Below are 57,671 nucleotides of genomic sequence, written 5' to 3'. Positions count from 1 at the left end.
CGACGTCAACGGCTTCCGGCAGGAGGGCTTCGCCAAGTTCGACCGCAACGTCCACCGCGGCCGCCGGCTCTCCGCCTCCAAGGCCTACCTCAAGCCCGCCAGGAAGCGCCCCAACCTCACGGTCACCACCCGCGCCCTCGTCACCCGCGTCCTCTTCGAGGGCAAGAAGGCCGTCGGCGTCGAGTACCAGCGCGGCAAGGGCGCCCCGACGCAGGTCCGCGCCAGGGAAGTCATCCTGTGCGGCGGCGCCATCAACTCCCCGCAGCTGCTCCAGCTCTCCGGCGTCGGCAACGCCGAGGAACTGAGCGCCCTCGGCATCGACGTCGTCCACGACCTCCCCGGCGTCGGCGAGAACATGCAGGACCATCTGGAGGTCTACATCCAGTACGCCTGCAAACAGCCGGTCTCCATGCAGCCGTACCTGGCGAAGTGGCGCGCCCCCTTCATCGGGCTCCAGTGGCTGTTCCGCAAGGGGCCCGCCGCCACCAACCACTTCGAGGCCGGCGGCTTCTGCCGTAGCAACGACGACGTCGACTACCCCAACCTCATGTTCCACTTCCTGCCGATCGCGGTCCGCTACGACGGCTCCGTACCGGCCGGCGGCCACGGCTACCAGGTGCACGTCGGCCCCATGTACTCCGACGCCATCGGCTCCGTGAAGATCAAGAGCAAGGACCCGCGCGAACACCCCGCGCTGCGCTTCAACTACCTCTCCACCGAACAGGACCGCCGCGAATGGGTCGAGGCGGTCCGCGTGGCCCGCGACCTCCTCAACCAGCCCGCGCTCGCCCCCTACAACGGCGGGGAGATCTCGCCCGGGCCGTCCGTCGAGAGCGACGAGGAGATCCTCGCCTGGGTCGCCAAGGACGGCGAGACGGCCCTGCACCCGTCCTGCACCTGCAAGATGGGCACCGACGAGATGTCCGTCGTCGACCCCACCAGCATGCGGGTGCACGGCGTCGAGGGCCTGCGCGTCGTGGACGCCTCCGTCATGCCGTACGTCACCAACGGCAACATCTACGCGCCCGTGATGATGATCGCGGAGAAGGCCGCCGACCTGATCCTCGGCAAGGAGCCGCTGCCCGCGTCCACGGCGGCCTACTACCGCCACCGTGACGCCCAGAAGTCGGCGGGGTAGAGGTTGACCGCCCCGGGACTCAGTGCGCTGCTGCGCCGCGTCCGCTACGAGGTGCTGCCCGCCAGGGCGACGGAGGAGAAGGTCCTCGCCCATGTGCCGCGCGACGTCGTCGTCACCGTGACGGCGTCCCCCGTCAAGGGCCTGGAGCCGACCCTCGACCTCGCCGCGCGGCTCGCCGCCCACGGCTACCGCGTCGTCCCGCACGTGCCCGCGCGGCTGCTGCGGGACGACGCCCACCTGAAGGAGACCGTCGACCGGCTCCGCGAGTCCGGTGTCGACGACGTCTTCGTGCCGGCCGGCGACGCCGATCCGCCGGCCGGGACGTACGACGGGGCGCTGCCGGTGCTGCGCCGCCTCAGCGAGCTGGGGCGGCCCTTCGCCGAGGTCGGCGTCACCGGCTACCCCGAGAGCCATCCGCTGATCCACGACGACATCACCGTCCAGGCCATGTGGGACAAGCGCGAGCACGCCACGTACGTCGTGAGCAACCTCTGCTTCGACCCGCGGGTGCTCGGGCAGTGGATCGCCCGGGTGCGGGGCAGGGGCGTCGAGCTGCCCGTGTACGTGGGCGTCGCCGGCCCCGTGCAGCGGGCGAAGCTGCTGGCCATGGCGACGAAGATCGGGGTGGGGGAGTCGACGCGGTTCCTCGCCAGGCACCCCCTGTGGTTCCTGCGCTTCGCCGCGCCCGGCGGCTACTCGCCCGAGGCCCTGCTGACCCGGTCCGAGGGTGCTCTCACCGCGCCCTCGGCGGGGGTGGCGGGGCTGCACCTGTTCACGTTCAACCAGATCGCCGAGACGGAGGCCTGGCGCCGCACGCTGCTGGACCGCCTCGACGGCTGACACACCCCGGCGGGGCTTTGGACGCGGGCACCCCCGCCGGCCGTATACAAAGAGGGGCGGGGCTGGAGATCCAGCCCCGCCCGCCGTCGTGCCCGCTCTCAGCGGAAGACCACCGTGCGGTTGCCGTCCACCATGACCCGGCTCTCGCTGTGCCACTTCACCGCGTGCGCGAGGACCTGCGCCTCCACGTCACGGCCGACGGTGACGAGGTCCTTGGGGGCGAGGGAGTGGTCGACGCGGACCACGTCCTGCTCGATGATCTGGCCCTCGTCCAGGTCGGGGGTCACATAGTGGGCCGTCGCGCCGACCAGCTTGACCCCGCGGTCGTAGGCCTGGTCGTAGGGGCGGGCGCCCTTGAAGCTGGGCAGGAAGGAGTGGTGGATGTTGATCGCGCGGCCCTCCAGCTGCTTGCACAGGTCGTCGGAGAGGATCTGCATGTAGCGGGCCAGCACCACCAGGTCGACGTCGAGGTCGCGCACCAGCTCCAGCAGCCGCGCCTCCGCCTCGGCCTTGGTGTCCCGGGTGACCGGGACGTGGTGGAAGGGGATGCCGTAGGTCTCCGCGAGCCCCTCGAAGTCCCGGTGGTTGGAGACGATCGCCGGGATCTCGATGTTGAGGGCGCCGGAGCGGCTGCGGAAGAGCAGGTCGTTCAGGCAGTGGCCGAACCGGGACACCATGATGAGCGTCCGGGTCGGGGTGGATGCCTCGCTGAGGGCCCAGGAGATGCGGTACGCCTCGGCGACCGGACCGAACCGGTACCGCAGCGTCTTCAGCTCCGCGTCCGGGTCGGAGACATCGAAATGGACCCTCATGAAGAAGCGGCCCTGGAGCCGGTCGTCGAACTGCTGGCTCTCCAGGATGTTCCCGGAGTTCCTCACGAGGAAGCCGCTCACCGCGTGGACCAGCCCCGCGCTGTCGGGACACGAGAGGGTGAGGACGTACTCACGGCCAGGGTGCGGTCGAGGGGACATGACAGCCTCCGTCGGTGCGTATTGCACAACAAGGTGAGCGATACGCAACATGGTCGGCTTGACGCCGCTCCCGGTCAAGGGTGGACGCGCAAGTGTCCGCATGGCTGAATCGTCATCCACCAACCTCTTGACGTAGGTCTTGGCGCCCGACAGGGTGTTCCACCACAAGCAATTGGATGCATGATGCGCAACGCATTTCAGCTGAAGGGCTTGGCGAGTGGCAGACCTGTATGTGGCGGGGACGTGGCGGGATCCGGTGGCCGGAGGGCGACGGGAGATCCGCTGCCCCGCTGACGGCTCGCTCGCCGCGACCGTCTCGGAAGGCACCCGATCCGACACCGAGGCGGCGATCGCGGCGGCCCGTGCCGCCTTCGACGAGGGACCGTGGCCGCACACCCCCGAGCGGGAGCGCGGCGCACTGCTGCTGCGCACGGCCGACATCATCGAACGCGACGCGAAGGAATTCGCCCGCGCCGAGTCGCTGGACACCGGGAAGCGGCTGGTGGAGAGCGAGTACGACATCGCCGACGTCGTCTCCTGCTTCCGCTACTACGGCGGTCTCGGCGGCACCGACGCCGGCCGGGTGATCGACACCGGACGCGACGACGCCGTCAGCCGTGTGGTGTACGAGCCGATCGGCGTCTGCGGACTCATCACCCCCTGGAACTACCCGCTCCTGCAAGCCAGTTGGAAGGTCGCCCCGGCGCTCCTCGCCGGCAACACGGTCGTCCTGAAGCCCAGCGAGCTGACCCCCTCCACCTCGATCCTGCTGATGCGGGCGCTGGCGGAGGCCGGGCTCCCGGCCGGGGCCGCCAACCTCGTCCTCGGCACCGGCCCCGAGGTGGGCGCCCCGCTCTCCGAGGACCCGAGGGTCGACATGGTCTCCTTCACCGGGGGACTGGGCACCGGCAGACGGATCATGGCCACCGCCGCCGCGACCGTGAAGAAGGTGGCGCTCGAACTCGGCGGCAAGAACCCCAACGTGATCTTCGCCGACGCCGACTTCGAGACGGCTGTGGACTTCGCGCTCACGGCCGTCTTCCTGCACTCGGGGCAGGTCTGCTCGGCCGGCGCCCGGCTGATCGTCGAGGACTCCCTGCACGACCGCCTCGTCGACGAGATCGTCCGCCGGGCCCGGCTCATCCGGCTCGGCGGGCCCTTCGACGACGAGGCCGAGACCGGCGCGCTGATCTCCGCACAGCACCGGGAGAAGGTCGAGGCGTACGTCGCGGCGGGCCTCGCCGAGGGCTCCGTCCTGCGGTGCGGCGGCGAACGGCCCACCGACCCGGCCCTCGCGAACGGCTGGTTCTACCCGCCGACCGTGCTCGACGAGTGCCGGCAGGACATGCGCGTGGTGCACGAGGAGTCCTTCGGGCCCGTGCTCACGGTGGAGCGGTTCACCGACGAGGACGACGCCGTGCGCATCGCCAACGACACCGAGTACGGACTCGCCGGAGCCGTCTGGACGCAGGACGCGGGCAAGGCCCAGCGGGTCGCCCGCAGGCTGCGCCACGGCACGGTGTGGATCAACGACTACCACCCCTATGTGCCGCAAGCGGAATGGGGTGGCTTCGGGCACTCGGGCGTGGGCCGGGAGCTGGGACCGACCGGCCTGAACGAGTACCGAGAGCCCAAGCACATCTGGCAGAACATCCAACCCCGGCCGCAGCACTGGTTCCGCGGCTGAACGCCGAAAAGAGGTCGATCGTGACCCCAACGCAGACCGAGGTACCGCAGCGGCGCGGCACACCTCAGGACTCGGACGGTACCCCGGTCATATCCGTGCGCCGGCTGTGGAAGGTGTTCGGGCCGAAGGCAGACCGGGTGCCGGAGTCGGAGGAGCTGTGCGGCCTCACCCGCCGTGAGCTCATGGACCGCACCGGATGCACCGCGGCCGTGCGCGACGTGAACTTCGACGTCCGCAAGGGCGAGGTCTTCGTCGTCATGGGCCTGTCCGGCTCCGGCAAGTCCACCCTGGTGCGATGTCTCACCCGCCTGATCGAGCCCACTTCCGGGGAGCTCGTCTTCGAGGGAGAGGACATCCGTGAGGCGGACGCCAGGCGCCTGCGGGACCTCAGGCGGAGCAAGTTCTCCATGGTCTTCCAGCACTTCGGGCTGCTGCCGCACCGCCGGGTCGTCGACAACGTGGCGTTCGGCCTGGAGATCCGCGGCATGAGCAAGGCGGAGCGGACCAGACGGGCCCTGGAGGTCGTCGAACTCGTCGGCCTCTCCGGCTACGAGAACTCCTACCCCGACCAGCTCTCCGGCGGTATGCAACAGCGCGTCGGCCTCGCCCGGGCGCTCGCCGGCGACCCGGACGTCCTCTTCTTCGACGAGCCGTTCTCGGCGCTCGACCCGCTGATCCGCCGCGACATGCAGAACGAGGTCATCCGGCTGCACCACGAGGTCGGCAAGACGATGGTCTTCATCACCCACGACCTCTCCGAGGCGCTCAAACTCGGCGACCGCATCCTCATCATGCGGGACGGCAAGATGGTCCAGTGCGGCACCGGCGACGAGCTGGTGGGCGCCCCCGCCGACGACTACGTCCGCGAATTCGTCAAGGACGTCCCGCGCGGCGATGTGCTCACCCTGCGGTGGATCATGCGGCCGGTCGCCGACGGCGACGCCCTGGACGGCCCCGAGCTGGGCCCGGACGTCGTGGTCCGCGAGGCGACCCGCGCGGTGCTGGCGGCCGACAAGCCGGTCAAGGTCGTCGAGAACGGCGAACTGCTCGGCATCGTCGGCGACGAGGAGATCCTCGCGGTGGTCGCCGGGCAGGAAGGCGGCGTGTGATGACCGTCGCCGTGGAGAAGCCGGAACAACCGCAGAAGCCCGAACCCCCGCTGAAGACCGATGCCGTCCCCCCGGCCGCCGCGCCAGGCGCCCGCACACGGAAAGTCGGACGCGGCACCGCCGTCGCGGCGATCGTCGTCGTCTGGCTGGTGCTCTTCGCCCTGCTGCGCGGCAGGCAGACCCTGACCCTCGCCGCGGCGGACCTCACGGATCTGCACCGCTGGATCAACGACCTCAACGACTCCATCGGCGCCAACCGCAACTCCAACCCGCTCTTCCTCTACTTCTTCAATGAGATCCGGCTGGTCATCGACACCCTGGTGACCTTCGTCCAGGAGCTGATCTCCCAGCCGTCCGCCGGCCGTCCCCTCCCGCAGATCGGCTGGCTCGGCGTCGTCGGCGTCGTCGGCTATGTCTCCTGGGCCGTGGGCAACTGGCGGGTGGCGCTGCTGGCCGTGGCCGGCTTCACCTTCTTCGGGCTCCAGGGGCTGTGGCAGGAGAGCATGGACACCCTGGCCCTCACCGTCTCCGCGGTCCTCGTGGCGCTGCTGTTCGCGATCCCGCTCGGTGTGTGGGCAGGGCTCTCCGACCGGTTCAACCGGATCGTGACGCCCTTCCTGGACTTCATGCAGACGATGCCGACCTTCGTCTACCTGGCCCCGCTGACGCTGTTCTTCCTCATCGGCGGTGCCTCGGCCACCATCGCCACCGTCATCTACGCGGCGCCGCCCGCCATCCGGATCACCGCGCACGCCATCCGGTCCGTCCCCGAGACCACCGTCGAGGCGGCCGACTCGCTCGGCGCGACCCGGCGGCAGGCACTGCTGAAGGTGCTGCTGCCGATGTCCAAGCGGACCGTGGTGATGGGCGTCAACCAGTCGATCATGGCCGCCCTGGCCATGGTGACGATCGCCGCCCTGATCGACGCGCCCGGCCTCGGCAAGACCGTCATGCAGGCCCTGGAGTCACTCGACGTGGGCACCGCCTTCAACGCGGGCCTCGCCATCGTCGTCATGGCGATCGTCCTCGACCGGGTGACCACCGCGGCGAGCGCCCGTCAGGAGGCGGCCCGGCACGCCGGCGGCCGGTTCACGACCTGGCGGCGGCCGCTGCTGGCCGCGGGCGGTACGGTCGCGGCCGTCCTCGTCTACCTGTCGCACACCTATGTGTGGGCGGCGGAGTTCCCCGGCGAGGGCACGACCGGCAGCTCCATCGCGAAGGCGGCCGACACCACCACGACCTGGGTGCAGGACGGCCTCTCCGGCCTCACCAACGCCTTCCGCGACGCCATCAGCTACGGTCTGCTCAACCCGTTCCAGTCGCTGCTCACCGACTCGCCGTGGTGGCTCGTCGCCGCCGTGCTGATCGCGCTCGGCGTGGTGCTCGGCGGATGGCGGGCCGGTGCCGTCGCCGCCGTCTGCGTGGCTCTGCTGGTCGGGACGGGCCTGTGGTCGGACGCGATGACGACGCTGGCCTCCACCCTCGTGGCGACCGTGCTCGTGATGGTGCTCGGCATGGCCTTCGGGGTGTGGATGGGGCGCAGCCTCCTCGTGGACCGGGTGCTGCGGCCGACCCTCGACGCGGCGCAGGTCATGCCGCCGTTCGTCTACCTCGTGCCGTTCCTCGCGCTGTTCGGGGCGACCCGCTTCACGGCCATCGTCGCCGCGATCGTCTACGCGGCACCCGTCGCCATCAAGATCATCGCGGATGGGGTGCGGGCCGTGCCGGAGGCCACCGTCGAGGCGGCCACCTCCGCCGGGTGCAACACCTGGCAGATCATCACCAAGGTTCAACTGCCGATGTCACGCAGTGCCCTGACGCTCGCGACCAATCAGGGCCTGATCTACGTGCTGTCGATGGTTGTCGTGGGCGGCCTGGTAGGAGCGGGCGCCCTCGGCCACGACGTCGTGGCCGGATTCTCCCAGGGGCAGCTGTACGGGAAGGGCCTGGCGGCCGGGTTCGCCATCGTCCTGCTCGGAGTCATGTTCGACCGGATCACTCAGGCCGCGGCGCGACGCGTGAGCGCGTAAGGAGCACTGACCATGGCAACACAAGTACGACAGTGGAGAGCCGGCGTGGCCGGAGCGGCCGTCCTCGGGCTCGCCCTGACCGCCTGCGGCGGCGCGAAGGTCGGTGAGGAATCGGCGGGCTCGGGCGGTTCGGGCGGCTCCGGGAAGTGCGGCGCCTTCAACCTCGCCGTGAACCCGTGGGTGGGCTACGAGGCCAACGCGGCGGTCGTCGCGTACGTCGCGGAGCACGACCTCGGCTGCAAGGTCACCAAGAAGGACCTGAAGGAGGAGATCGCCTGGCAGGGCTTCGGGACGGGTGAGGTCGACGCCGTCATCGAGAACTGGGGCCACGACGATCTGAAGAAGAAGTACATCACCGACCAGAAGACGGCCGTCGAGGCCGGTGCCACCGGCAACAAGGGGCTGATCGGCTGGTACGTGCCGCCGTGGCTCGCCAAGGAGCACCCCGACATCACCGACTGGAAGAACCTGAACAAGTACGCCGACAAGTTCAGGACCTCCGAGTCCGGCGGCAAGGGCCAGCTCCTCGACGGCGACCCGTCGTTCGTCACCAACGACGAGGCCCTGGTGAAGAACCTGAAGCTGGACTTCAAGGTGGTGTACGCGGGCAGCGAGACCGCGCTCATCCAGACCTTCCGCAAGGCGGAGAAGAACAAGGAATGGGTGATCGGCTACTTCTACGAGCCGCAGTGGTTCATGTCCGAGGTGCCCCTGGTAAAGGTGAAGCTGCCGGAGTACAAGACCGGCTGTGACGCCGACGCGGAGAAGGTCGCCTGCGACTACCCCGTCTACGAACTGGACAAGATCGTCAGCACGAAGTTCGCCAAGTCGGACAGCCCGGCGTACAACCTGGTCAAGAACTTCACCTGGACGAACGACGACCAGAACACCGTGGCCAAGTACATCGCCGTGGACAAGATGGCGCCGGAGGCGGCGGCGAAGAAGTGGGTCGAGGCCAACCGCGCCAAGGTGGACGCCTGGATCAAGTGATCGAGTAGCGAGGTCGGAAGACCGGTCGGACGAGCCCGGCGGGCGGCGTGCACAGGGGTGCGCCGCCCGCCGGGCTTCGCCGTTCCCGGGCCCTTTCCGAAGGCCGTTTTCCGACGTCACGGACCCCTTGACACCCCCTCCTCGCGACAGGCACATTGAGTTGCGCAACCTGAACCACGTTGCGCAGACAGCAACTGAACCGGCTGGACTCGTTTTCAATCGGAGGTGCGGCGATGGCGGGACCCCGAGTGGTCATCATCGGAGCGGGCGTCGTTGGCGCGGCACTCGCGGACGAGATCTCCGCGCGCGGCTGGACCGAAGTGACCGTGGTCGACCAGGGGCCGCTCCCCGCCACCGGGGGCTCCACGTCGCACGCCCCGGGCCTGGTCTTCCAGACGAACTCCTCCAAGACCATGACGGAGCTGGCCCGCTACACCGTCGAGAAGTTCTGCTCCCTCGACGTCGACGGCAAGCCCTGCTTCCTCCAGGTCGGCGGCCTCGAAGTGGCCACCACCCCCGAACGCCTGACCGAACTGCACCGCCGTCACGGCTGGGTCACCGCCTGGGGCATCGAGGCCCGGCTGCTGACCGCCGAGGAGTGCGTCGAGCAGCACCCGCTCGTCGACCCCGACCGGGTCCTCGGCGGCCTCCTCGTCCCGACGGACGGCCTCGCCAAGGCCGTCCTCGCCGTCGAGGCGCAGATTCGCCGGGCCACCGAGCGCGGCGTACGCTTCCTCGCCCGCCACGAGGTCCTGGACATCCTCCGGACCGACGGCCGGGTGACGGGCGTCCGCACCGACCAGGGCGACCTGGAGGCCGACATCGTGGTGTGCTGCGCCGGCATCTGGGGCCCGCGCATCGCCCGCATGGCCGGCATGAACCTCCCGCTCACCCCGCTCGCCCATCAGCTCGCCTGGACCGGCCCCGTACCGGCCCTGGCCGGCCAGACCGAGGAGGCGGTCCGCCCGATCCTGCGGCACCAGGACGCCGACCTCTACTACCGCGACCGGTTCGACGGCATCGGCATCGGCTACTACGGCCACCGCCCGATGCCGATCTCCGCCGACGACATCCGCTCCTTCGACGACGCGCAGCCGATGCCCTCGGTCCTGAAGTTCACCGAGGACGACTTCGCGGACGCCTGGACCGAGACCCAGTCGCTGCTCCCGGCGACGAAGGAGGCGAAGGTCGAGGAGGGCATCAACGGCCTGTTCTCCTTCACCACCGACAATTTCCCGCTCCTCGGCGAGTCCCCCGACGTCAAGGGGTTCTGGGTCGCCGAGGCCGTGTGGGTCACCCACTCCGCGGGCGTCGGCCGGGCCATGGCCGAGTGGCTCGTCGACGGCCACTGCTCGTCGTTCGACCTGCACGAGTGCGACGTCAACCGCTTCGAGCCGCACCAGCTCAGCCCCGAGTACGTGCTGGCCCGCGACTGCCGGAACTTCGTCGAGGTCTACGACATCCTCCACCCCCTCCAGCCCTCCGGAGAGCCCCGCCCGATCCGCAGGAGCCCCTTCCACGCACGCCAGGAGGAGCACGGCGCGTTCTTCCTGGAGGCGAACGGCTGGGAGCGCCCGCAGTGGTACGAGGCGAACGCGTCCCTCGTCGAGGGCCGCAGCATCCCCACCCCGAACGACTGGGCGGCGCAGTTCTGGTCGCCGATCGTCGGCGCGGAGGCGCAGGTCACCCGTGAGACGGTCGCGATGTACGACATGACGGCCCTCAAGCGCCTGGAGGTCACCGGCCCCGGCGCCGCCGACTTCCTGGAGCGGCTGACCACCAGCAAGGTCGCCAAGTCCGTCGGCTCGGTGACCTACACCCTGCTCCTCGACCACGACGGCGGCATCCGCAGCGACATCACCGTCGCCCGCCTGGGCCGCGACCTCTTCCAGGTCGGCGCCAACGGCAACCTCGACCTCGACTGGTTCGGCCGGCACCTCCCCGCCGACGGCACGGTCCAGGTCCGTGACATCACCCCCGGCACCGCTTGCGTCGGCCTGTGGGGCCCGCTGGCCCGCAAGGTCCTCCAGGCGCTCACCGACGAGGACTTCACCAACGACGGCCTGAAGTACTTCCGCGCCAAGCGCGCCCACATCGGCTCCGTGCCCGTGACCGCCATGCGCCTGTCGTACGTCGGTGAACTCGGCTGGGAGCTCTACACCACCGCCGACCTCGGCCAGAAGCTGTGGGACACCCTCTGGGCGGCGGCCCGGCCGCTCGGCGGCATCATCGCCGGCCGCGGGGCCTTCAACAGCCTGCGCCTGGAGAAGGGCTACCGCTCCTTCGGCACCGACATGACGTACGAGCACGACCCCTACGAGGCCGGTGTCGGCTTCGCCGTCAAGCTCGACAAGGGCGACTTCATCGGGAAGGCCGCGCTGGAGCGCCGCAAGGAGGACGTGCGGCGCAGGCTGACCTGCCTCACCATCGACGACCCCCGCTCGGTCGTCATGGGCAAGGAGCCCGTGTACGACGGCGACCGCGCCGTCGGGTACGTCACCAGCGCCGCGTACGGCTACACCATCGGCAAGGGCATCGCCTACGCCTGGCTGCCGACGGAGGTGGCGGTGCCCGGGACGACCGTGCACATCGGCTACTTCGACCAGCGTGTGGAGGCAGTCGTGGCCGAGGAGCCGCTGTTCGACCCGTCGATGTCCCGGCTGCGTGGGTGAGGGGTCACCGTGACCGCACAGACGCTTGACGGGAAGGCGACCGCCGCCGCCGTCCGCCGTGAACTCGCCGAACGAGTCGCCAAGCTGACCGCCGACGGCGGTCGCCCGCCCGGGCTCGGCACGGTGCTGGTCGGGGACGACCCCGGCAGCCGCGCCTACGTCGCCGGCAAGCACCGGGACTGCGCCGAGGTGGGCATCGCCTCCCTCCGCCGGGAACTGCCCGCCGACGCCACCCAGCGGCAGGTCGAGGACGTCATCGACGAACTCAACGCGGACCCCGCCTGCACCGGCTACATCGTCCAGCTGCCGCTGCCCCGCCACCTGGACGCGGGCGCCGTCCTGGAGCGGATGGACCCGGCCAAGGACGCCGACGGACTCCACCCCGTGAACCTCGGCCGGCTCACCCTCGGCGAGACGGCACCCCTGCCCTGCACCCCGCGCGGCATCGTCGAACTGCTCCGCCGGTACGACGTCCCCGTAGCCGGCGCCCGGGTCTGCGTCGTCGGACGCGGCATCACGGTCGGCCGCCCCCTCGGCCTCCTCCTCACCCGCCGGTCGGAGAACGCCACCGTCACCCTCTGCCACACCGGGACCAAGGGCCTGGCCCGGCATGTCCGCGAGGCGGAGATCGTCGTCGCCGCGGCCGGCTCGCCCGGACTGATCACCAAGGACATGCTGCGCCCCGGCGCGGCCGTCCTGGACGTCGGTATCACCCGCACCGACGACGGGCTGGTCGGCGATGTGCACCCGGACGCCGCCGAGGTGGCCGGCCGGCTCGCGCCGATGCCCGGCGGCGTCGGCCCCATGACACGGGCGATGCTCCTCGCCAATGTGGTCGAGGCCGCCGAGAGGAACGCGAACCCCGTATGAACCTGTCCCTTCCCGTGGACGGAGCCGTCCGATGAGCCCCCGTACCCCCGGCGCCGAACTCCCCGAGCACCCCGACTGGCTGTGGCGCACACCGGAACCGAAGCGGTCCTACGACGTGATCGTCGTCGGCGGCGGCGGACACGGCCTCGCCACCGCCCACTACCTCGCGAAGAACCACGGCATCACCAAGGTCGCCGTGCTGGAGAAGGGCTGGCTCGCGGGCGGCAACATGGCCCGCAACACCACGATCATCCGCTCCAACTACCTGTGGGACGAGAGCGCCGGCATCTACGAGCACGCCCTCAAGCTCTGGGAAGGGCTGGCGGACGAACTCGACTACCCGATCCTCTTCTCCCAGCGCGGTGTGCTGAACCTCGCCCACAGCCTCCAGGACGTCCGCGACAGCGTGCGCCGCGTGGAGGCGAACCGCCTCAACGGCGTCGACGCCGAGTGGCTGGACGCGGACGGGGTGAAGGACGTCTGCCCGATCGTCAACACCTCGCCCGACGTGCGCTATCCGGTCCTCGGCGGCACCTACCAGCCCCGCGCCGGCATCGCCAAGCACGACCACGTCGCGTGGGGCCTGGCCCGCTCCGCCGACGCGGCCGGCATCGACATCATCCAGAACTGCGAGGTCACCGGCCTCGACGTGGTCGGCAACCGCGTGGTCGGCGTCCGGACCAACCTGGGCCCCATCGCGGCCGGCAAGGTCGCCCTCTGCTCGGCCGGCCACACCTCGGTGCTGGCGGCCATGGCGGGCATCGAACTGCCCCTCCAGAGCCACCCCTTGCAGGCACTCGTCTCCGAGCTGCTGGAACCGGTCCACCCGACGGTCGTGATGTCCAACGCGGTCCATGTGTACGTCAGCCAGGCCCACAAGGGCGAGCTGGTGATGGGCGCGGGCATCGACTCCTACAACGCGTACACACAGCGCGGCGCCTTCCACATCATCGAGGAACAGATGTCGGCGGCCCTGGAACTCTTCCCGGTCTTCGCCCGCGCCCACGTCCTGCGCACCTGGGGCGGCATCGTCGACGTCAGCCCCGACGCCTCGCCGATCATCGGCCTCACCCCGGTCGACAACCTCTACCTCAACTGCGGCTGGGGCACGGGCGGCTTCAAGGCCACCCCCGGTGTCGGCTGGGTCTACGCCCACACCATCGCCCACGACACCCCCCACCCCCTCAACGCCCCCTTCTCGCTCGACCGTTTCACCACCGGCGCGCTCGTCGACGAGCACGGCGCGGCCGCGGTGGCCCACTAGGACCGCTGGACCACTGGACCACTTGGGAGCCGAACCATGCTGCTCATCCCCTGCCCGTGGTGCGGGCCCCGCGACGAGGCCGAGTTCCACTACGGCGGTCAGGCCCACGTCCCCTACCCCGAGGACCCGTCGGCCCTCACCGACGAGGAGTGGGCGCGCTACCTCTTCTTCCGCGACAACCCCAAGGGCCCCTTCGCCGAACGCTGGAGCCACGCGGCGGGCTGCCGCCGCTGGTTCAACGCCGTCCGCGACACCTCGACCAACGAGATCCTGACGGTGTACCGGGCGGGCGAGGAACGCCCGGCACCTGTGGGGCCGAGGCCGGTGTTTTCAGCGGGGTCCGGGGCGGCGGCCCCAGAAGGGGCGCGGGGCTGTGCCGATATGCGGCTCCGCCGCGGGGCGCGACCAGCCCCCACCAGCCCGCAGTCGAATGACCACCGCCGCGGGGGTGCGGGGGGCGAAGCCCCCGCCGGGTTCGAAGGGGCGGAGCCCCTTCAGGAGGGGACGGGTAGGGGCGGCGGGGGCGAGACGACCCAGCCGTTCCGCCACGCGACCCGCGGCCGGATCGACCGCGACACCCCCCTCACCTTCACCTTCGACGGCACCGAGTACCGCGGCTTCCGAGGCGACACCCTCGCCTCCGCGCTCCTCGCCAACGGCGTCATCCAGGCGGGCACCAGCATCAAGCTCGGCCGCCCCCGCGGCATCTTCTCCGCCGGGGTCGAGGAACCCAACGCGGTCGTCCAGATCCAGGAGCCCTTCCCCGAGCCCATGCTGCCCGCCACCGCCGTCGAGCTGTACGACGGCCTTGTCGCGAGTAGCCTCCCCGGCCAGGGCCGCCTCGCCACCGTCCCCGACCCCGCCCGCTACGACGCCGTCCACGCCCACTGCGACCTGCTGATCGTCGGCGCGGGCCCGGCCGGCCTCGCGGCGGCAGAGGCGGCCGCCGGAAGCGGCGCCCGCGTCATCCTCGCCGACGACCGGCCCGAGCCCGGCGGCAGCCTCCTGGACACCGGCGAACACCTCGACTGGGCCGACACGGTCACCGCCCGCCTCGGCAACGCCCCCGAGGTCCGCGTCCTGAGCCGTACCACCGTCTTCGGCTACTACGACGACAACCACCTCCTCGCCGTGGAGCGCCGCACCAACCACCTCGGCGCGGCCGCCCCCGAGAACGTCTCCCGCGAGCGGGTCTGGCGGATCCGCGCCCGCCGGGTCGTCCTCGCCACCGGCGCCCACGAGCGCTCCCTGGCCTTCGCGGACAACGACCGCCCCGGTGTGATGCTGGCCGCCTCGGCCCGCGCCCACCTGCACCGCCACGGCGTCCTGCCCGGCCGGCGCGCGGTCGTCCTCACCACCAACGACAGCGCCTACGCCGCCGCCCTGGACCTCGCCGCGGCGGGCGTGGACGTCGCGGCGATCGCCGACACCCGCCCCGAGGCGGGGGAGTGGGCCGAGCGTGCCCGCGAGGCCGGCATCGAGGTGCTGACCGGCCACGCCGTCATCGGCACCGACGGCGACCCCCGGCTCACCGCCGTCACCGTCGCCCCGTACGGGGAGACCGGGGGCGGACGGGAGTTCGCCGCCGACCTGCTGCTGGTGTCCGGCGGCTGGAACCCGGTGGCGCACCTGTTCAGCCAGGCCGGCGGCAGGCTCCGCCACGACGAGGCCCTCGGCACCTTCGTCCCCGACACCTGCCGTCAGGCCGTCGAGGTCGCGGGCGGCGCGAGCGGCACACCGGACCTCGCCGGGGCCCTCGCGCAGGGTGCCGCCGCAGGTGCCCGCGCGATCGAGGCCGAGGGCTACACGGCACAAACGCCCCGCCTGCCGCAGGTGCCCGCACAGCCCCGTCCGACACCGCCCCAGCACCTGTTCACCGTCCCCGGCCGCGACGGCGCCCCCCGATTCGTCGACCTGCAACGCGACGTCACCGTCGACGACCTGGCCCGCGCGACCGGCGCCGGCATGCGCTCCGTCGAGCACACCAAGCGGTACACCACCGCCGGCACCGCCAACGACCAGGGCAAGACGTCCGGCGTCCTCGCCAGTGGTGTCGTCGCCGAACTGCTCGGCGTGGACGTCTCCGCGCTCGGCACGACCACCTTCCGGCCGCCGTACACCCCCGTCTCCTTCGCCGCCCTCGCGGGCCGCGACCGGGGCGCCCTCCACGACCCGGTCCGCACGACGGCCCTGCACGAGTGGCATGTCGCGCACGGCGCCCTCTTCGAGAACGTCGGCCAGTGGAAGCGCCCCTGGTACTACCCGCTGGGCGGCGAGGACATGGAGACCGCCGTGCTGCGCGAGTGCCGGGCCGCCCGCGAGGGCGTCGCCTTCATGGACGCCTCCACCCTCGGCAAGATCGACGTCCAGGGCCCGGACGCCGCCGTCTTCCTCGACCGGCTCTACACCAACATGATGAGCACCCTGAAGGTCGGCATGATCCGCTACGGCGTGATGTGCCGCCTGGACGGCATGGTCTTCGACGACGGCACGGTCATCCGTCTCGCCCAGGACCGCTTCCTGGTCACCACGACCACGGGCAACGCGGCCACCGTCCTCGACTGGATGGAGGAGTGGCTCCAGACCGAGTGGCCCGACCTGCGCGTCCACTGCACCTCGGTGACCGAGCAGTGGGCCACCGTCGCCCTGGTCGGCCCCCGCTCCCGCGACGTCCTCGGCTCCCTCGCACCGGACCTGGCCGTCGCCAACGACGACTTCCCGTTCATGGCGTGGCGGGAGACGACCGTCGCCGGAATCGAGGCCCGCGTCTGCCGGATCAGCTTCTCCGGCGAACTGGCCTACGAGATCAACGTGTCACCGTGGGAGGCCCTCGCCCTCTGGGAGGCGCTGTACGAGGCCGGTGCCCCGCACGGCATCACCCCCTACGGCACCGAGACCATGCACGTGCTGCGCGCCGAGAAGGGCTACCCCATCATCGGCCAGGACACCGACGGCACGGTCACCCCGCAGGACCTCGGCATGGGCTGGGCGGTCTCCAAGAAGAAGCCCGACTTCATCGGCAAGCGCTCCTACGCCCGCGCCGACACCGCCCGCCCCGACCGCAAGCAGCTCGTCGGCCTGCTCCCCGAGGACCCCGGCACCTTCCTCCCGGAGGGCACCCACCTGGTCGCCGACAGCGTGCCCCCCGCGCCGCCCGTCCCGATGCTCGGTCATGTCACCTCCAGCTACCGCAGTGCCGCCCTCGGCCGGACCTTCGCGCTCGCCCTGATCAAGGGCGGCCGGGACCGTATCGGCGAGCGGCTGTACGCCCCCGTCGGCGACCGGCTGGTCCCCGTGACCGTCGCGAGCCCCGTCCTCTTCGACCCCGAGGGAGCCCGCCGCGATGGCTGACACCGTCCTCACGTCCACGCCCCGCAGCCCCCTGGACCGGGCCGCCGCCCGGCTGGCCGCCGCCACCCGCTCCTCCGCCGGCGCGGTCCGGCTCGCCGAACTCCCCTTCCTCACCCAGGTGAACGTGCGCCTCGACGCCAAGGGCCCGGCGGCCGACGCCGTGGGGCTCGCCCTGGACCTGGCCCTGCCCCTCGAACCCAACACCGTCGTCCGCGCCGGTGAGTCGACGGTGCTGTGGCTCGGCCCCGACGAATGGCTCCTGGTGGCCCCGCCCGGCCGGGAGCGGGACCTGGAGACCCGGATCCGGGAGGCGGCAGGCGACGAACCGGTCTCCGTCACCGACGTCTCCGCCCAGCGCACCACGCTCCTCGTCGCCGGCCCCCGCGCCCGCGACGTCCTGGCCCACGGCTGCCCCCTGGACCTGCATCCGCGGGCCTTCCCTCCGGGCCGCTGCGCCCAGACGACCCTCGGCCGCACCCAGGTCGTCCTGGTCGCCCGTGACGAACCCCGGGCCGGTTTCTGGGTCCTGGTCCGCTCGTCCTTCGCCGGCCATCTCGCGGACTGGCTGCTGGACGCGGCGACCGAGTACGTGTGAGCTCGGCGGGCCGGGGCGGTGTGTGGAGCGGCGGACGGTCAGATCCAGGTGTCGAGCCACATCCTGCCCCGCCAGCCCTCGTACGGGATGGTCTGGCCCGAGTACAGCGGGTAGAAGTAGATGAAGTTCCACGCGATGAGCAGCACCAGGGCGCCGGCGACGATCGCGCCCGCCGAGCGGCGGTTGGCGTCCGCGCCCGGCGGCCCGAGCAGCGCGCCCACCGTCATCGCGACGGCCAGGCACAGGAACGGCACGAACACCACGGCGTAGAAGGAGAAGACGGTCCGGTCCTGGTACAGGAACCACGGCAGATAGCCCGCGCCGACACCGCACAGCACCGCGCCCGCCCGCCAGTCGCGGCGCAGCGCCCACCGGAACAGCAGATAGCCGAGCGCCAGGCACGCCGCCCACCACAGCAGCGGGGTGCCGAGGGCGAGGACCGTCTGTGAACAGTCGACGGCCGTGGCGCAGCCGTCCTGTCCGGGCCGCGGCGACTGGTAGTGGAACAGCACGGGACGGCCGAGGACCAGCCAACTCCACGGGTTCGACTCGTACTTGTGCGCCGTGTGCAGGCCCACGTTGAACTCGTAGACGCCGTACTCGTAGTGCCACAGGCTGCGCAGCGGCGCCGGGATCCACGACCAGAGTCCGCCCCGGTCGTCCGCCCAGTGCCGTCCGTATCCCTTGTCGGACAGGAACCAGCCGGTCCAGGTGAGCACGTACGTCACCACCGCCACGGGGACGACGGACAGCAGCGACCAGCCGAGGTCTTTGCGGAGCACCGCACGGTAGGGGTGGCGGGCCCCCGCGACACGGCGGGCGGCGACGTCCCACAGCACGGTCAGGGCCACGAAGAACACCAGGACGTACAGGCCGTTCCACTTGGTGGACGCGGCCAGGCCCAGACAGACGCCGGCCGCGAGGCGCCAGGGCCGCGGCCCGGTCCCGGCGCGTTCGGCGGTGTCCGCGTCCGGTGCCGCGCGGCCGTCGTCGTCGACCGGCAGGGCGGCCGCGAGGCGGGCCCGGGCACGGTCCCGGTCGACCAGGAGGCAGCCGAACGCCGCGAGCACGAAGAACATCACGATGATGTCGAGGAGCGCGGAGCGGCTCATCACATAGTGCAGGCCGTCCATCGCCATGAACGCGCCGGCCAGACATCCCAGCAGCGTCGACCGGAACAGCCGGCGTCCTATTCGGCACAGCATCAGCACCGACAGCGTGCCCAGGACGGCCGTCATGAAGCGCCAGCCGAACGGGTCGAGGCCGAACATCCACTCCCCGACGGCGATGACCCACTTACCCATGGGTGGATGCGCGACGAAGGTCCCCGGATCGGTCAACGAGATCACCTGAGGGTCCGCCAGGATCTGCGGGTCGGCGATCTTCCGGTCCGGCCAGGTGCCCTCGTACCCGAGCCGGAGCATGGACCAGGCGTCCTTGGCGTAGTACGTCTCGTCGAACATCACGGCGCGCGGCCGGCCGAGGTCCCAGAAGCGGACGGCGCCCGCCAGGACGGTGACGAGCAACGGGCCGAGCCAGCCCATCGCGTGCGCGACCCGGTGTGCCGTGACCGCCCCGAGCCCGAGGCGCTCCCACGGCCGGGTCCCCGGCTCGGGGAACGCCGGAACCAGCCGTTCCCGCACGTCGGCCCCCGGACGCCCGACGTACCCGAAGCGGCGCAACCGCCCCCGCCAGTCACCGACCTCCCCCGACGAACCGCTGCCCTGAACAACCTGGCCACACGCCGTGTCGCTACTCGTCACCGGGTGACCCTAGTACGTCGGCGCCGGCCCGCCGCCCTCCGCCCACCTGTTCGACGGCGAACGGTTCCCGTCGGCAGGCGTCAGGGCTCGACCGGGCCGGACGGCCGTACGCCGGTCAGGGTCTCGGTGATCTGCCGGAGGACCTCGGGTGCCTGCTCGACCAGGTAGAAGTGGCCGCCGGGGTAGGTCTTCATGGCGAAGGGACCCGTCGTGTGGTCCTGCCAGGCCCGTACGTCGTCCACGGGGGCCTTGGGGTCGGTGTCGCCCACCAGGGCCGTGATCGGGCAGGTCAGACGGTGTGTCCGCTCGGGGCGGTACAGCTCGGCCGCACGGTAGTCGCTGCGGATCGCGGGCAGGACCATGCGCAGTACCTCGTCGTCGCCGAGGATGCGGCTGTCGGTGCCGGCCAGCCGTTTGATCTCGGCGAGGAGCGCCTCGTCGCCGCGCCGGTGCACGTCGTCCTCCACCCGGAACCGGGAAGGGGCGCGTCGGCCGGAGGCGAACAGCGTCACCGGCACCACCCCGGCCCGCGATTCCAGCAGGCCCGCCAGCTCGAACGCGAGGGACGCGCCCATGCTGTGCCCGAACAGCGCCAGCGGGCGGTCCGCCTCCGCGAGGACCAACGGCAGCAGCCGGTCGGCGAGTTCGGGGATCGTCTCGACGCACGGCTCCAGGCGCCGGTCCTGCCGGCCCGGATACTGCACCGCGAGCACCTCGACCCGTGGGGACAGGGCCTGGGACACCGGGAAGTAGAAGCTCGCCGAGCCCCCGGCGTGCGGCAGGCACAGCAGCCTCACGTCACTGTCGGCGGCGGGGTGGTAGCGGCGGATCCACAGATCCCTGTCCTCGGTCTGCACGGTCACCTGTCGGCTCCGGAAGCTGGGGGCTGGCGGTCCTCGGACGCTAACAGCCGGCGGCCGTCGCCCGGCCGCCGTCGGCCCCCTGACCCCACCCCTAACCTCCCGGGGCGAGGTCAGGGGTGTCGGTACCCGCCCATGATCTCGTCTACTTGAAAGTCCAATCTTCCAGGACCGCTCGGCCCGCCGTCCTGCGGCGACCGCTGCCCGCTCCCTGGTGAACATCCGCACGGCTCCGACCCCAGGGGGTTCCAGTGACGGACGAAGCTCGACTCGTCGAATACATCCGTACGATGACGGGCGATCTCCGCAAGGCGCACAGACGGCTGAAGCAGCTGGAGGACGCCGACAGCGAACCCCTGGCGATCGTCGGCATCGGCTGCCGGTTCCCCAGCGGTGTCCACGGCCCCGACGAGCTGTGGCGGCTGGTGGACGAGGGCCGCGACGCGGTGGGCCCCATGCCCGACAACCGCGGCTGGGACTTCGACGCCCTGTTCGCCGACGACGACGGGCTCGGCACCAGCCGCGCCCGGGAGGGCGCCTTCCTGTACGACGCGGGCGAGTTCGACGCCGGTTTCTTCGGGATCTCGCCCCGTGAGGCCCTGGCGATGGATCCGCAGCAGCGGCTGCTGCTGGAGGTCGCCTGGGAGGCGCTGGAGCACGCCCGGATCGTGCCGTCCTCGCTGGCCGGCAGCCGCACCGGCGTCTACGCGGGCCTCATGTACCACGACTACGGCGGCGAACTGTCCACCCTCCCCGACGAGGTGCAGGGCCTGATGAGTACCGGCATGTCCGGCAGTGTGCTCTCCGGCCGGGTCGCCTACACCCTCGGTCTGGAGGGGCCGGCCCTCACCGTGGACACGGCCTGCTCCTCCTCCCTGGTCACCCTGCACCTCGCCGCCCAGGCACTGCGGGCGGGGGAGTGCGACCTGGCGCTGGCCGGCGGCGCCACCGTCATGTCCAGCCCGGCCACGTTCGTCGAGAGCAGCCGACAGGGCAATGTGGCGCCCTTCGGCCGCTGCCGGTCGTACGCGGACGCCGCCGACGGCACCGCGTGGGGCGAGGGCGCCGCCGTGCTGGTCGTGGAGCGGCTCACGGACGCCCGCCGCCACGGGCACCGGATCCTCGCCGTGGTCCGCGGCACCGCCGTCAATCAGGACGGCGCGTCCAACGGTCTGACCGCACCCAACGGCCCCTCCCAGCAGCGTGTCATCCGCCAGGCCCTGGCGAACGCCCGACTGACCGCCGCCGATGTCGACGTCGTGGAGGGGCACGGCACCGGCACCCGCCTCGGCGACCCCGTGGAGGCCCAGGCGCTCCTGGCGACCTACGGGGCGGAGCGACCCGATGGGCAACCGCTGTGGCTGGGGTCGGTGAAGTCGAACCTGGCGCACACCCAGGCCGCCGCCGGTGCCGCCGGCGTCATCAAGATGGTCATGGCCATGCGTCACGGCAGGCTGCCCCGCACCCTCCATGTCGACCGGCCGTCACCACAGGTCGACTGGACCGCCGGGGCCGTCGAACTGCTCATGGAACCGCGCGACTGGCCCGACCTCGACCGCCCCCGCCGGGCCGCAGTCTCCTCCTTCGGCGTGAGCGGCACCAACGCCCATGTGATCCTCGAACAGGCCCCGACGGACGCGGAACCCGCAGGTGAGGCGGAACCCGCAGGTGAGGCGGACACCGCAGGTGAGGCGGACACCGGCGGTGAGGCGGACACCGTCGTGCCGCTGCCCGTCGTACCGGTCCTCGTGTCCGCCCGCGACACCGACGCCCTGCGGTCCCAGGCCGCCAGGTTGCACGTGCACATGAGCGGCGCCACCGCCCCGCGGCTGCTCGACGCCGGTCACGCCACCGCCACCACCCGGACCGCCCTCGACCACCGTGCCGTGGCCGTCGTCTCGGACGGCGACGACCTCACCCGCGCCCTGAAGGCCCTCGCCGCCGGGGAACCGGCACCCGGACTGGTGACGGGCCTGGCCGACGAACAGGTCTGCGCCTTCCTGTTCACCGGGCAGGGCGCCCAGCGCCCCGGGATGGGCCGTGAACTGCACGCCGTCTTCCCGGTGTTCGCGCAGGCCCTCGACGCCGTCTGCGCCGAACTCGACCGACACCTCGAACGGCCCCTGCGGGACCTCATGTTCGCCGAGCCCGGCACCGACGCGTCCGCGCTCCTCGACGAGACCCAGTACACCCAGGCCGCGACCTTCGCGATGGAGGTGGCGCTGTTCCGGCTCGTGGAGAGCTGGGGAGTCACCCCCCGCCACCTGGCCGGACACTCCATCGGCGAACTCACCGCCGCCCACGTCTCCGGCATGCTCGCGCTGCCCGACGCCTGTGCCCTGGTGGCCGCCCGCGGCCGGCTCATGCAGGCCCTGCCGGCCGGTGGCGCCATGGTGGCCGTCGAGGCCACCGAGGAGGAGGTCGCGCCGCTGCTCGCGGGGCGGGAGGACACCGTCGCCCTCGCGGCCGTCAACGGCGAACGGTCCGTGGTGGCCTCGGGCACCGCGGAGGCGGTCGCCCCTGTCGCCGAGCACTTCAGCGGACTCGGCCGCCGCACCCGGACGCTGCGCGTGTCCCACGCCTTCCACTCGCCGTTGATGAACCCCATGCTCGACGCCTTCCGCGACGTCGTCCGGACCCTCACCTTCCGCCCCCCGACGATCCCCGTCGTCTCCAGCGTCACCGGTGCCCCGCAGACCGACGAGGAGTGGCGGTCGCCGGACTACTGGGCCCGACAGGTCCGCGACACCGTCCGCTTCCACGACGTGACCCGCACCCTGCGCGCGGCGGGCGTCACCACCTCCCTCGAACTCGGCCCGGACGCCGCGCTGACCGCGATGGCCGACGGAGACGAGGACACCGCCCGGCCCGTGGCGGCCCAACGCCGCGACCAGCCCGAGGCAACGGCGCTCGTCACCGCGCTGGCCCATCTGCACACCCGCGGCGTCCCGGTCGACTGGGCCGCCTTCTACGCGGGCCGGGGCGCCCGCCCCGTGTCCCTGCCGACCTACGCCTTCCAGCACCGGCACTACTGGCTGCGGCCCCGGCCCGGGGCGTCAGCCGCCACCGGCGCGGCCGGACTGCCCGCCGCCGGACACCCCCTGCTCGGCGCCGCCGTCACCGTCGCCGGTACCGGCACCCTGCTGCTGACCGGCCGCCTCGGCCTGGACACCCACCCCTGGCTGGCCGACCACGCGGTGGGCGGCACCGTCCTCGTCCCCGGAACCGCCCTCCTCGAACTCGCCCTGCACGCCGCCTCCCGGCACCACGGGGCCGCCCGTACGGCCCTGCGCGTCGGCGAACTCGTCCTCCAGGCCCCACTCGTACTGCCCGCCACCGGAGGCGTCCGCATCCAGGCCGTCGTCAGCGAGCCCGACGCCGACGGGCGGTCCGCGTTCCGCGTGGCCTCCCGACCCGAGACGGCCGACGGCGACGACTGGACCACCCACGCCGACGGCGTCCTCGACGCCGAACAACCCGCCACCGACCCGGCAAGCGGCGCCGCGTGGCCCCCCGCCGGAGCCACCCCCCTCGACACCGACACCCTCTACCCCGGTTTCGCCGCCGCCGGTTTCGGCTACGGGCCCACCTTCCGGGGCGTACGACGGGCCTGGCGCCACGGCGACGAGGTGTACGCGGAGGTCGCGCTGCCCGAAACCGTCACGGACGCCGACGACTTCGCCCTCCACCCGGCGCTCGCCGACGCCGCCCTGCACGCCGCCGTGTTCGCCGGCGGCCCCGCCGCGGAGACGGCCGACGAGGGCAGGCTGCCGTTCGTGTGGGACGGAGTGACCCTCCACGCCACCGGGGCCACCGCGCTGCGCGTCCGGATCACCCCCACCGGCCCCGACAGCTTCGCCCTCGCCCTCGCGGATCCCACGGGCAGCCCCGTGGCGGACATCCGCTCGCTCACCGTCCGCGCCGCCCCCGGTCCGACCGCTCCCGCGCAGGCCGCCGTCCCGGACCGCGATCTCCTCCTGCCCGGCTGGGGGGAGGTCCCCCTCCCGGCCGAGCCCGCCGCCCCGGCCGACCGCTGGGCACTCGTCGGCGACCCGGGCCGACTGCCCCTGTTCCCCGGCGCGGCCCACCACCCTGACCCGGCCACCGCCGCACGGGACGCCGACCAGATCGTCGTCGCCCTCGACGCCGCGCTGCCGCCCGGCACCGAACCGGGCGACCCGGACGCCGTGACGGCCGTGCACACCGCGACCCGCCGGGCGCTCGACACCGTACGACGCTGGTCGACCGACGACAGCGGCGCCCGGCTCACCGTGCTCCTTCGGGGCGCCGCACGGGTCGGCGACGACGACCCCGCCGCCGACCCCGTCGCGGCGGCCGTGTGGGGGCTGCTGAGTTCCGCCGCGCACGAGAACCCCGACCGGATCACCGTCGTCGACTGGGACGGCGACGACGCGTCGGCCGCCGTCCTCGGCCGAGCCCTCGCCCACCCCGAACCCCGCCTCGCCCTCCGCGCCGGCACCCTCCACACGCCCCGCCTGGTGCCGCTCACCCGCGACCCGGCGCTGCTGCCCCCGCCCGGACCCGGACCCTGGGTCCTCGACCGCGCGGGCGACGGCGCGACCATCGACGACCTCGCGCTCGTCCCGGCACCCGACAGCCTCGGTGCACCCCTCGGGTCCGGCCAGGTGCTGGTCGAGGTGCGCGCCTGCGGAGTCAACTTCCGGGACGTCGTCGTCGCCCTCGGCCTCGTCCCCGGCATGCGCGGCCTCGGCGGCGAACTCGCCGGTGTCGTCACCGCCGTCGGCCCCGACGTGCCCGACCTCCGGCCCGGTGACCGGGTCCTCGGCCTCGGCCCCGCCACCTTCGGCCCGGTCGCCGTCACCGACCACCGTTGGCTGGCACCGATGCCCGACGGCTGGACCTTCGCACAGGCCGCCGCCGTACCCATCGCCTACCTCACGGCCTACTACGGCCTCGTGGACCTCGCGGGCGTCCGCCCCGGCCAGAAGGTGCTCGTCCACGCGGGCGCCGGAGGCGTCGGCACGGCCGCCGTCCAGCTCGCCCGCCATCTGGGCGCCGAGGTGTACGCCACCTCCAGCGCCGGGAAACGGCACGTACTGAGCGCCGCCGGGCTCGACGACGACCACACCGCCGATTCGCGCAGCCTCGGCTTCGCCGACCACTTCCGGCGGACCACCGACGGGCAGGGCATGGACGTCGTCCTCGACTGCCTGGCGGGGGAGTTCGTCGACGCGGGCCTCGGACTGCTGCCGCGCGGCGGCCACTTCCTGGAGATGGGCAAGACCGACATCCGCGACCCGCAGGACGTGGCCGCCGCCCACCCCGGCGTCACCTACCAGGCGTACGACCTCCAGGAGGCGTCCCCCGACCGGATGCGCGAGATGCTCCGGGCGGTCCTCGACCTGTTCGCGGACGGGGCGCTCACCCCGCCCCCGCTGACGGTGTGGGACATCCGCCGGGCCCGGGACGCGTTCCGCGCGCTCAGCCAGGCCAAGCTGGTCGGCAAGGCCGTCCTCACCGTGCCCCGCCGCCCGGACCCGACAGGCACTTTCGTGGTCACCGGCGCGGGCGGCCACCTCGGCGGCCTCGTCGCCCGGCACCTCGTCACCCACCACGGCGCCCGTCACCTGCTGCTGCTCGGCCGTCGCGGCCCCGCCGCCCCCGGGGCCGCGGAACTGGAGGCGGACCTGCGCGCGGCGGGCGCCGCCGACGTCACCACCCTCGCCTGCGACGTCGCCGACCGCGACGCCCTGCGAACCGCCCTGGCCGGCCTGCCCGCCGACCGGCCCACCACGGCGATCGTCCACACCGCGGGCGTCCTCGACGACGGCATCGCCGCGGGACTCACCGACGAGCAGCTCCACCGCGTCCTGCTCCCCAAGGCCGACGCCGCCGCCCACCTCGACTCCGTCACCCGCGAACTCGGCCACGACCCGGCGGTGTTCGCCCTGTTCTCCTCCGCGTCCGGCTTCACCGGCAACCCCGGCCAGGCCAACTACGCCGCCGCGAACACCTGCCTGGACGCCCTCGCGGCACAGCGCAGGGCCCGCGGGCTCGCCGCCGTCTCCCTGCTCTGGGGAGCCTGGGAACAAGCGGGCGACGGCATGACCGCCGGACTCGGCGACACCGACCAGCGCCGCATGGCCCGGTCCGGCCTGCGCGCCCTCGGGGCCGACCAGGGCCTCGCCCTGTTCGACACCGCCCTCGGCGTGGACGCCCCCGCCGTGGCACCCCTGGCACTGGACACCGCCGCCCTGCGCGGACAGGCCGAGGCGGGCACCCTGCCCGCCGTGTTCCGCGCCCTCGTCCAGACCTCCGCCCTGCGGCGCGCGGCCGGCGCCGCGGCGGGCGAACCCGCCCTCGCCGAGCGGCTGGCCCCGCTGTCCGACAGCGAGCGCGACCAGCTGCTGCTCGACCTCGTCCACACGCACACCGCCACCGTCCTCGGACACGGCTCGCCGCAGACCCTCGGCTCGCAGCGCACCTTCCGCGAACTCGGCTTCGACTCCCTGACCGCCGTCGAGCTGCGCAACAGCCTCGGCGCCGCCACCGGACTGCGGCTGCCCGCGACCCTCGTCTTCGACCACCCCACCCCCCAGGCGCTGGTGGCCCTGCTGCGCGCCGAGCTCGCGCCGCCGCAGGCGTCACCGGCCCAGGAGGCACTGACCCTCCTCGACGGTCTCCTCCGGCACCTCGGGGAGGTCGCCCCCGACGACCCGGACCGCAGGCACCTCGACGAGCGGCTGCGGCACCTGTTGGAGACGTGGCGCCGACCGGACGCCACCACCGACGGCCACGACACCGAGCACGATCCGCACCACGACCTCGACACGGCCTCCGACGACGACCTCTTCGCCATGGTCGACGACGGCGTCCGACTGCCCTGAAACCGCCGGAATCCGCCCCGGCCGCACCGCCCGGCCGCCTGGCCCGGCGGTGCACCACCCGCTCCGGCACGCCGCCCCCCACGTGCCCCGCCGGCAGCTCACCCCCCACCTCGAGGAAAGTGACGCACGTATGTCCAGCACAGCCGACGAACCCGGCACCGCCACCGAGAGCAAGCTGCGCGAGTACCTGAAGCGGGCCATCGCCGACGCCCGCGACCTGCGCGAGCGGCTGAAGCGGACGGAGGACCGGGTGCGGGAGCCGATCGCCGTCATCGCCATGGCCTGCCGGTTCCCCGGCGGGGTCCTGTCCCCGGAGGACCTGTGGCGCATGGCGGCCGACGGCGTCGACGCGATCGGCCCCTTCCCGCGCGACCGGGGCTGGCCGCTCGACGACCTGTACGCGGCGGCCGACGGCGACTCCTCCTCGACCACGCTGGAAGGCGGCCTCCTCGGCGACCCGGCCGGCTTCGACGCGGAGTTCTTCGGGATATCGCCCCGCGAGGCCCAGGCGATGGACCCGCAGCAGCGGCTGCTCCTGGAGGTGTCCTGGGAGGCGGTCGAGCGCGCGGGCATCGACGCCACGGTCCTGCGGGGCAGCCGCACCGGAGTGTTCTTCGGCGGCGGATCCGAGGACTTCGCCGGTCTGCTGGCGATCTGCCGCGACTCCGCCGAGACACCGTCCCTCACCGGCGTGACCAGCAGCGTCATGTCCGGCCGCGTCGCGTACACCCTCGGTCTGGAGGGCCCCGCGCTGACCGTGGACACCGCCTGCTCCTCATCGCTCGTCACCCTGCACCTCGCCGTTCAGGCGCTGCGCACGGGGGAGTGCGACCTGGCGCTCGCCGGCGGTGCGACGGTGATGGCGACGCCCGGCATCTTCCCCGAGTTCGCCCGCCAGGGTGGACTCGCCTCCGACGGCCGCTGCAAGGCTTTCGCGGACACCGCCGACGGCACCGGCTGGGGCGAGGGCGTCGGCGTGCTGATGGTGGAACGGCTGTCGGACGCCCGCCGCAAGGGCCACCCCGTGCTCGCGGTGATCCGCGGCTCCGCGGTGAACCAGGACGGCGCCTCCAACGGCCTCACCGCTCCCAACGGCCCCTCCCAGCAGCGCGTCATCCGGGACGCCCTGGCCAACGCGGGCCTGTCGCCGGCGGACGTGGACGCGGTGGAGGCCCATGGCACCGGCACCCGCCTCGGCGACCCCATCGAGGCGCAGGCCCTGCTGGCCACGTACGGGCAGGGCAGGCCCGAGGACCGGCCGCTGTGGCTCGGCTCCGTGAAGTCCAACATCGGGCACACCGTGGCGGCGGCCGGGGTCGGCGGTGTGATCAAGACGGTGATGGCCCTGCGGCACGGGGTCCTGCCCAAGACCCTGCACGTCGACCGGCCGTCGCGACACGTGGACTGGTCCGCGGGCGCGGTGGAACTCCTGACGGAGACCCGGCCCTGGCCGGAGACGGGGCGACCCCGCCGGGCCGGGGTCTCGTCGTTCGGGATCAGCGGCACCAACGCCCATGTCATCCTCGAACAGGGCGACGAATCCCCGGTCTGCCCTCCGGAGGAGGACATCTCCCCACGGCCCCTGCCCTGGCTTCTCTCCGCCCGCGGCGAGACAGCCCTCCAGGCTCAGGCCGCGAGGCTCCACGCCCACCTCACCGACCATCCCCACACGCGCCTCCAGGACATCGGCCTCTCGTCGACGGTCGCCCGTGCCGCCCTGGAGCACCGCGCCGTGATCGTCGGGACCGGACGCGACGAACTGCGGCGAGGCGTCGCGGCCCTGGCGGAGGGGCGACCGGACGCGGGACTGACACGTGGGCGTGTGAGTGACGGTCCTGGTGCGGTGTTCGTGTTTCCGGGGCAGGGGTCGCAGTGGGTGGGGATGGCGGTGGAGCTGTGGGAGGCCTCGCCGGTGTTCGCGGAGCGGATGGGGGAGTGCGAGGAGGCGTTGTCGGCGTTCGTGGACTGGTCGCTGCGCGAAGTCCTGTCCGATGAGGCTGCGTTGGGTCGGGTGGATGTGGTGCAGCCGGTGTTGTGGGCGGTGATGGTGTCGCTGGCTGAGGTGTGGCGGTCGTTCGGGGTGGAGCCGGCGGCGGTCGTGGGGCATTCGCAGGGGGAGATCGCGGCTGCCGTCGTGGCCGGGGGGTTGTCCCTGGCAGACGGAGCGCGGGTGGTCGCCCTTCGGTCCCAGGCGATCCTGGCCCTGTCCGGCAAGGGCGGTATGGCCTCCGTGCAACTCCCGGTGGTGGAGGTGGAGCAGTTCGCCCCGGTGGCGGACGGGCGGGTGGAGGTGGCGGCGGTCAATGGTCCGTCCTCGGTGGTCGTGGCGGGTACGCCGGAGGGTCTGGACGAAGTGATCGTCGAGGCGGAGGCGCGGGGCGCGCGTGCCCGGCGGGTCGAGGTGGACTACGCCTCGCACTCCGCGCATGTCGAGCAGATCCACGACGAACTCCTGGATCTGCTGGGCGGCTTGGAGCCGACGGCGTCCCGGGTCCCCTTCTTCTCCACGGTGACCGCCGACCGGTTCGACACGTCTGGGCTGGACGCGGAGTACTGGTACCGGAATCTGCGGTCCACCGTGCGGCTGGAGTCGACGGTGGCGAGGCTCGTCGAAGCCGGGCACACCGTCTTCGTCGAGGCCAGCCCCCACCCCGTCCTGGCCGGTGCCGTGCAGGAGACGGCGGAGGCGGCCGGTCGGGACGTGGCCGTCACCGGGACCCTGCGCCGGGACGACGGCGGCATGGAGAGGCTGCTGCTGTCGTTGGCGGAGGCGTACGTGCACGGGGCGCCCGTCGACTGGCGGAAGTGCTACGCCGGGACCGGGGCCCGGACCGTCGACCTGCCCACCTATGCCTTCCAGCACCGGCGCTACTGGACGGAGTTGCCCGTCGCCCGGTTCGGGGACGCGGCGCTCGCCGGGCTCGGGGCGGCGGAACACCCCTTGCTGGGTGCCGTCCTTGAGCCGGCCGACGGCGACCGCACGGTGTTCACCGGGCGGTTGTCGCCGCAGGAGCAGCCCTGGACGGCGGATCACGCGGTGCACGGCACCATGCTGCTGCCCGGCACGGCCTTCCTGGAGCTGGCGCTGTGGGCGGGGGAGCGGACGCGGGCGCCTCGGGTCGACGAACTCGTCCTGGAAGCACCGCTGCTGCTGTCCGAGTCCGAGCCGGTGCGGTTGCAGATCGTCGTGGACGGGCCGGAGGAGGACGGGCGACGGGCCGTGCGGTTCTTCTCCCGCGCGGAGTCCACGGGACAGGAGTGGACCCGGCACGGCAGCGCCGTACTGAGCGGGGCCGAGCAGCCGGAGTTCGATCTGGGCGCCTGGCCGCCGACCGGTGCCGAACCGGTCGAACTGGCCGGCCTGTACGAGAAGATGGCGACCGCCGGGTTCGGGTACGGCCCCGCCTTCCGGGGACTGCGGGCCGCGTGGCTGCGCGGCGACGAGGTGTTCGCCGAGGTGGAGATCGACCCGGTGGGCACCGACGGCCAGGATTTCCTGGCGCATCCCGCGCTGCTCGACGCGGCCCTCCACGCCGCCGGTCTGCTGCCGGGCACGCTGGACAGCGGCGCGCGGCTGCCGTTCTCCTGGTCCGGTGTGGCGATGTACGCGACCGGGGCCACCTCGCTCCGGGTACGGCTGGCCCCGGCCGGGGCCGACGGGTTGTCCCTGCACGCCGTGGACGCCCTGGGCGCCCCCGTGCTCGCGGTGGACGAGCTCGCCTTCCGGCCGGTCTCGCCCGAGCGGCTGTCGGCGGCGGCGCCCGGCGGACCGGACGGCCTGCTCAGGGTCGAGTGGCCCGAGCTGGCCGTGCGCGCCGCCACCGCCGGGACGTACCTGTGGCTCGGCGGGGACGAGGCGGAGGGCACGCGGACGTACGGCACGGTCGCGGCCCTCGACGCCGCGCTCACGGCGGGTGAACCGGCGCCCTCGGCCGTGGTGGTCCGCTGTCCCGTCACCGCCGACGAGTGCGATCCCGCGGAGGCCGCCGAACGCGCCACGACGTGGGGCCTGGACCTGCTGCGGCAGTGGCTGGGCGGAACGCGGGCGGCCGACCTGCCCCTGGTCGTCGTCACCCGGGACGCGGCCCCCGTCCCCGGCCCGCCCACCACCGCCACGGGTACCGCACACGCGGCCCTCGTCGGCCTGCTCAGGTCCGCCCAGGCGGAGGAGCCGGGCCGCGTCGTCCTCGTCGACGTCACCGGGGACGAGCCGCCGGATCCGGCGTCCCTCGACGCCGCGCTCGCCGCCGCCGAACCCGAGGTCGCCCTGCGAGGCGGCACGGTGCACGGGAGGCGGCTGGTGCGGGCCGGCGGTGAACCCGGCCTGCTGCGTCCACCTGCCGGGCACACCCAGTGGCGGCTCGACGTCACCGAGCCCGGGTCGTTCGGGAACCTCGCCCTCGTGCCCACCGCGGAAGGCACCGGGGAACTCGCCGAGGGGCAGGTCCGGGTGGCCGTCCACGCGGCCGGACTGAACTTCCGTGACACCCTCATCGCCCTCGGCATGTACCCGGACCCCGCCCCCCTCGGCAGCGAGGGGTGCGGGGTGGTGACCGAGGTGGGGCCCGGCGTCACCGGCCACACCCCCGGCGACCGTGTGATGGGCACGCTCGACACCCCGTTCGCCCCTGTCTCCGTCGCCGACGCCCGGCTGCTCGCACCGGTCCCCGACGGCTGGTCGAACGCCGAGGGCGCCGCGGCCACCGTCGCGTTCCTGACCGCGTACTACGGACTGGTCGACCTCGGCGGGCTGCGCGCGGGCCAGCGGATCCTGATCCACGCGGGCGCCGGCGGTGTGGGCTCCGCCGCCGTGCGGCTCGCCCGCCACCTGGGCGCCGAGGTGTACGCGACGGCGTCCCGCCCCAAGTGGCACGCGCTGCGCGCCGCCGGCCTGGACGACACGCACATCGCGGACTCCCGCACCCTCGACTTCCGTGACGCTTTCCTCACCGCCACCGACGGCCGGGGCATGGACGTGGTCCTCAACTGCCTGGCCGGAGAGTTCACCGACGCCTCCCTCGAACTGCTGCCGCGCGGCGGGCGGTTCGTCGAGATGGGCAAGACCGACCCGCGCGACCCCCGGCGGATCGCCGCCGAGCGTCCCGGAGCCGCCTACCTGCCCTTCGACCTCGCCGAGGCCGGACCGGAACGGATCCAGGAGATCCTGCGGGAACTGGGCGTCCTCTTCACGGACGGCACGCTCACCCCGCCGCCGGTGACCTGCTGGGACATCCACCGGGCCCCCGACGCGTTCCGGGCACTGGCGCGGGCGGACCTCGTCGGCAAGGCCGTACTGACCCTGCCGGGCGCCGGGTTCACGGCCGACGAGACCGTGCTCGTCACCGGCGGTACCGGCACGCTGGGCGCCCTGGTCGCCCGGCGCCTCGTCACCCACCACGGAGCCCGGCGGCTGCTCCTGCTGTCCCGCTCGGGACCCGAGCCGGACGCGGCGCGGACGCTGTGCGCCGAACTCGCCGCGGCGGGCGCCGACGCCGAGGTGGTGGCCGGTGACATCGGTGACGCCGACGCCGTCACGCTCCTCCACGACCACCTCCTGAGGCGGGGGGAGCGGCTGGCCGCCATCGTGCACTGCGCGGGCACCACCGACGACGGCGCCCTCGCCTCCCTCACCGAGGAGCGGGTGGCGCGCGTCCTGCGACCCAAGACACACGGCGCCCGGAACCTGCGACGGCTCACCGGACTCCACCCGGAGGTACGGCGGGTGGTGCTGTTCTCCTCGGCCGCCGCCACCTTCGGCTCGCCGGGCCAGGCCAACTACGCGGCCGCCAACGCCTTCCTCGACGCCCTGGCGCACCGGTGGCGGGCCGAGGGCCTGCCTGCCGTGTCCGTCGGCTGGGGGCTGTGGGAGCAGGCCAGCGGTCTCACCGCCCACCTGGACGCCGCCGACCACCAGCGGCTGAGGGCCGGCGGCTTCCGGGCCCTGCCCACCGACGAGGCGCTCGCCCTGTTCGACGAGATGCTGCTCGGCCCGGTACCGGGCCCCGCCGTCGTGGCCGCGCCGCCGGACGCCGCGGCCCTGCGCGCCCGGCACGCGCGCGACCCGCTGCCATCGTTCCTGCGGGGCCTCCTCGGCCCGTCCGCCGCCCCCGCCCGACGCCGGGCCGCAGGGGAGACACGTGAGCCGGGCGAGGCGCTGCGCGCGCGGCTCAGGGCGCTGCCGGAGGAACGACGCCGCGCCACCCTGCTCGCCATGGTGCGCGGGGAGGTCGCCGCCGTGCTCGGGCATGCCACCGCGGCGCTCGTGGACACCGAACGGTCCTTCCGTGACATGGGATTCGACTCCCTCACAGCCGTCGAACTGCGCAACCGTCTGAATTCCGCCACCGGGCTGCGACTTCCCGCCACGCTGGCTTTCGACCATCCCCGGCTGGACGCCCTCGCCGCGCACGTGTCGGATCTCCTCGGCCCCGGCGAGGGCCGAGCGGCCACCGCGACGGACGGCGACGAGAAGGAGGCGGAGATCCGTAGCCTCCTCCTGTCGGTGCCCTTGGCACGCCTGCGTCAAAGCGGTCTGCTCGACCCGCTGCTCGCCCTCGCGACGGGACGGTCCGCCCCGTCGGCCGTGGCCGACGCCCACCGGCCGGACCGGGGTGACGACATCCGCGGGATGGACGCGGAGGCTCTGGTGAAAATGGCCAAAAATCTTTCCGTGGATCGAAAGCAGCAAACAGGAACTGACGCACAGTCATGGTTCTGATCAAACTCTGAGAATCTTTACACTGCGCATCCAGCCCGTTTCCGGAATGCTGGCTTCCATGGTCGCTGGCCCTTGGCTATGTTGGTGACGAGCCGATAACCGGGCTGATCGGCCGCGACAGTGAACCAGGGATCGGCTCATCAAAACCGATGTGGTTTTCGCGGGGGTTCTGAACCCATCGGACAGTTCTGTAGACCGTCCGGCGCGCTCTGCGATTTCTTGGTCGATCCCAAGCAAATCGCAGAACACGGTGGGGTGTGATTGGGGTTAGGTACATGTTGTTTTCTGGCCGAGACGACAAACTGCAACTCATGACGGCCCTCCTCGCCGAATGCGAGCGCGGTACAGCCCTGACCGTCGTCCTGGAGGGCGGAGTCGGCTCCGGGAAGACCGACCTCATGGAGGGCTTCGCCCATCATGCCCTGGAGAAGGGCGCCACCGTCCTGTCCCGGCCCGACCTCGATGATCTGGTCGCGCCCGGGGTGGACCGCACCGCTCCGCCGGGAGCACCGGAATCCGTGTGGCCGCCGGACTTAAGCGACGGTCTGGCGGCGCTCGCCGAGCGCGCACCCGTCGTCATCTGCTTGGACGGGCCGCGGGAACACGAGGAGTCCACCTGGCGCCGTCTGCTGGCGGCCCTGCGGCGCCGGCTGCGCAACAGCCCCATCATGGTGGTCGTGCCCCTGCTGCCGTTCGGTGGCTACCAGGGCGACGTGCACTGCGACCTGCTCCGCCAGCCCAACCTCCACCGCATCAGGCTGGGCTCCCTCGACCGTGACCAGGCCGCCGCGCTCTGTGCGACGCTGCACGGCGGCCCTCTGGACGACGCCGACCGCGAGGCGGTGCACGCACTCAGCGGCGGCAGCCCCCTGCTCGTCCGGGCCCTGGCCGAGGAACTGGACATGCGGGCCCGAGTCGGCGCCGGGGCACTCTGGCCCAGCCCGCGCGGCCTGTACTCCCGGGTCGCCCGGGACTGCGTACGCCTCAGCGGCCCGCTGGCCTCCTCCGTCGCCCTGGGCCTGGCCGCGCTGCGCGAGTTCTCCGACCCCGTCGGGCTCGCCGCCGTCCTGCGTCTGGAAGGGGCGGAGATCGCGCGCGGTCTGAACCTGCTGCGTGAGGCCGGTGTGGCCGACGGCTGCCGGCTGCGGCATCCGGTGATCGAGGACGAGATCCTGGAGCACGCCGACCCCGACCGTCGCGCCGAGATCCTGCTGCTGGCCGCCGAAGAGGTTCGCCGGCGCGGCGCGGGCGCCGGAGCGACGTCCCGCTATCTGCTGGAGATCGGCGCCGTCACCGAGCCCTGGCAGATGGCCGTCCTCCAACGCGCCACCGACGAGGCGCTGGCCAGGGACGACGCCGACTTCGCCGTCGCGTGCGTCGACCTCGCCCATGACGCCGCGACCGACTGCTGGGAACGGGCCAGGCTCGCGCTGAAACGTTACGTTGTACTGCTGCGCACCGACCCGTGGCGGGTCGAGCACCAGTACCTGGGCCGGATCGAGTGGCCCGAGTGCTCCCACGGGACGGACGCCTGCCCGGCACGGACCGTGCTCGCCGCCCTGCTGATGATCGGATGCGGGCGGCTGGACGAAGGCAGGGCGATGATCCGCACCGTGGCCGCACAGGCCGCGGGCGGAGGGGAGGCGAACGGGCAGCCCGACTACTTCAACGAGGGCTGGCCCTGGCTCTTCTGCCTCACCCCCGGCATACCCGACGCCTGGTCCCTGCAGATGTCCTCCGAACGGACCGCCTGCGGCGAGGAACACGACTTCGACGGCCGGGTCTGCGCCGACGGGGTCAACCTCGGCGTCTGCGTCATCGGGCACCACGTCCGGACCCCCGGCGTCCACGAGATCGAGGAACACCTCGCCGCGTGGTCCCTCGGCGACACCACCCTCGCTCTGATCGTTCCCGAACTGCGGCACCTCATGACCGCCGGCCGACCCGACCTCGCGGACGCCTGGTGCGAGCACTTCCAGGGGGAGGCGGCCGCGCGCGGTGTCGAGGGCTGGCGCCAGCTGTTCACCGCCCTGCGTGCCGAGGCCGCCCTCGCCCGCGGCAGGCTCGCCGAGGCCGAGACCCACGCCCGCGAGATCGTGGACCTGGGCGGGGACGCGCCCAGCCACTGGCTGTGCGGCCAGGTCATCACCGCCCTGATCAGCGCCTGCACCGCGTCCGGACAGTACGAGGAGGCCGTCCGACTGCTGGACCGGCCCGTGCCCGACGGGTTCTTCCGCAGCCTGCACGGACTGGACTACCTCCGGGCACGCGGCCGGTTCCTGCTGGCCGTGGGCCGCCCTCATCTCGCCCTGTCGGACTTCCTGGCCCTCGGCCGCCACGCCGAACGCTGCGACGCGTCCCTGAGGACACAGCCGACCTGGCGGATCGACGCGGCCGAGGCCTGGCTCGCCCTCGACAACACCCGGGAGGCCGAGCAACTCCTGGAGAACCACGAGACCCTCTCCGGCAGTGATACCCCCCTGGCCGCCGGGTCGTGGCTGCGCGTACGGGCCCAGCTCGCCCTCCCGCCCGAGCGGCCCGGACTGCTCACCCGGGCCGCCGAGCACCTCCAGGCGTCCGGCAACTCCTGGGAACTGGCCCGCGTCCTGGTCGACCTCGCGGAGGCCTACCGGGGCCTCGACCAGCCGGCCCGCGCCGACCTGACCCTGCGCAAGGCCCAGCAGCTGGCCGAGGAGTGCGGGGCAGGCCCGCTGCGCGAGCGGATCGCCTTCCTCGGGCTCGTCGACGGACGCCCCGCCGCACGCGCCGCGCGCGGCCCCCTCCGGGCCCCCGACCCCGTCGCGAAACTCAGCGACTCGGAGCGGCGCGTGGCGGTCCTGGCCTCCCGTGGCATGACAAACCGTGAGATATCGTCCGAACTCTTCATCACGGTCAGCACCGTCGAGCAACACCTGACTCGTGTCTACAAGAAGCTCGACATCACCTCGCGTCAGGAACTGCCGCTCCATATCGAGCTGGGGCTGCCCGAGTCCGCCTGACACCACCTTTACGGGGGTGCCTAGGGGTTGTCCGTGCGCAGGGCCACTGCGAGATTCTCCCCAAGGCGAAAGTCCACTGTGAATCCCTGGCTGAGGAGGTTTTCGGCATGGTCAATTTCAAGGTATTCCTGTCCGACGGCCCGGCGTATTTCCCGGACGAGGAGAGGCTGCAGTTCGCCACTTCGCTCACGGAGAAGGTCAAGCACCGCCTGGGTGCCGGATACGAGCACTTCGTACATAAAGGTGAGTTCACCACCATCGACGGTGAGGAGGTCGCCGTCTTCCGCTGGATCACCCGGACCGCCATCGCGGAATGAGCGCCGGCCCCGCACACCGGGACAGGGGGCCCCGCGGGATCTGAGGGGTGGCGTTAGGGGGCGGAGCCTCACCTAGCGTCGACGACACCGGTAGCCGTACGAGGAAGGGCCGACATGGGTTCTGTGACTGACGCGGTGCTCGCGGGAGCGAGTCCCGAGGAGGTGGAGCGCGCGGCTCTGCCCGAGGAGTTCACCGCGGCCCACCTCCGCATCGAGGACGTGGACGCGTTCCGGGGTGTCGACGACAAGGACGTGCGCAAGACCCTCCGCGTCGGCCCCGTGCCGCTGCCGGAGCCGGCGCCCGACGAGGTGCTCGTCGCCGTCATGGCCAGCTCGATCAACTACAACACCGTCTGGTCCGCCACCTTCGAGCCCCTGCCGACCTTCCGGTTCCTCGCCGGCTACGGACGGCAGGGCGGCTGGGCCGCCCGCCACGACCAGCCGTACCACGTCCTCGGCTCGGACGCGGCCGGTGTGATCGTGCGGGTCGGCTCCGCCGTCCGGCGTTGGCGCGTCGGGGACCACGTCCTCGTCAACGCGGCCTGCGTCGACGAGCAGGAGGCCGTCACCCAGGCCGACGGCATGCTCGGCGAACACCAGCTCGCCTGGGGCTACGAGACCAACTTCGGCGGCCTCGCCCACTACTGCCTGGCCCGCGCCGGGCAGCTCATCCCCAAACCCGCCCACCTCACCTGGGAGGAGGCCGCCTGCGTGCCCGCCTGCGCCGGCACCTCCTACCGGATGCTGGTCTCCGACCGGGGCGCCCGTATGAAACAGGGTGACGTGGTGCTGATCTGGGGCGCGACGGGCGGGGTCGGCGCGTACGCCGTGCAGTTCGTCAAGAACGGCGGCGGCATACCCGTCGGTGTCGTCGGCTCGCCCCGCAAGGCCGAGGCGCTGCGCGCACTCGGCTGCGACATCGTCATCGACCGCTCGGAGATCGGCATCGGCGAGTCCGAGGGCGACGACTTCGAGCAGGCCATCGCCGACGGCAAACGGCTCGGCGCGGTCATCCGCCGCGAGACCGGCGAGGACCCCCACATCGTCTTCGAACACGTCGGACAGGCCACGTTCGGGATGTCCCTGTTCGTCGTACGGCGCGGCGGCACCGTCGTCACCTGCGGCTCCAGCACCGGCTACCGGCACCGCTACGACAACCGCTACCTGTGGATGAAACTCAAACGGGTCATCGGCAGCCATGTGGCCAACCTCCACGAACAGTGGGAGTGCGCACGGCTGTTCGGCCAGGGCCGCATCATGCCGGTGATGTCGTCGTTGTTCCCCCTGGACGAGGTCGGCGAGGCCACCCGGCTCGTGCAGCGCAACGACCACATCGGCAAGGTGGGCGTCCTGTGCCTGGCCCCCGAACCCGGCCTCGGCGTCACCGACCCCGAACTCCGGGCCAGAATCGGCGAGGACCGCCTCAACCCGCTGCGCGCTTTCGCCGCCGACGTGCCCGGCGCCCTGGCGGTGACCCCATGACCACCTCCATCGGCATCCTCGGCACCGGCTCCTACCTCCCCAAGGAGGAGATCACCAATGAGGAGATCGCCCGCCGCGTCCCCGGCATCACCGCCGAGTGGATCGGCCGCCGCACCCTCATCACCGGCCGCCGTTACGCAGCCCCCGACGAGGCCACCTCCGACCTCGCCCGGCACGCCGCCGTCGCCGCCCTCGACGACGCGGACGTCACGGCGGACCGCATCGACCACCTCATCGTCGCCACCTCCACCGGCGACGCCCCCCTGCCGCCCACCTCGTCCCTGGTGCAGAACGCGCTCGGCGCCCACCGCGCCGCCGCCTTCGACATCAACATCGCCTGCGCCGGCTTCGTCTACGCCCTCGACGTGGCCCGCGCCCTCGTCGCCCAGCGTCCCGGTTCACTCGCCCTGGTCATCGGCGCCGACCTCTACTCACGCTTCCTCGACTACGGCGACCGGGGCACCGCCGTCCTCCTCGGCGACGCCGCCGGCGCCGCGGTGATCGGGGCCGTGCCGGAACAGCGCGGCATCCTGGACGTCGAACTCGCCGGACGTGGCGACGCCCACGAACTCATCTGGATCGAGGGCGGCGGAAGCCGCGTCCCCGCTTCCGCCGACACCGTCGCGAACGGCGGCCACTACCTGCGGATGATCGGCCGCGGCGTCGCCGACTTCGTCATGCACAACGTCCCCCCGATGATCGACCCCCTGCTCGGGCGCACCGGCACCACCCGCGACCAGATCGCGCACTTCGTGCCCCACCAGGCCAACGGCGTGCTCCTCGGTGAACTCGTCGAGCGCTGCGGCCTCACCGGCGCCCGCACCCACACCCCGCTCGTCACGTACGGCAACATGGGCGCCGCCTCGGTTCCCGTGGCCCTGGACGAGGCGTCCCGCGCGGGTCTGCTGCACGACGGCGAACTGCTGCTGCTGGCCGGCTTCGGCGCGGGCATGGCAGCCGGGCTCTGCCTGCTGCGCTGGTGAACCCCACCTCCCCCACAGCCGCCGGTCCGGTTCCACCGGGCGGGCCGTGATCCCTGTCCCCCCACGCCCAGCAAGCTCCTACCGAAGGAACGCTCCCGTGCCCGAAGCCACTCCCTCCGCGGACTTCGACTTCCCCCTGCTGAGAACGTGCCCCTACGCGCCGCCCGCCGAGTACCCCGCCCTGCGGGCCACCGGGGCGCCGGCACCGGGGCGGCTCTACAACGGGCGGCGCGTCTGGCTCATCACCCGTCACGACCAGGCCCGCGCCGTCCTCAACGACGCGCGCTTCAGCTCCGACATCACCAACCCCGGATACCCCATCTACGCCGAGGCGTTCGAGGGGTCGCGCGCCTTCCCGATGCTGTTCACCATGGATCCGCCGCAGCACACGGTGCAGCGCCGGTCCGTCGTGAGCGAGTTCACCCTGCGCCGGGCCGAGAACCTGCGCCCCGCGATGCAGCGCAAGGCCGACGAACTCATCGACTCCATGCTGGCCGGCGGGAACGAGACGGACCTGGTCACCGCGTTCGCCGAACCCTTCTCCGGCACCATCACCTGCTGGGCGCTCGGCATGGACTACGCCGACATGCAGGCGTGGCTGCTGGACCAGCGCGAGGTACGCCGGCAGGCCACCTCCGCGGCCGACACCGCGCAGGTCGGCGACGAGGTCGCGACCCGCATGATCGCACTCCAGCAGTACTTCCTGCGCTTCATCGACGACAAGCAGCAGAACCCCGGTGACGACCCCACCAGCCGCGTCATCGAGAAGCACGTGAACACCGGCACGCTCAGCAGGACGGAACTCGCCAACCTGTGCTTCCTGATCTTCATCGCCGGGCAGTCACCGGTCCAGGCCATGCTGACCGCGGGCGTGGGACTCCTCCTGGAGAACCCCGACCAGGTGGACCTGCTGCGCGACGACCCCGCCGTCGTCCCCGGAGCCGTCGACGAGATGATGCGGCTGATCAGCCCCCTGGACCTGATGCCGCGGGTCGCCCTGGAGGACGTGGAGGTGGGCGGGCAGCTCATCCGCGCGGGCGAGGGAGTCGCCGTCGCCAACGGGGCAGCCAACCGCGATCCCGCCGACTACCCCGAGCCCGACCGGCTGGACGTCCGCCGCGCGGGCCGCGGCCATCTGGCCTTCGGTACCGGCATCCACCACTGCCTCGGTGCCAACCTGACCAGGATCGGTCTCGAAGTCGCCTACGGCACCCTCTTCCGCCGCCTGCCGGGCCTCAAGGTCACCCTGCCCGTCGAGGAACTGAACGACCGGCCCGGCTGGCACCCCGAGGTGGAACGGATGCCGGTCACCTGGTGACCCGCCGGAACACGCCCGCTCCGGTGAGCCGGGGCCAGTGATCCGTGCACGGCGGAGGGCCTGCACCACCCGAGGGGCGGTGCAGGCCCTCCGCCGTGCACGGTCCCCTCAGCCGGAGACCTCGACGGTCAGGCGGCGCGGACCGACCACGTTCTTCGGGTGGTGGTACGCCACCGCGTCCGCGTCCGCGGCGACCCTCAGCCCGGGGAAGCGGTCCAGCAGCAGGTTGAGCACGATCCGTGCCTCCAGCCGGGCCAGCGGGGCGCCCATGCAGAAGTGGATGCCCTGGCCGAACCCGAGATGGCGGCCCTGGTCGCGGTGGAGGTCGAAGGCGTCGGGGGAGGTGAACCGCTCGGGGTCCCGGTTGGCCGACACCGTCCACAGCGTCAGGACCTGACCGGCGGGGATCGTCACGCCGCCGAGCTCCGACTCCCGGGTGGTCATACGGACCAGACGGGAGAAGGCCGGACGCAGCCGCACCGACTCCTCGACGGCGGCCGGCACCAGGGAGCGGTCCCGGCGGACCTCCGCGGCTGCCTCGGCGTTCTCGTCCAGACACAGGACGGTACTGCCGAGCACCGCCGTCGTCGTGATGTGACCGGCGAGCAGCAGGGTGCCGACGAAGCCGACGATCTCGTCGTCGTCGAGCTGCCCGTCGTCGGTCCTGGCCTGGACCAGCTGGGTGATCAGATCGTCCCGGGGTGCCGTGCGCCGCATGGCGATCTGCTCCAGCATGTACGTCCGCATCTCCACGGCCGTCCGTACGAACGAGGCGACGTTCTCCTCGCTCGGCAGGGCGCTCTCACCGCCCCCGTTGGCGAGGATGAAGTCCAGCCCCCACTTCTCGAACAGGGGTTGGTCCTCCGTCGGGATGCCGAGCAGCTCGGCGATCACGAACACCGGCAGCGGATGCGTGAGCGCCTCGACCAGGTCGAACCGGTCGCGGTCGGCGACCGCGTCCAGCAGCCCGGAGGCCAGCTCGGTGATCCGCGGCTCCAGGCCGGCGACCAGCCGGGGTGTGAACGCCCTGCTCACCAGCGAACGCAGCCTGCCGTGCATCGGCGGGTCAATTCCGACCACATTCCCCTTGGCCATCCAGTCCGTGTCCGGATGCGAAGGAATCACGGCGGACATGTCGCTGGAATAGGTGGCCGTGTCGGACAGAATCCGGGAGACATCGGCATACCGGAAAACATGCCAAAGGCCGGGAAACGCGTCGGGAACAACCGGATTCTCCTGCCGACTCTTCGTCAGCCAGGCGAGCAGGGACGGGAAATCGTCCTGTGTTTCCGGCAATGGAGACTGCTGATCGGTGGTCATCGCCTCGCTCCTCGGTGAAGGAACCGGACGGTGGCCGGCTCCGCCCCCGGGAGCCTACTGACCTCAGCAGACTCCGGACACCCCTAGCTCCCGCGAGGCCGCCCCGGATCACGTCCCGCAACCCCCCTAAGAGATCCGTCCGGGCTTGTGCGCGGCAATGCCGGGTCCATAACTTCGTTTCGGTATCAACGGTGTCCCCAGTCAACGGAGTTGCCATGAGTGCGCAGCCCATTCAGTCCTCGGACGACATTGCGCGGGATTCCGCTCCCGTCGGGAGTGGCGATGTCGTTCTGCCCGTCCGCAACGACATCGCGGCGGAAATGCGGCAACTGGATTTCCTCCTGGGGGATTTCCGCATCGAATACACCAACCTCACCACGGAAGAGGTCACCACCGGTGAGGCGACCTGCTCCACCCGCCCCCTGGCGGACGGCCGGTTCTACGAACTGACCCAGCGCATCCCGGTGCCCGGCATCGTCGCCACCTGGCTGATGGGCTGGAGCGACGTCGACAAGTCCTTCGTCAGCTTCTACTACGACGACTGGGGCCACCACGGCACGTTCAGCGGACCCGGCTGGGTCGACGGCCACTTCAGGCTCACGGGGGACAGCGCGGTCTTCGGCACCCGCCACGGGTTCGTGGAGGACTTCGAGATCGTCGACCCCGACCACCTCGTCAAGCACGGCTTCATCGTCGTCGGCGACGACCTGGTCCCCGGCGACATCCTCCACTTCCACCGGATCTGACCGCACCCGATCCGCACAACCCACGGCACACGCCGTGCGACGGAACGTCCGGAACACAGGGAGGGAAGCGGATGACGGCCGCGTCCGAGGCGATCGCCGTGGTCGGCATGGCGTGCCGACTGCCCGGAGCGGGCAACCCGGCCCGGTTCGCGGCCCTGCTCGCCGACGGTGGTGACGCCGTCGTCGAAATCCCCGACGCACGCCGCGCCGCCGTCCCCGACGTGTCGGGCATCTGCCCGCGCGGCGGGTTCCTCGACAGCGTCGACGGGTTCGACGCCGCGTTCTTCGGGATCTCCCCGCGCGAGGCCGCCGCGATGGACCCCCAGCAGCGACTGCTGCTGGAACTCGGCTGGGAGGCGCTGGAACACACGGGCGCCGTCCCCGCCGGGCTGAACGGCACCCGCACCGGGGTCTTCGTCGGCGCCCTCGCCGACGACTACGCCCACCTCGTGCATCGGCACGGCCCCGCCGCCGTCACCCCGCACACCTTCACCGGGGTGCAGCGCTCCCTCCTCGCCAACCGCGTCTCGTACACCCTCGGCCTGCGCGGCCCCAGCCTGACCGTCGACACCGGCCAGTCCTCCTCCCTCGTCGCCGTCCACCTGGCCGTGGAGAGCCTGCGCCGCGGAGAGTGCACCCTCGCCCTCGCGGGCGGAGTCAACCTCATCCTGTCCCCCGAGAGCACCCTCGCCGTCGCCCGGCTCGGCGCGCTCTCGCCGGACGGCTGCTGCCACACCTTCGACGCCCGCGCCAACGGCTACGTCCGGGGCGAGGGCGGCGGTCTCGTCGTCCTCAAACCCCTCTCCCGGGCCCTCGCCGACGGTGACCGCGTGCACTGCCTGATCCGGGGCAGCGCCGTCAACAACGACGGCGGCGGCAGCGCCCTGACCGTCCCCGACCCCCGGGCGCAGCGCGAGGTGCTCACCCTCGCCTGCGAGCGGGCGGGCATCGAGCCGGGGGACGTCCAGTACGTCGAGCTCCACGGCACCGGCACCCCCGAGGGCGACCCCGCCGAGGCCGCCGCGCTCGGACAGGCGCTGGGCGCGTTCCGGCCGGCCGGCCGGCCGCTGCGCGTCGGGTCGGTCAAGACCAACATCGGGCACCTGGAGGGCGCGGCCGGTATCGCCGGCCTCCTGAAGACGGTGCTGTGCCTGCGCGACGCCCGCCTCGTCCCCACCCTGCACCACGACACGCCCCACCCCCGGATCCCCTTGCACGACCTCGGCCTCACCGTCCAGCGCACCACCGAGCCCTGGCCCGACACCGAGGGACCACGCGTCGCCGGCGTCAGCTCCTTCGGGCTCGGCGGCACCAACTGCCACATGATCCTGTCGAGTTGGGAGGGGAAGGAAGGCGGGAGCGCGCTGGACCCGGGCCCTGGCGGGGAGGACGAGGGCGTCGACGGCCGGGGTGGAAGCCCGGACACCGGGGCGGACGCGGACACCGGGGAGCAGCGGACCGCGGTCGTTCCGTGGGTGCTCTCCGCCAGGACGCCCGAAGCGCTCGCCGATCAGGCGCGGGCCCTGCTGGAAGCCGCCCCGGACGCACCGCCGGCCGACATCGGCCACGCGCTGCTGACGACCCGCACCCTGTTCCCGCACCGCGCGGTGGTGCTCGCAGCCGACAGCCCGGCCGGGACGCGCGGCCTCGCCGCACTCGCCTCCGGTGAACGGACCCCCGACCTGGTCACCCACCCCGGCCCCCTGCCGCCCGCGGGAGCGGGTCCCGTCTTCGTCTTCCCCGGCCAGGGCTCGCAGTGGGTCGGCATGGCCGCCGAACTCCTCGACAGCGACACCGACTTCGCCGCCGCGTGGGCCCGCTGCGAGGAGCCCCTCACGGCCTGCGTCGACTGGTCGCCGACCGACGTCCTGCGCGCCGCCCCCGACGCCCCGGGGCTCGACCGGGTCGACGTGCTGCAACCCGTCCTGTGGGCCGTCATGGTCAGCCTCGCCGAGGTCTGGCGCGCCCACGGCGTCGAGCCCGCCGCGGTCGTCGGACACTCCCAGGGCGAGGTCGCCGCGGCCTGTGTGGCGGGCGTGCTCTCCCTGACGGACGGCGCCCGGATCGCCGTACGCCGTGCCGAACTGATCGCCCGCCGACTCTCGGGCCGGGGCGGCATGGTGGCCGTACCCGAGTCGGAGGCCCGCGTCCGGGCGCGGCTGGCGGCCCTCGGCGGACGCGTCGAGGTCGCCGCCGTCAACGGCCCCGGCGCGGTCGTGGTGTCCGGCGCCCCCGACGCACTGGAGGAACTGCTCGCCTCGTGCGCCGCCGACGACGTCCGCGCCCGCCAGGTCGCCGTCGACTACGCCTCCCACTCGTCCCACGTCGAGGACGTCCGCGCCGCACTCCTCGACGCGCTCGCCGACGTCACCCCGCTGCCGGGCCGTGTCCCGCTGTACTCCACCGTCGAGCCCGGACGGATCGTGCTCGGGGAGGACGGGCCGCGCCAGGACGGCACCTACTGGTACCGGAACCTGCGGGAGCCGGTCGCCTTCGCCCCCGCCGTCACCGCCCTGGCGCGGGCCGGCCACCACACCTTCATCGAGATCAGCCCGCACCCGGTCCTCACCACGGCGGTCGCCGCGACCGTGGAGGAGACCGGCACGGCGCCCGTGGTGGTCCCCACGCTGCGCCGCAACCACGGCGGACCCGCGCAGATCACCGCCGCGCTGGCCCAGGCGTTCGTCGCGGGCACCGATGTCGACTGGGCGCCCGCCTCCGCCGGACACCGGCCCGCCCCACGCCTCGACCTGCCCACGTACCCCTTCCAGCGGCGCAGCCACTGGCTGGCTCCGGCCGAGGGCCAGGAGGGGTGGCCCGGCACGGCCCCGGGCACGCGTGCCGAGGGCGTGCCGGCTCCGTGGACGAGTGGCGGGGATGCGGCAGGCGCGCGTGCCGAGCGCGCGGGGGCGGTGCCCGACCGCCCGCGTGATCCACGTGGCCCGCGTGACCTGCTCGACCTCGTGCGGGCGGAGGCGGCCCTGGTCCTCGGGCACCGGTCGGCGGCGGACGTCGCCCCCGAACTGACCTTCAAGGATCTGGGCTTCGACTCCCACCTGGCGCTCGAACTGCGCAACCGGCTGGGCGCCGTGACGGGCCGGCGGCTGCCCACCACCCTGTTGTTCGACCACCCCACGCCCACGGAGGTCGCCCGGCGACTCACCGAGGACGGCACGGCGGAGACCAGGCCCACCACGGGCGTTCCCGTCCCCGCCGACGAGCCCGTCGCGATCGTCGGCATGGCCTGCCGGCTGCCCGGCGGCCTCAACGACCCCGAGGGACTGTGGCGGGCCGTCATGGCCGGCGTCGACGCGATCTCCCCGCCGCCGGCCGACCGCGGCTGGGGCGACGGCACCCACCGGGGCGGATTCCTCGCCGACGCCGCCGACTTCGACGCCGACCTGTTCGGCATCGCGCCGCGTGAGGCCCTGGCGATGGACCCCCAGCAGCGCCTGCTCCTGGAGACGGCCTGGGAGGCCCTCGAACGGGCCGGTGTCGCCCCCTCCTCCCTGCGGTCCACCCGGACCGGCGTCTACGTCGGCGCCATGTCCCAGGAGTACGGGCCCCGGCTCCACGAGGCGCCCGACGACCTGCGGGGCCACCTGCTCACCGGGAACACCGCCGGAGTCCTCTCCGGCCGTCTGTCGTACGTCCTCGGCTGTGAGGGACCCGCCGTCACCGTGGACACGGCCTGTTCGTCGTCACTGGTCGCGCTCCACCTCGCCGTCGAGTCCCTGCGCCGAGGGGAGTGCACGACGGCGCTCGCCGCCGGCGTGGCGGTGATGGCCACACCCGGTCTGTTCGAGGAGTTCGCCCGGCAGGGCGGGCTGGCGGGCGACGGCAGGTGCAAGGCGTTCGCCTCGGGGGCCGACGGCACCGGCTGGTCCGAGGGCGTGGGCGTCCTCGTCGTGGAACGGCTCTCCGACGCCCTCCGCAACGGCCGTACGGTCCTGGCCGTGCTGCGCGGTTCCGCGATCAACCAGGACGGCGCCTCCAACGGTCTCACCGCGCCCAACGGCCCCGCCCAGCAGGCAGTGATCCGCGACGCGCTGGCCCGTGCCGGACTGTCGGCGTCGGACGTGGACGCCGTGGAGGCCCATGGCACCGGGACCCGGCTCGGCGACCCGATCGAGGCGCACGCGCTCCTCGCCACCTACGGGCAGGACCGCGAGCGGCCGCTGTACCTGGGGTCGTTGAAGTCGAACATCGGGCATGCCCAGGCGGCGGCCGGTGTGGCGGGCGTCATCAAGACCGTGCTGGCCCTGCGGCACGGGACACTGCCGCGCACCCTGCACGTGGACGAACCGACGGCGGAGGTGGACTGGTCGGCGGGGGCCGTGGAACTGCTGACGGAGGCGCGGCCGTGGCCGGACACCGGCCGTCCCCGCCGGGCGGCGGTGTCGTCGTTCGGGATCAGCGGGACGAACGCACACGTCGTCCTGGAGGAGGCCCCCCTCGTGGACGCCCCCGAGGCCGAGGCGATCCGGACCGGCACCGGTCCCGGCCCAGGTCGCCTCGCGTCCCCCATACCCCTCGTACTGTCCGCCGCGACCGAGCAGGCGTTGACGGCGCAGGTCACGCGGATGCGGGCGCGGCTGGCCGTCGTGCCGCAGGTGGAGGGCGCCTTCGGGGAACCCGGTGGGCTCGCCCGTATCGGGCACGCGCTCGCGGTCACCCGTGCCGCGCTCCCGCACCGGGCCGCCGTCGTCGCCGCCGACCGCGCGGAGGCGCTGGCCGGGCTCGACGCCCTGGCCTCCGGCGCCGGCACGGCCTCGGCGTTCCGGGCGACGGCCGTCGAGGGCCGCACCGTGTTCCTCTTCACCGGCCAGGGCAGCCAACGACGCGGCATGGGAACGGAGTTGGCCGCGGCGCAGCCCGTGTTCCGGCGCGCGCTGGACGAGGTGGCCGCGCACCTCGAACCGCATCTGGCGCAGCCCCTCACGAAGGTGTTGGCCGACGAGACGGGCCTGCTCGACCGCACCGAGTACGCCCAACCCGCCCTGTTCGCGCTGGAAGTGGCGCTCTTCCGCCAGCTGGAGCACTGGGGCATCGTCCCCGACCATCTGCTCGGGCACTCCGTCGGCGCGCTCGCGGCGGCGCACGTCGCCGGGGTGTTCTCCCTGCCCGACGCCTGCCGCCTCGTCGCCGCACGGGGCCGGCTGATGCAGGCGCTGCCCGGGACCGGCGCCATGGCGGCCGTGGAGGCCACCGAGGAGGAGATCCTGCCCGACCTCGCCGGCCGGGAGGACCAGATCGGCCTCGCCGCCGTCAACGGCCCAGCCGCCGTGGTGATCTCCGGCGACACGGAGGCCGTGACGCGTACGGCACGGGACTGGGAACGACGGGGCCGCCGCATCCGGATGCTGCGCGTCTCCCACGCCTTCCACTCGCCCCACATGGACCCGATGCTCGCCGCCTTCGAGGAGGTCGCCCACTCGGTCGCCTACCACCCTCCGGCCCTGTCGGTCATCAGCGACCGCACCGGCGGGGAGGCGACCGCCGACGACCTGTGCTCACCGGCCCACTGGGTCCGCCACGTCCGCGAGACGGTCCGCTTCCACGCCGCCGTGCTGCGGCTGAGGGACCTGGGAACCACCCGCTACGTCGAGTTGGGGCCGGACGGCGTGCTCAGCGCGATGGTCCGGGAGTCCCTGACGGAGGAGCCCGGCACGCCCGCCCCCGCCCTCGTCGTGCCGGTCCTGCGCCGGGACCGGGCGGAGGCGCCGGGCGCGGCGGAGGCCGTGGCGCGACTGCACGTGACCGGCCACACCCCCGACTGGGGCGCGGTCTTCGCGGGACATCCGCCCGCCGGCCCCGACACACTCCCGACGTACGCCTTCCAGCGCCGCCGCTACTGGGTGGCCCCCACCCCGGCCCGCACCACCACAGCGCCCGGCGCCACCCCGCTCGACCACCCGCTGCTCACCTCGGCCGTCACGCTCGCCGACTCCGGGCACACCCTGCTGACCGGACGCGTCGACGCCGTCGGACAGCCCTGGCTCACCGACCGCACCGTCCTCGACAGGGTGTCCGTCCCCGACTCGGTCCTGCTGGACCTCGCGGTCGTCGCGGCCCGGGAGACCGGCGCGGGCCGGGTCGCGCACCTGCTGCCCGTGACACCGCTGGTACCGCCCCGGCGCGGTGCCCTGGACCTCCAGGTCACGGTCGGCCCGCAGGGCGGCGCGCACGGTCACCGCTCCGTGACCGTGCACGCCCGCCCCCACGACGGCGACACCGGATGGATCCGGCACGCCGAGGGCACCCTGGCCACCGCCCCCGTGGCGGGGCACGCCCCCGGGACCGGTGGGGAGCGCCCGTCGCACGTCGCCGCCCCTTCCGGGGGTGTAGCCACGTGGCCGCCGACAGGTGCCGAGCCCGTCGACGTGCGGCCGTCGGCCGCCGACGGGCCCGACCTCGCGGACGCGGTCGTGCACGGGCCGGGCCTCGCCGGGCTCCGCGCGCTGTGGCGGCGGGGCACCGAGGTCTGGGCCGAGCTGATCACGCCGGACGCCGACCAGGTCGCCGCCGAGGACTTCGGACTGCACCCGGCACTCCTGGAGAGCGTGCTGCACGCCCTGAGGCTCACCCGGACGGGCGGCGCGGCGCTCTGGCACTCGGCGACCTACCGGAACGTCACGGTGCGGGGCACGCCCACCGGACGGCTGCGAGCCCGCATCACACCGACGGACGGCGACACCGTCACCGTCACCGTCACCGACACCGACGGGCGGGCGGTCGCGACGGTCGGCGCCCTCACCCCGCGCCACCGGCCCGCGCCCGCGGAGGCTTCCGCCCACCCCTACGACGAGGCCCTCCCGTACGAGCTGGCCTGGCGTCCCCTGGAGCCGCCGCCCGGCACACCGCCGGACCGCTGGGCCCTGGTCGGCGATCCGCGCACTCTCCCGGCCGGTTTCGTACCGGACGCGGACCGCCACCCGGACCTCGCCTCCCTCCTCGCCGTACCGGTCCCGCTGCCCGAGACGGTCGTCACCCGCTGCACGACCGCCACGGACGCCGTCCCTCCCGACGCCTTCCCCTCCGACGCCGCTCCTTCCGACGCCACCTCGCCCGCCGAGCAGTCCTTCTCCGGCGCCTCCGCGCCCGACGCCGCCCGTGCCGCCGCGCACCGGGCCGCGGGGCTGGCGCGGGCGTGGCTGGCCGAGGACCGCCTCACCGACGTACGGCTGGTCGTCGTCACCCGGCGCGCCGTCGCGGCCGGTGACGGACCGTGCGAACCCGCCGAGGCACCCGTGTGGGGCCTGTTCCGCTCGGCTCAGACCGAGCACCCGGGCCGGTTCGTCCTGGTGGACCTCGACGACGACCCGGCGTCCGCCACCGCGCTGCCCACCGCTGCCGCCTGCGGAGAGCCCCAGATCGCGGTGCGCGCGGGCCGCCTGTACGCGCCCCGCGTCGTCCGGCCGGCGGCCCGAGCCGCCGACCTGGACCGAGGCGGCACTCCCCGGACGCCGCCGCGCGGGAAAGCGGCGGCCCCCACCCCGTACGCGACCCGCGGCGGCCTGAACGGCACCTCCCGCGCCCCGGTCGGCCTCCTCGCCGACCGGAGCGGCACGGCCCTCGACCCGAACGGCACCGTTCTCGTCACCGGCGGTACCGGTGCCCTCGGGCGGCTCGTCGCCCGGCACCTCGTGGCCCGTCACGGGGTACGCAGGCTGCTGCTGGTCAGCCGCCGGGGCGCCGACGCCCCCGAGGCGGCCGGGATCGAGGCCGCCCTCCGCCGGGACGCGGACGTCCACGTCACGATCGCCGCCTGCGACACGGCGGACCGGGACGCGCTCGCCGCCGTCCTCGCGGGGATACCCGACGCCCATCCCCTGACGGCGGTCGTGCACACCGCGGGTGTTCTGCACGACGCCGTGGTGGAGGCCATCGAGCCCGGCGACCTGGACCGCGTCCTGCGGCCCAAGGTCGACGCCGCGTGGAACCTGCACGAGCTGACCGCCGACGCCGGCCTCTCCGCGTTCGTCCTGTTCTCCTCCGTGTCCGGCGTCAACGGCGCTGCCGGCCAGGGCAGTTACGCGGCAGGCAACGCCTTCCTCGACGCCCTGGCCCAACTGCGCCGCGGCCAGGGGCTGCCCGCCGTGTCCCTCGCCTGGGGACCGTGGGCCCCGGAAGCCGGTGCCCCGCTCGCCGCGGACCCGGCCGGCACGGACCCGGTCGACGGACCCGCGACGGGCATGACCGCCGGGCTCAGCGACACCGACCTGCGCCGGATGCGCCGTACCGGACTCCTGCCGCTCGACCCGGAACAGGGCCTCGCGCTCCTGGACGCCGCCCTGCTGAGGCCGGGCCCCGCGCTGCGGCTTCCGCTGGCGCTCTCCCTGCCGGTGGTGCGCCGCGCCGCGCACGACGGAGAAGCCTCACCGCTGTACCGGGAACTGGCAGGCAGCGCCTGGCGCGACCCCGCCGGGGCGGCCGCCGGGACCGGCCCCGGCGGCGACGAGCGGGCCGACAGCGAGGCCGCACGCCTCACCGTCGCCGGCGGACTCACCGCCCCGGAACAGGAGGCCGCCCTCCTCGAACAGGTCCGCGGGCACGCCGCAGCGGTCCTCGGCCACCGGGACGGGCGGCGCGTGGACGCCGCCCGCACCTTCAAGGAGTTGGGGTTCGACTCACTGATGGGCGTCGAGCTGCGCAACCGGCTGACCGCCGCGAGCGGTCACCGCATGCCCGCCGGGCTGCTGTTCAACCAGCCCACACCGGCGGCCGTCGCCCGCTACCTGCGCACCCGGCTCGCGCCGGCGCCCCGGTCCGCCGCGGGTTCGCTCGACGACGGGATCGGCCACCTGGAGGACCTCCTGACCCGGACACCCGCCGAACCCGGCGAACTGCACGCCGCGGCGCGGCGCCTGCGCGCCCTGCTCGCCCGGTGCGAGGAGCGGTCCGCGGTCATCTCCACGGCGGTCGCGGCCGTACCCCCACCGGCGGGCGGCAACGGCACACCCCGGGCAGGCACCGCCACGAACGGCGCCGGTGCCGGGCAGGACGACGCCGGCGACGGGAACGGCGACGGCGACGTACGCGCGGCGCTCCGGACGGCGAGCGTCGACGAGATCTTCTCCTTCATCGACCGGGAACTCGGTACCGACCTGCAGGAGCGCGGGGAGTGACGCACATGGCGGAAGCGGAAGCGGAGAAGCTGGTCGAGTACCTCAAGCGGGTCACGGCCGAACTCCACGAGACCCGGGGGCGGTTGCGCGCGGCCGAGGACAGCGCGCGCGAACCGGTCGCGATCGTCGGGGTCGGCTGCCGCCTGCCCGGCGGCGCGGACTCGCCGGGGCGGCTGTGGGACCTCGTGGCCGGCGGCCACGACGCCATCGGTGAGGTGCCCGCCGACCGAGGCTGGGACGTGGCGTACCCGGGCGGCTTCCTGACGGACGTGGCGGGCTTCGACGCCGCCTTCTTCGGGATCTCCCCGCGCGAGGCCGCGGCGATGGACCCGCAGCAGCGGCTGCTCCTGGAGACCGCCTGGGAGGCGTTCGAACGTGCCGGGATCGCCCCACGCTCGCCCGCGTCCCGGCGTACCGGCGTCTTCGCGGGCCTGGTCTCCCAGGAGTACGGGCCGCGGCTGGACGAGGCGTCCGACGACACCGGCGGCCATGTGCTCACCGGGACCACCGCGAGCGTCGCCTCCGGCCGCATCGCCTACACCTTCGACTTCGACGGCCCGGCGGTCACCGTGGACACCGCCTGCTCCTCCTCGCTGGTCGCGCTGCACCTCGCCGCCCAGGCGCTGCGGCGCGGCGACTGCGACCTGGCCCTCGCGGGCGGCGTGTGCGTGCTGCCCACCCCGGGCACGTTCCTCAGCTTCGAACGGCAGGGCGGCCTCGCCGCGGACGGCCGCTGCAAGGCGTTCGGCGCGGGCGCCGACGGCACCGGCTGGTCGGAGGGCGCCGTCCTCCTCCTCGTCGAGCGGCTCTCCGACGCCCGCCGCCACGGGCACCCGGTCCTCGCGGTCGTCCGGGGCACGGCCGTCAACCAGGACGGCGCGTCCAACGGCCTCAGCGCGCCCAGCGGACCCGCACAGGAACGCGTCATCCGGGCCGCACTCGCCGACGCCGGACTCACCCCCGCCGACATCGACGCCGTGGAGGCCCACGGCACCGGAACCCGCCTCGGCGACCCCATCGAGGCGGAGGCGCTGCTCGCCGTCTACGGGGAGGGCCGCACCTCGGACCGGCCCCTGTGGCTGGGGTCCCTCAAGTCCAACATCGGCCACACCCAGGCCGCCGCGGGCGCCGCCGGTGTCCTCAAGACGCTGCTGGCGATGCGGCACGGGATCCTGCCGCCGACCCTGCACGCGTCCGAACCCACCTCCGAGGTGGACTGGTCCGACGGCACCGTACGCCTGCTGACGGAGGGCCGGCCGTGGCCGGACTCGGGCCGGCCCCGTCGCGCGGGTGTCTCCTCGTTCGGCATCAGCGGCACCAACGCCCACGTCATCCTCGAACAGGCCCCCGACGATCGCGAGTCCGGCACCGCCCCGGAGCCGACCGGGCCCGCCCCGTTCGCCGTGCCGCCCCTGCTGCCCTGGCCGTTCACCGGGCGCTCCCGTGCCGCGCTGCGGGACCGGGCCCGCACCCTGCACCGGCACCTGGAGGACACCCCCGACGCGTCCGCCGCCGACGTCGCCTGGACGCTGGCGACGACCCGCGCCCCCCTGGAGCACCGCGCGGTCGCCCTCGCCCCGGACCGCGGCGGACTGCTCGCCCTGCTCGCGGGGGCGGCCGACGACCCCGCCCCGCACGGGCTCGTGCACGGCCACCACCCGGCCCCCGGACCGGCCCGCACCGTGTTCGTCTTCCCCGGCCAGGGCTCCCAGTGGGCGGGCATGGCGGTGGACCTGCTGGACGCCTCACCGGCGTTCGCGCGCCGTATGGCCGCGTGCGAGGCCGCCCTCGCCCCGTTCACCGACTGGCGGCTCACCGAGGTGCTGCGCGCCCCCGACGTCGCCGACCTGCTGACACGGGTGGACGTCGTGCAGCCGGTGCTCTGGGCGACCATGGTGTCCCTCGCCGAGCTGTGGGCCTCCTGCGGTGTCCGGCCCGACGCCGTCATGGGGCACTCCCAGGGGGAGATCGCCGCCGCCGTCGTCGCCGGCGCGCTCACCCTCGACGACGGCGCCCGCGTCGTCGCCCTGCGCTCCCGGGCCCTGACCGAACTGCCGGCCGGCGGAGGCATGCTCTCCGTCGCCGAACCCGCCGACGCCGTACGCGCACGCCTCGCCCCCTGGGCCGGCCGCCTCGACATCGGCGCCGTCAACGGCCCCGCCGCGGTCGTCGTCACCGGCGACGCGACCGCCCTCGACGAACTGGAGGCCCACTGCGCCCGCGACGGGGCCCGCGCCCGGCGCGTCAACGTCGACTACGCCTCCCACTCCCCGAGGATCACCGCCCTGGAGGACCGCATCACCGGCCTCCTCGCCCCGGTGCGCCCGCGCCCCGGCCGTACCGCCTACTACTCCTCCCTCACCGGTGGACGCCTGGACACCGCCGGGCTCGACGCCGGCTACTGGTACCGCAGCCTCCGTCACACCGTCCGGTTCGAGGAGGCGACCCGCGCCGCGCTCGACGACGGCCACACCCTGTTCGTCGAGATCAGCCCGCACCCGGTGCTCGTCGCGGCCGTCCAGGACACCGTGGAGGCCGCCGAGTCCGCCGCCACGGTCACCGGCACGCTGCGCCGAGGGCCCGGCGGCCGTCCCGAACGGTTCGTGGAGGCACTCGCGGAGGCGTACGCGCACGGCGCCCCCGTCGACTGGACGGCCCTGCTCGCCGGCACCGGGGCCCGCCGGGTCGACCTGCCCACCTACCCCTTCCAGCGCTCCCGGCACTGGCTGGACCGGCCCGCGCCCGCCACCGCGGACGACCCCGCGACGACGGCCCTGTGGGAGGCCGTCGACCGGGACGACACACCTGCGGTGGCCGAACAACTGGGCGTCCGGTCCGACGACTCCCTCGCCGGGACCGTGCGCGCGCTCGCCGCCTGGCGGGCGGCGGCCCGCCGTACCGCCGCCATCGACCGCTGCCGCTACCGCGTCACCTGGAAACCCGTCCCGGAACCGAGCGGCGCCCGGCCCACCGGCGACTGGGTCCTCCTCGTCCCCGGCCCCACCCCGACGGCCGACTGGGTGGCGGACACCCTGCTCGCCCGCGGCGCCGACCACGTCGACCGGATCACCGTCACCACCGCCACCAGACGCGACGAACTCGCCGCACTGCTGCGCCGCCACGCCTCCGCGGCCGGTGTCGTCTCCCTGCTCGCCACCGACGTACGGCCGCACCCCGACCACCCGGACGTCCCCGCCGGCACCGCCACCACCCTCACAGCCGTCCAGGCCCTGCTGGACGCGGGCGGCACCGGCCCACTGTGGTGCCTGACCCGGGGCGCGGTCGCCACGGGGGCCGACGGGACGACCCGCGCGCAGGCGACGGCCCGCACCGGTGGAACGCCCGGCGCGGGCACGCCGATCTCCATGGACCGTACGGCCCCCGACGGCAGGACGACCCGCGTCGGCGGGACGGCTTCCGAGGGCGGCGGCGCGACCCCCATCGGCGGGACGATCCCCGCCGACGGAACGACCTCCGACGGCGGGACGACCCCCGCCGACGGAGCTGCTCGCGGATACGGGACGCCTCCCGTCGGCGGGACGATCCCCGCCGACGGGCCGGCCCTCGACGTCAGTCCCGAACAGGCCCAGGTCTGGGGGCTGGGCCGGGTCGTCGGACTGGAGACGACCCCCGGTGTGTGGGGCGGCCTCATCGACCTGCCCGACCGGCCCGACGACACGACGGCCCGCTCTCTCGCCGCCGTCCTGGCCGCCCCCGGTGACGAACAGGAGTGGGCGCTGCGCGCCACGGGCCCCCGCGTCCGCCGCCTCGTCCGCGCGCCACGCCCCACCACCGCTCCCGCCCCCCGCAAGCGGCCCCGCGGCACCGTCCTGATCACCGGCGGCACGGGTGCCCTCGGCGGACACGTCGCCCGGCGGCTCGCCCGGGACGGAGCGGACCACCTCGTCCTGACCGGCCGCCGAGGCGCCGACGCGCCCGGCGCCACCGACCTCGCCGAGGAACTGCGCGCCCTCGGCGCCCGGGTGACCCTCGCGGCCTGCGACGCCGCCGACCGGGACGCCCTGGCCGCCGTCCTCGACGCGATCCCCGCCGAGCACCCCCTCACCGCCGTCGTGCACGCCGCCGGCGTCAGCGCGCTCGACCGGCTCGACACCCTCACCCCCGCCGACCTCGCCGCGATGGCGGCCGGAAAGGTGAGCGGGGCCCGCCACCTCGACGAACTCACCGCCCACCTGGACCTCGACGCCTTCGTGCTGTTCTCCTCCGGCGCGGCCGTCTGGGGCGGCGCTCGCCAGGCCGCCTACGCCGCCGCCAACGCCCACCTCGACGCCCTCGCCGCCCGCCGCCGCGCCCGCGGCCTCACCGCCACCTGTGTGTCCTGGGGGAGTTGGGGCGGGGGCGGCATGGTCGACGCCCGCGCCCAGCGCGTGTTCGAGCGGATCGGCGTACGGGCCATGGACCCGGACACCGCCGTCGGCGCGCTGTTCGACGCCGTCGCCCACGACGAGACGGCGCTGACGGTCACCGACATGGACTGGCGGGCCTTCGCCACCGGCTTCCGTCTCTCCCGGCACCGCAGCCTCCTCGACGACCTCCCCGAGGCGGCGCCCCGGACGACCGAACCGGCCCCGGACGAGCGGCGGACGGCCGCCGCACCCGCGCTGGTGGAGTCCCTCGCGGGCCTGACCGACCGTGAACGCGATCGCCGTCTGCTGGACCTCGTCCGCTCGTCGGCCGCGGCGGCACTCGGCCACAGCGACGCGGCCGACGTCGCCGCCGACGCCGCCTTCCGCGACCTGGGCCTCGACTCGGTGACCGCCCTGGACCTGCGCAACCGGCTCACCGCCGCCACCGGTCTGCGGTTGCCCGGCACCCTGGTCTTCGACCATCCGACCCCCACCGCGGTCGCCGCCGAACTGCGCACCCTGCTGGCCCCGCGACCCGCCGCGGCACCGGCACCGTCACGCGCCGGAGCATCCGCCGGGGACCCCGTGGGCGACGACCCCGTGGCCGTCGTGGCCATGGCCTGCCGTCTGCCCGGCGGCGTCGGCTCGCCCGAGGACCTGTGGCGCCTCGTCGCCGAGGGCCGCGACGGCATCACGCCCTTCCCCACCGACCGGGGCTGGCACACCACCGCTCCGGGCGACGAACGCGCCCTCCCCACCGAGGGCGGCTTCCTCCACGACCTGGCCGGGTTCGACGCCGCGTTCTTCGGTATCTCCCCGCGCGAGGCACTGGCGACGGACCCCCAACAGCGGCTCCTCCTGGAGACCTCCTGGGAGGCTCTGGAACGGGCAGGCATCGACCCCCTCTCGCTGCGCGGCAGCCGCACCGGGGTCTTCGTCGGCGCCGGCCACTTCGACTACGCCGCCCTGGCCCTCACCACCGAGGAGGGCAGGGACTACGCCATCACCGGCTCCGCCGGCAGCGTCCTCTCCGGCCGCATCGCCTACACGCTGGGTCTGGAGGGCCCGGCGGTGACCGTCGACACGGCCTGCTCGTCCTCCCTGGTCGCCCTCCACAACGCCGTCCGGGCGCTGCGCGACGACGAGTGCGGCCTCGCCCTCGTCGGCGGCGCCGCCGTGATGGCCACCACCGCCGCGTTCGAGGCATTCGCCCGCCAGGGCGGTCTCGCCTCCGACGGCCGTTGCAAGGCGTTCGCCGACGGTGCGGACGGCACGGGCTGGGGT

At 73.5% G+C, this 57,671-nt stretch carries 25 protein-coding genes (1 of these 25 running past the window's edge); 21 read left to right on the top strand and 4 right to left on the bottom strand.

The window, feature by feature from the left end; all coding sequences use genetic code 11:
- Together betA and SMA5143A_RS31970 are read left to right on the top strand one after the other, a co-directional pair.
- Positions 1-1,138, top strand: the 3' portion of a protein-coding gene (betA, locus tag SMA5143A_RS31975; RefSeq protein WP_107466341.1) for a choline dehydrogenase. It extends 533 nt beyond the left edge of the window; the window shows 1,138 of its 1,671 coding nt (coding positions 534-1,671); the start codon falls outside the window, past its left edge; its stop codon occupies positions 1,136-1,138.
- Positions 1,139-1,141: 3 nt separating this feature from the next.
- Entirely contained in the window at positions 1,142-1,978 is an 837-nt protein-coding gene (locus SMA5143A_RS31970) for a methylenetetrahydrofolate reductase (protein ID WP_107466340.1), read from the top strand.
- A gap of 98 nt (positions 1,979-2,076) precedes the next feature.
- Here the strand turns inward: SMA5143A_RS31970 and purU are convergent, their stop codons facing one another.
- On the bottom strand, positions 2,077-2,949 hold the full coding sequence (purU, locus tag SMA5143A_RS31965; RefSeq protein WP_099969252.1) for a formyltetrahydrofolate deformylase: 873 nt from the start codon (positions 2,947-2,949) through the stop codon (positions 2,077-2,079).
- Between the two features lie 217 nt (positions 2,950-3,166).
- Between purU and SMA5143A_RS31960 the strand changes: the two genes are divergently transcribed.
- The 9 genes from SMA5143A_RS31960 to SMA5143A_RS31920 all read left to right on the top strand — a co-directional run bounded on the left by SMA5143A_RS31960 (position 3,167) and on the right by SMA5143A_RS31920 (position 17,517).
- Entirely contained in the window at positions 3,167-4,636 is a 1,470-nt protein-coding gene (locus SMA5143A_RS31960) for an aldehyde dehydrogenase family protein (protein ID WP_107466339.1), read from the top strand.
- 20 nt (positions 4,637-4,656) lie between these two features.
- On the top strand, positions 4,657-5,745 hold the full coding sequence (locus SMA5143A_RS31955) for a quaternary amine ABC transporter ATP-binding protein (RefSeq protein WP_107466338.1): 1,089 nt from the start codon (positions 4,657-4,659) through the stop codon (positions 5,743-5,745).
- Positions 5,745-7,775, top strand: coding sequence for an ABC transporter permease (locus tag SMA5143A_RS31950; protein ID WP_107466337.1), 2,031 nt, complete (start codon positions 5,745-5,747; stop codon positions 7,773-7,775). Before SMA5143A_RS31955 ends, SMA5143A_RS31950 begins: the two co-directional genes overlap by 1 nt.
- Positions 7,776-7,787: 12 nt before the next feature.
- On the top strand, positions 7,788-8,765 hold the full coding sequence (locus SMA5143A_RS31945) for an ABC transporter substrate-binding protein (protein ID WP_107466336.1): 978 nt from the start codon (positions 7,788-7,790) through the stop codon (positions 8,763-8,765).
- A gap of 233 nt (positions 8,766-8,998) precedes the next feature.
- Positions 8,999-11,437 (top strand): GcvT family protein, encoded by a 2,439-nt coding sequence (locus tag SMA5143A_RS31940; RefSeq protein ID WP_107466335.1) that lies wholly within the window; start codon positions 8,999-9,001, stop codon positions 11,435-11,437.
- Between the two features lie 9 nt (positions 11,438-11,446).
- Positions 11,447-12,307, top strand: coding sequence for a bifunctional methylenetetrahydrofolate dehydrogenase/methenyltetrahydrofolate cyclohydrolase (locus SMA5143A_RS31935; protein ID WP_107466334.1), 861 nt, complete (start codon positions 11,447-11,449; stop codon positions 12,305-12,307).
- 31 nt (positions 12,308-12,338) lie between these two features.
- Positions 12,339-13,571 carry a sarcosine oxidase subunit beta family protein gene (locus tag SMA5143A_RS31930; RefSeq protein ID WP_107466333.1) on the top strand — a complete coding sequence of 411 codons (1,233 nt, stop codon included), beginning with the start codon at positions 12,339-12,341 and terminating at the stop codon, positions 13,569-13,571.
- Between the two features lie 36 nt (positions 13,572-13,607).
- On the top strand, positions 13,608-16,922 hold the full coding sequence (locus SMA5143A_RS31925; RefSeq protein ID WP_107466332.1) for a sarcosine oxidase subunit delta family protein: 3,315 nt from the start codon (positions 13,608-13,610) through the stop codon (positions 16,920-16,922).
- Positions 16,915-17,517, top strand: a complete 603-nt coding sequence (locus SMA5143A_RS31920; protein ID WP_107466331.1) for a sarcosine oxidase subunit gamma — start codon at positions 16,915-16,917, stop codon at positions 17,515-17,517. The genes SMA5143A_RS31925 and SMA5143A_RS31920 overlap by 8 nt, the downstream gene beginning before the upstream one ends.
- Before the next feature lie 38 nt (positions 17,518-17,555).
- Here SMA5143A_RS31920 and SMA5143A_RS31915 read toward each other — a convergent pair whose 3' ends face one another.
- Both SMA5143A_RS31915 and SMA5143A_RS31910 read right to left on the bottom strand, forming a co-directional pair.
- The gene (locus SMA5143A_RS31915; protein WP_181362094.1) at positions 17,556-19,280 is read right to left on the bottom strand and encodes a dolichyl-phosphate-mannose--protein mannosyltransferase; all 1,725 of its coding nucleotides are present in this window, start codon (positions 19,278-19,280) and stop codon (positions 17,556-17,558) included.
- Positions 19,281-19,360: 80 nt separating this feature from the next.
- A complete protein-coding gene (locus tag SMA5143A_RS31910; RefSeq protein ID WP_107466330.1) occupies positions 19,361-20,143 on the bottom strand; it encodes a thioesterase II family protein in 783 nt (260 codons plus the stop codon).
- A gap of 248 nt (positions 20,144-20,391) precedes the next feature.
- Here SMA5143A_RS31910 and SMA5143A_RS31905 point away from each other — a divergent pair, with 248 nt between their 5' ends.
- From SMA5143A_RS31905 to SMA5143A_RS31875, 7 genes are all read left to right on the top strand, one after another.
- Positions 20,392-27,009, top strand: coding sequence for a type I polyketide synthase (locus SMA5143A_RS31905; protein WP_107466329.1), 6,618 nt, complete (start codon positions 20,392-20,394; stop codon positions 27,007-27,009).
- Positions 27,010-27,184: 175 nt separating this feature from the next.
- Positions 27,185-33,727 carry a type I polyketide synthase gene (locus tag SMA5143A_RS31900; RefSeq protein ID WP_441349509.1) on the top strand — a complete coding sequence of 2,181 codons (6,543 nt, stop codon included), beginning with the start codon at positions 27,185-27,187 and terminating at the stop codon, positions 33,725-33,727.
- A gap of 311 nt (positions 33,728-34,038) precedes the next feature.
- Positions 34,039-36,726, top strand: a complete 2,688-nt coding sequence (locus SMA5143A_RS31895; RefSeq protein WP_258193854.1) for a LuxR family transcriptional regulator — start codon at positions 34,039-34,041, stop codon at positions 36,724-36,726.
- Positions 36,727-36,833: 107 nt separating this feature from the next.
- Positions 36,834-37,043 carry a DUF5988 family protein gene (locus tag SMA5143A_RS31890; protein ID WP_107466326.1) on the top strand — a complete coding sequence of 70 codons (210 nt, stop codon included), beginning with the start codon at positions 36,834-36,836 and terminating at the stop codon, positions 37,041-37,043.
- A gap of 114 nt (positions 37,044-37,157) precedes the next feature.
- Complete coding sequence (gene ccrA, locus SMA5143A_RS31885) at positions 37,158-38,525, top strand: crotonyl-CoA carboxylase/reductase (RefSeq protein ID WP_107466325.1); 1,368 nt, start codon at positions 37,158-37,160, stop codon at positions 38,523-38,525.
- A complete protein-coding gene (locus tag SMA5143A_RS31880) occupies positions 38,522-39,508 on the top strand; it encodes a 3-oxoacyl-ACP synthase III family protein (protein WP_107466324.1) in 987 nt (328 codons plus the stop codon). The genes ccrA and SMA5143A_RS31880 overlap by 4 nt, the downstream gene beginning before the upstream one ends.
- A 97-nt stretch (positions 39,509-39,605) precedes the next feature.
- Positions 39,606-40,826 carry a cytochrome P450 gene (locus SMA5143A_RS31875; RefSeq protein ID WP_107466323.1) on the top strand — a complete coding sequence of 407 codons (1,221 nt, stop codon included), beginning with the start codon at positions 39,606-39,608 and terminating at the stop codon, positions 40,824-40,826.
- Between the two features lie 108 nt (positions 40,827-40,934).
- Here the strand turns inward: SMA5143A_RS31875 and SMA5143A_RS31870 are convergent, their stop codons facing one another.
- Complete coding sequence (locus SMA5143A_RS31870) at positions 40,935-41,960, bottom strand: cytochrome P450 (RefSeq protein ID WP_258193853.1); 1,026 nt, start codon at positions 41,958-41,960, stop codon at positions 40,935-40,937.
- Positions 41,961-42,361: 401 nt separating this feature from the next.
- On the opposite strand from SMA5143A_RS31870, the gene SMA5143A_RS31865 reads away from it, so the two are divergent.
- From SMA5143A_RS31865 to SMA5143A_RS44215, 3 genes are all read left to right on the top strand, one after another.
- The gene (locus SMA5143A_RS31865) at positions 42,362-42,892 is read left to right on the top strand and encodes a DUF1579 domain-containing protein (protein ID WP_258193852.1); all 531 of its coding nucleotides are present in this window, start codon (positions 42,362-42,364) and stop codon (positions 42,890-42,892) included.
- A gap of 71 nt (positions 42,893-42,963) precedes the next feature.
- On the top strand, positions 42,964-52,020 hold the full coding sequence (locus tag SMA5143A_RS31860; RefSeq protein ID WP_107466320.1) for a type I polyketide synthase: 9,057 nt from the start codon (positions 42,964-42,966) through the stop codon (positions 52,018-52,020).
- Positions 52,017-57,671, top strand: a 5,655-nt coding sequence (locus SMA5143A_RS44215; RefSeq protein WP_441349508.1) for an SDR family NAD(P)-dependent oxidoreductase, incomplete at its 3' end; no start/stop codon positions are given. The genes SMA5143A_RS31860 and SMA5143A_RS44215, both read left to right, overlap by 4 nt.

Origin of the sequence: Streptomyces sp. MA5143a (assembly GCF_900290235.1) — a bacterium.
Taxonomy (GTDB): Bacteria; Actinomycetota; Actinomycetes; order Streptomycetales; family Streptomycetaceae; genus Streptomyces.
This window is presented reverse-complemented; position numbering and strand designations above follow the sequence as displayed.

Bases quoted from the DNA above. Each gene is read 5' to 3' on its own strand.
- SMA5143A_RS31880 (WP_107466324.1), top strand. From the start codon at position 38,522: ATGACCACCTCCATCGGCATCCTCGGCACCGGCTCCTACCTCCCCAAG.
- SMA5143A_RS31865 (WP_258193852.1), top strand. From the start codon at position 42,362: ATGAGTGCGCAGCCCATTCAGTCCTCGGACGACATTGCGCGGGATTCC.
- SMA5143A_RS31860 (WP_107466320.1), top strand. From the start codon at position 42,964: ATGACGGCCGCGTCCGAGGCGATCGCCGTGGTCGGCATGGCGTGCCGA.
- purU (WP_099969252.1), bottom strand. From the start codon at position 2,949: ATGTCCCCTCGACCGCACCCTGGCCGTGAGTACGTCCTCACCCTCTCG.
- ccrA (WP_107466325.1), top strand. From the start codon at position 37,158: ATGGGTTCTGTGACTGACGCGGTGCTCGCGGGAGCGAGTCCCGAGGAG.
- SMA5143A_RS31925 (WP_107466332.1), top strand. From the start codon at position 13,608: ATGCTGCTCATCCCCTGCCCGTGGTGCGGGCCCCGCGACGAGGCCGAG.
- SMA5143A_RS31890 (WP_107466326.1), top strand. From the start codon at position 36,834: ATGGTCAATTTCAAGGTATTCCTGTCCGACGGCCCGGCGTATTTCCCG.
- SMA5143A_RS31870 (WP_258193853.1), bottom strand. From the start codon at position 41,960: ATGTCCGCCGTGATTCCTTCGCATCCGGACACGGACTGGATGGCCAAG.
- SMA5143A_RS31930 (WP_107466333.1), top strand. From the start codon at position 12,339: ATGAGCCCCCGTACCCCCGGCGCCGAACTCCCCGAGCACCCCGACTGG.
- SMA5143A_RS31940 (WP_107466335.1), top strand. From the start codon at position 8,999: ATGGCGGGACCCCGAGTGGTCATCATCGGAGCGGGCGTCGTTGGCGCG.
- SMA5143A_RS31950 (WP_107466337.1), top strand. From the start codon at position 5,745: ATGACCGTCGCCGTGGAGAAGCCGGAACAACCGCAGAAGCCCGAACCC.
- SMA5143A_RS31945 (WP_107466336.1), top strand. From the start codon at position 7,788: ATGGCAACACAAGTACGACAGTGGAGAGCCGGCGTGGCCGGAGCGGCC.
- SMA5143A_RS31895 (WP_258193854.1), top strand. From the start codon at position 34,039: ATGACGGCCCTCCTCGCCGAATGCGAGCGCGGTACAGCCCTGACCGTC.
- SMA5143A_RS31920 (WP_107466331.1), top strand. From the start codon at position 16,915: ATGGCTGACACCGTCCTCACGTCCACGCCCCGCAGCCCCCTGGACCGG.